General features: G+C 66.0%; 49 protein-coding genes (2 of these 49 running past the window's edge). 26 read left to right on the top strand and 23 right to left on the bottom strand.

All coding sequences use genetic code 11. The features are described 5' to 3' along the window. Nucleotides 1-109: the final stretch of a dTDP-4-dehydrorhamnose 3,5-epimerase gene (gene rfbC, locus ACYOEI_RS08340; protein ID WP_462848936.1), read on the top strand. The gene continues 461 nt to the left of window position 1, outside the view; only the last 109 of its 570 coding nucleotides appear in the window; its start codon lies off the left edge, out of view; the stop codon is at nucleotides 107-109. Nucleotides 110-252: 143 nt separating this feature from the next. On the opposite strand, the gene ACYOEI_RS08335 is transcribed toward rfbC, so the two are convergent. Continuing rightward, the gene (locus ACYOEI_RS08335; RefSeq protein WP_462848935.1) at nucleotides 253-1656 is read right to left on the bottom strand and encodes a diguanylate cyclase domain-containing protein; all 1404 of its coding nucleotides are present in this window, start codon (nucleotides 1654-1656) and stop codon (nucleotides 253-255) included. A 404-nt stretch (nucleotides 1657-2060) separates the two neighbouring features. Then, entirely contained in the window at nucleotides 2061-3077 is a 1017-nt protein-coding gene (locus ACYOEI_RS08330; protein ID WP_462849115.1) for a ThuA domain-containing protein, read from the bottom strand. A 422-nt stretch (nucleotides 3078-3499) separates the two neighbouring features. Between ACYOEI_RS08330 and ACYOEI_RS08325 the strand changes: the two genes are divergently transcribed. Together ACYOEI_RS08325 and ACYOEI_RS08320 are read left to right on the top strand one after the other, a co-directional pair. Continuing rightward, nucleotides 3500-7816 carry a PVC-type heme-binding CxxCH protein gene (locus ACYOEI_RS08325; RefSeq protein WP_462848934.1) on the top strand — a complete coding sequence of 1439 codons (4317 nt, stop codon included), beginning with the start codon at nucleotides 3500-3502 and terminating at the stop codon, nucleotides 7814-7816. A gap of 256 nt (nucleotides 7817-8072) precedes the next feature. After that, the gene (locus ACYOEI_RS08320) at nucleotides 8073-9191 is read left to right on the top strand and encodes an alpha/beta hydrolase (RefSeq protein WP_462848933.1); all 1119 of its coding nucleotides are present in this window, start codon (nucleotides 8073-8075) and stop codon (nucleotides 9189-9191) included. A gap of 9 nt (nucleotides 9192-9200) precedes the next feature. Here the strand turns inward: ACYOEI_RS08320 and ACYOEI_RS08315 are convergent, their stop codons facing one another. Next, nucleotides 9201-10553: a HEAT repeat domain-containing protein gene (locus tag ACYOEI_RS08315; RefSeq protein ID WP_462848932.1), complete on the bottom strand. Its 1353-nt coding sequence runs from the start codon at nucleotides 10551-10553 to the stop codon at nucleotides 9201-9203. A 527-nt stretch (nucleotides 10554-11080) separates the two neighbouring features. Here ACYOEI_RS08315 and ACYOEI_RS08310 point away from each other — a divergent pair. Continuing rightward, nucleotides 11081-12055, top strand: a complete 975-nt coding sequence (locus ACYOEI_RS08310; protein ID WP_462848931.1) for an NAD-dependent epimerase/dehydratase family protein — start codon at nucleotides 11081-11083, stop codon at nucleotides 12053-12055. Nucleotides 12056-12216: 161 nt separating this feature from the next. On the opposite strand, the gene ACYOEI_RS08305 is transcribed toward ACYOEI_RS08310, so the two are convergent. The 6 genes from ACYOEI_RS08305 to thrS form a co-directional block, all read right to left on the bottom strand. Continuing rightward, nucleotides 12217-13314: a peptidylprolyl isomerase gene (locus ACYOEI_RS08305; RefSeq protein WP_462848930.1), complete on the bottom strand. Its 1098-nt coding sequence runs from the start codon at nucleotides 13312-13314 to the stop codon at nucleotides 12217-12219. 163 nt (nucleotides 13315-13477) lie between these two features. Next, nucleotides 13478-14224 (bottom strand): metal-dependent hydrolase, encoded by a 747-nt coding sequence (locus ACYOEI_RS08300; protein ID WP_462848929.1) that lies wholly within the window; start codon nucleotides 14222-14224, stop codon nucleotides 13478-13480. Nucleotides 14225-14406: 182 nt separating this feature from the next. Beyond that, a complete protein-coding gene (locus ACYOEI_RS08295; RefSeq protein WP_462848928.1) occupies nucleotides 14407-15567 on the bottom strand; it encodes a hypothetical protein in 1161 nt (386 codons plus the stop codon). Nucleotides 15568-15723: 156 nt separating this feature from the next. Next, complete coding sequence (locus ACYOEI_RS08290; protein ID WP_462848927.1) at nucleotides 15724-16221, bottom strand: YajQ family cyclic di-GMP-binding protein; 498 nt, start codon at nucleotides 16219-16221, stop codon at nucleotides 15724-15726. 165 nt (nucleotides 16222-16386) lie between these two features. Beyond that, nucleotides 16387-17346 carry a pyridoxal-phosphate dependent enzyme gene (locus tag ACYOEI_RS08285; protein WP_462848926.1) on the bottom strand — a complete coding sequence of 320 codons (960 nt, stop codon included), beginning with the start codon at nucleotides 17344-17346 and terminating at the stop codon, nucleotides 16387-16389. A gap of 133 nt (nucleotides 17347-17479) precedes the next feature. Next, nucleotides 17480-19693: a threonine--tRNA ligase gene (gene thrS, locus ACYOEI_RS08280; RefSeq protein WP_462849114.1), complete on the bottom strand. Its 2214-nt coding sequence runs from the start codon at nucleotides 19691-19693 to the stop codon at nucleotides 17480-17482. A gap of 597 nt (nucleotides 19694-20290) precedes the next feature. Here thrS and infC point away from each other — a divergent pair. The 10 genes from infC (at nucleotide 20291) to ACYOEI_RS08230 (ending at nucleotide 29240) form a co-directional block, all read left to right on the top strand. Beyond that, entirely contained in the window at nucleotides 20291-20776 is a 486-nt protein-coding gene (gene infC, locus ACYOEI_RS08275) for a translation initiation factor IF-3 (RefSeq protein ID WP_462848925.1), read from the top strand. A 259-nt stretch (nucleotides 20777-21035) separates the two neighbouring features. Continuing rightward, nucleotides 21036-21338 carry a 50S ribosomal protein L35 gene (gene rpmI / locus ACYOEI_RS08270; RefSeq protein WP_462848924.1) on the top strand — a complete coding sequence of 101 codons (303 nt, stop codon included), beginning with the start codon at nucleotides 21036-21038 and terminating at the stop codon, nucleotides 21336-21338. Between the two features lie 206 nt (nucleotides 21339-21544). Then, nucleotides 21545-21943: a 50S ribosomal protein L20 gene (gene rplT / locus ACYOEI_RS08265; protein WP_462848923.1), complete on the top strand. Its 399-nt coding sequence runs from the start codon at nucleotides 21545-21547 to the stop codon at nucleotides 21941-21943. 207 nt (nucleotides 21944-22150) lie between these two features. After that, a complete protein-coding gene (locus tag ACYOEI_RS08260; protein ID WP_462848922.1) occupies nucleotides 22151-23161 on the top strand; it encodes a phenylalanine--tRNA ligase subunit alpha in 1011 nt (336 codons plus the stop codon). A 117-nt stretch (nucleotides 23162-23278) separates the two neighbouring features. Beyond that, on the top strand, nucleotides 23279-23515 hold the full coding sequence (locus tag ACYOEI_RS08255; protein ID WP_462848921.1) for a hypothetical protein: 237 nt from the start codon (nucleotides 23279-23281) through the stop codon (nucleotides 23513-23515). 200 nt (nucleotides 23516-23715) lie between these two features. Beyond that, nucleotides 23716-25224, top strand: coding sequence for an APC family permease (locus ACYOEI_RS08250; RefSeq protein ID WP_462848919.1), 1509 nt, complete (start codon nucleotides 23716-23718; stop codon nucleotides 25222-25224). A 28-nt stretch (nucleotides 25225-25252) separates the two neighbouring features. Continuing rightward, on the top strand, nucleotides 25253-25840 hold the full coding sequence (locus tag ACYOEI_RS08245) for a Uma2 family endonuclease (RefSeq protein ID WP_462848918.1): 588 nt from the start codon (nucleotides 25253-25255) through the stop codon (nucleotides 25838-25840). Between the two features lie 144 nt (nucleotides 25841-25984). After that, nucleotides 25985-26572, top strand: a complete 588-nt coding sequence (locus ACYOEI_RS08240) for a Uma2 family endonuclease (RefSeq protein ID WP_462848916.1) — start codon at nucleotides 25985-25987, stop codon at nucleotides 26570-26572. Nucleotides 26573-26681: 109 nt separating this feature from the next. Continuing rightward, nucleotides 26682-28697, top strand: coding sequence for a phenylalanine--tRNA ligase subunit beta (gene pheT / locus ACYOEI_RS08235; protein WP_462848915.1), 2016 nt, complete (start codon nucleotides 26682-26684; stop codon nucleotides 28695-28697). Nucleotides 28698-28766: 69 nt separating this feature from the next. Continuing rightward, the gene (locus tag ACYOEI_RS08230) at nucleotides 28767-29240 is read left to right on the top strand and encodes an SEC-C metal-binding domain-containing protein (protein WP_462848914.1); all 474 of its coding nucleotides are present in this window, start codon (nucleotides 28767-28769) and stop codon (nucleotides 29238-29240) included. Nucleotides 29241-29401: 161 nt separating this feature from the next. Here the strand turns inward: ACYOEI_RS08230 and ACYOEI_RS08225 are convergent, their stop codons facing one another. The 3 genes from ACYOEI_RS08225 to ACYOEI_RS08215 form a co-directional block, all read right to left on the bottom strand. Further along, nucleotides 29402-29581, bottom strand: a complete 180-nt coding sequence (locus ACYOEI_RS08225) for a DUF1328 domain-containing protein (RefSeq protein WP_462848913.1) — start codon at nucleotides 29579-29581, stop codon at nucleotides 29402-29404. A 75-nt stretch (nucleotides 29582-29656) separates the two neighbouring features. Further along, nucleotides 29657-30100: a CsbD family protein gene (locus tag ACYOEI_RS08220; protein ID WP_462848912.1), complete on the bottom strand. Its 444-nt coding sequence runs from the start codon at nucleotides 30098-30100 to the stop codon at nucleotides 29657-29659. 183 nt (nucleotides 30101-30283) lie between these two features. After that, nucleotides 30284-30484, bottom strand: coding sequence for a hypothetical protein (locus tag ACYOEI_RS08215; RefSeq protein ID WP_462848911.1), 201 nt, complete (start codon nucleotides 30482-30484; stop codon nucleotides 30284-30286). Nucleotides 30485-30778: 294 nt separating this feature from the next. Between ACYOEI_RS08215 and ACYOEI_RS08210 the strand changes: the two genes are divergently transcribed. From ACYOEI_RS08210 to ACYOEI_RS08190, 5 genes are all read left to right on the top strand, one after another. Next, the gene (locus tag ACYOEI_RS08210) at nucleotides 30779-31225 is read left to right on the top strand and encodes a hypothetical protein (RefSeq protein ID WP_462848910.1); all 447 of its coding nucleotides are present in this window, start codon (nucleotides 30779-30781) and stop codon (nucleotides 31223-31225) included. A gap of 260 nt (nucleotides 31226-31485) precedes the next feature. Beyond that, nucleotides 31486-33057, top strand: a complete 1572-nt coding sequence (locus ACYOEI_RS08205; RefSeq protein WP_462848909.1) for a GTPase family protein — start codon at nucleotides 31486-31488, stop codon at nucleotides 33055-33057. A gap of 350 nt (nucleotides 33058-33407) precedes the next feature. Further along, the gene (locus ACYOEI_RS08200; protein WP_462848907.1) at nucleotides 33408-33887 is read left to right on the top strand and encodes a hypothetical protein; all 480 of its coding nucleotides are present in this window, start codon (nucleotides 33408-33410) and stop codon (nucleotides 33885-33887) included. Between the two features lie 49 nt (nucleotides 33888-33936). Then, complete coding sequence (locus ACYOEI_RS08195) at nucleotides 33937-34152, top strand: ElaB/YgaM/YqjD family protein (protein ID WP_462848906.1); 216 nt, start codon at nucleotides 33937-33939, stop codon at nucleotides 34150-34152. Continuing rightward, a complete protein-coding gene (locus ACYOEI_RS08190; RefSeq protein WP_462848905.1) occupies nucleotides 34149-34589 on the top strand; it encodes a phage holin family protein in 441 nt (146 codons plus the stop codon). The genes ACYOEI_RS08195 and ACYOEI_RS08190 overlap by 4 nt, the downstream gene beginning before the upstream one ends. 337 nt (nucleotides 34590-34926) lie before the next feature. On the opposite strand, the gene ACYOEI_RS08185 is transcribed toward ACYOEI_RS08190, so the two are convergent. Both ACYOEI_RS08185 and ACYOEI_RS08180 read right to left on the bottom strand, forming a co-directional pair. Further along, the gene (locus tag ACYOEI_RS08185) at nucleotides 34927-35364 is read right to left on the bottom strand and encodes a CBS domain-containing protein (RefSeq protein WP_462848904.1); all 438 of its coding nucleotides are present in this window, start codon (nucleotides 35362-35364) and stop codon (nucleotides 34927-34929) included. Between the two features lie 79 nt (nucleotides 35365-35443). Then, nucleotides 35444-36838 carry a sigma-54-dependent transcriptional regulator gene (locus tag ACYOEI_RS08180; RefSeq protein WP_462848903.1) on the bottom strand — a complete coding sequence of 465 codons (1395 nt, stop codon included), beginning with the start codon at nucleotides 36836-36838 and terminating at the stop codon, nucleotides 35444-35446. Nucleotides 36839-37170: 332 nt separating this feature from the next. On the opposite strand from ACYOEI_RS08180, the gene ACYOEI_RS08175 reads away from it, so the two are divergent. The 3 genes from ACYOEI_RS08175 (at nucleotide 37171) to ACYOEI_RS08165 (ending at nucleotide 39457) form a co-directional block, all read left to right on the top strand. Next, nucleotides 37171-37368: a hypothetical protein gene (locus ACYOEI_RS08175; protein ID WP_462848902.1), complete on the top strand. Its 198-nt coding sequence runs from the start codon at nucleotides 37171-37173 to the stop codon at nucleotides 37366-37368. A 311-nt stretch (nucleotides 37369-37679) separates the two neighbouring features. After that, entirely contained in the window at nucleotides 37680-38807 is a 1128-nt protein-coding gene (locus tag ACYOEI_RS08170) for a sensor histidine kinase (protein WP_462848900.1), read from the top strand. Nucleotides 38808-38947: 140 nt separating this feature from the next. After that, nucleotides 38948-39457, top strand: a complete 510-nt coding sequence (locus ACYOEI_RS08165; protein WP_462848899.1) for a hypothetical protein — start codon at nucleotides 38948-38950, stop codon at nucleotides 39455-39457. A gap of 317 nt (nucleotides 39458-39774) precedes the next feature. Here the strand turns inward: ACYOEI_RS08165 and ACYOEI_RS08160 are convergent, their stop codons facing one another. Together ACYOEI_RS08160 and ACYOEI_RS08155 are read right to left on the bottom strand one after the other, a co-directional pair. Beyond that, nucleotides 39775-40335, bottom strand: coding sequence for a DUF2231 domain-containing protein (locus ACYOEI_RS08160; protein ID WP_462848898.1), 561 nt, complete (start codon nucleotides 40333-40335; stop codon nucleotides 39775-39777). Between the two features lie 42 nt (nucleotides 40336-40377). Further along, nucleotides 40378-40587, bottom strand: coding sequence for a hypothetical protein (locus ACYOEI_RS08155; protein ID WP_462848897.1), 210 nt, complete (start codon nucleotides 40585-40587; stop codon nucleotides 40378-40380). A 156-nt stretch (nucleotides 40588-40743) separates the two neighbouring features. On the opposite strand from ACYOEI_RS08155, the gene ACYOEI_RS08150 reads away from it, so the two are divergent. Next, a complete protein-coding gene (locus tag ACYOEI_RS08150) occupies nucleotides 40744-41715 on the top strand; it encodes a YihY/virulence factor BrkB family protein (RefSeq protein ID WP_462848896.1) in 972 nt (323 codons plus the stop codon). Nucleotides 41716-41746: 31 nt separating this feature from the next. On the opposite strand, the gene ACYOEI_RS08145 is transcribed toward ACYOEI_RS08150, so the two are convergent. Further along, complete coding sequence (locus tag ACYOEI_RS08145; protein ID WP_462848895.1) at nucleotides 41747-41986, bottom strand: hypothetical protein; 240 nt, start codon at nucleotides 41984-41986, stop codon at nucleotides 41747-41749. A 521-nt stretch (nucleotides 41987-42507) separates the two neighbouring features. Between ACYOEI_RS08145 and ACYOEI_RS08140 the strand changes: the two genes are divergently transcribed. Further along, nucleotides 42508-43701, top strand: coding sequence for an efflux RND transporter periplasmic adaptor subunit (locus tag ACYOEI_RS08140; RefSeq protein ID WP_462848894.1), 1194 nt, complete (start codon nucleotides 42508-42510; stop codon nucleotides 43699-43701). 6 nt (nucleotides 43702-43707) lie between these two features. Here ACYOEI_RS08140 and ACYOEI_RS08135 read toward each other — a convergent pair whose 3' ends face one another. Genes ACYOEI_RS08135 through ACYOEI_RS08125 form a run of 3 tightly spaced genes read right to left on the bottom strand, consistent with a single transcriptional unit; the run spans nucleotide 43708 to nucleotide 48688 of the window. Then, a complete protein-coding gene (locus ACYOEI_RS08135; RefSeq protein WP_462848893.1) occupies nucleotides 43708-45195 on the bottom strand; it encodes an acyltransferase family protein in 1488 nt (495 codons plus the stop codon). Continuing rightward, the gene (locus ACYOEI_RS08130; RefSeq protein WP_462848892.1) at nucleotides 45192-46259 is read right to left on the bottom strand and encodes a glycosyltransferase family 2 protein; all 1068 of its coding nucleotides are present in this window, start codon (nucleotides 46257-46259) and stop codon (nucleotides 45192-45194) included. Before ACYOEI_RS08130 ends, ACYOEI_RS08135 begins: the two co-directional genes overlap by 4 nt. Before the next feature lie 56 nt (nucleotides 46260-46315). Next, nucleotides 46316-48688, bottom strand: coding sequence for a glycosyltransferase family 39 protein (locus ACYOEI_RS08125; protein ID WP_462848891.1), 2373 nt, complete (start codon nucleotides 48686-48688; stop codon nucleotides 46316-46318). Between the two features lie 520 nt (nucleotides 48689-49208). Between ACYOEI_RS08125 and ACYOEI_RS08120 the strand changes: the two genes are divergently transcribed. After that, on the top strand, nucleotides 49209-50039 hold the full coding sequence (locus ACYOEI_RS08120; protein WP_462848890.1) for an ankyrin repeat domain-containing protein: 831 nt from the start codon (nucleotides 49209-49211) through the stop codon (nucleotides 50037-50039). Nucleotides 50040-50138: 99 nt separating this feature from the next. Next, nucleotides 50139-50732, top strand: a complete 594-nt coding sequence (locus ACYOEI_RS08115) for a hypothetical protein (RefSeq protein WP_462848889.1) — start codon at nucleotides 50139-50141, stop codon at nucleotides 50730-50732. A gap of 320 nt (nucleotides 50733-51052) precedes the next feature. Here the strand turns inward: ACYOEI_RS08115 and ACYOEI_RS08110 are convergent, their stop codons facing one another. From ACYOEI_RS08110 to ACYOEI_RS08100, 3 genes are all read right to left on the bottom strand, one after another. Further along, nucleotides 51053-51637 (bottom strand): hypothetical protein, encoded by a 585-nt coding sequence (locus ACYOEI_RS08110; protein WP_462848887.1) that lies wholly within the window; start codon nucleotides 51635-51637, stop codon nucleotides 51053-51055. 454 nt (nucleotides 51638-52091) lie between these two features. Next, entirely contained in the window at nucleotides 52092-56294 is a 4203-nt protein-coding gene (locus ACYOEI_RS08105; RefSeq protein WP_462848886.1) for an AsmA-like C-terminal region-containing protein, read from the bottom strand. Between the two features lie 303 nt (nucleotides 56295-56597). Then, nucleotides 56598-57098, bottom strand: partial view of a PP2C family protein-serine/threonine phosphatase gene (locus ACYOEI_RS08100; RefSeq protein ID WP_462848885.1) — the 3' portion only. Its footprint extends 408 nt past the window's final position; 501 of the gene's 909 nt are visible here — the last part of the coding sequence; its start codon lies beyond the right edge, outside the window; the stop codon is at nucleotides 56598-56600.

The following is a 57098-nucleotide window of genomic DNA, read 5'->3' as shown; positions in this document are numbered from 1 at the left end:
CTGGCCGGTCGCGTCCCCGATCCTCTCGGCCAAGGATCAGGTCGCCCCCCGGCTCGCCGACGTCGTCGAGGAGGCCCTGCCGAGATTCGTGGGCGAAGGCCTGGGCTGAGTGGGAAAGGGCTCCCGCAACGCAGCGCCGAGCCCCGGTTGGGCGTGGACCCGTCGCACGAAGGGACGTCGTTATCCGAGCGATTCCGGTGCTCCCGGGGTGGACCTTGCCCCGGGTGGCTTCGGCGGGAGGTCGAGGCGTGGTCAAACCGCGGCGCGGTTCCGGCCTGAGGCCTTGGCGCGATAGAGGGCCTGGTCGCTGGCCTGGAGGAGCTTGGCCGGGTTGTCGGCCGCGGACTCCGGGAAGGTCGCGATCCCGATGCTTAGCGTCAACAGGATTGGCTGTCCCGTGTGGGAGGCGCGGGGCTCCAGGGCTTCGACGGACGAACGGAGCCGCTCGGCGGTGTCGAGGGCGCCCTGGCGGTCGGTGCCGGGGAGGATGATCAGGAATTCGTCGCCCCCGAGCCTGCCGGCGAGGTCGCTCTGGCGGATCGCGCGCCGGATGGCCCCGGCGACTGCCGCGATCGCCTCGTCGCCTGTCGCGTGGCCGTAGCCGTCGTTGATCAGCTTGAACCGGTCGATGTCGAGGCTGAGCAGAGACAGCGGCGTCATGCGACGCCGGCTGGCCATCCACTCGGCGTCGAGGCTCGAGAGGATCACTCGGCGGTTCAGGAGCCCGGTCAAGGAGTCGAGCGTCGCGAGCTGCTCCATCTGCCGATAGAGCTGGGCGTTATTGATCGCGGCCCCGAACTGGTCGGCGATCGTTCCTAGTGCCAGCTCGTCGCGCTCGTCGAAGGCCATCTCTTCGGAGCTGGCGATTGCCAGGACGCCGTTGGCCTCGCCCCCCGAGTGCAGCGGGACGACGGCCGCGGAACGGATGTCGGCCCATGGCGAAGACGACTCGAACGAGAGTCCGTTGGCGAAGACCGTCCGCCTGGCTCGGATGCTCGACGCGGCGAGCCCCTCGCCTTCGAGCGGGAACCGAGGGCTCTTGGCGAGCAGCTCATCGGCATGGGCACCCGCGGCGGCGAGGAGGACGAAGTCGGAGCTCGCCTCGTCCTTGAGGAAGACACCGACGGTCGGATAGCCGAGCTCGCTCCGCAGGAGCGTGCAGGCCGATCCCAGGAGCTTCTCGAGGTCGAGGATCCCGGCCAACCGGCTGCCGACCTGGTTGATCGAGAGGAGCAGACCGGCCATCCGGCCGAGCTCTCGCTGGAGCTTCCGGACGCGCAAGCACGCCCGGACCCTCGCCACGAGCTCGCCGTCGGCAACCGGCTTAATCAGGTAGTCGTCGGCCCCCTGGTCGAGGCCGCCGATGATGTCCTCGACGTCTCGGAAGACGCCGGTCAGGAAGATGATCGGGGTGTCCGCCAGGCCGGGCGTGTCCTTCAGTCGACGGGCGACCTCGCTCCCGTCCATACCGGGGAGGTGCATGTCCAGGAGGATCAGGTCCGGCGAGAGATCTGCGGCCATGGAGACGGCCTTGGCCCCATTCCCGCAGACGGAGACCACCCAGCCCGCCTCTTCGAGGACGATCTGTGTCAGGAGCGCCTGGGTCGGGCTGTCCTCGACCAGCAGGATACGCGCATTGTCAGAACCGACGGCCACGTCTCTGGGGCCATCAAGGTGTCGAGTGGCCTCGTCTTGCGTCGACGTCTCGATGTCATGTCCCACTGTCAAGTCTCACGACGGTGTCAGGAATCCCGGTCTGAGCCCTCATCCCGTTCGACGCTATCTTTTTTCCCCGACGCGATAGGAGTCCGCATCCTCATCGTCGTCGATCATTCGGCAAGGCGACTGGGGGGGGATTGACCGCCTACCGACCATCGGAATCCTCGACGTTTGAAGGATAGGACGAATTGCAAGGAATCGCAAATCCTCGAGACCCCGGTCTTCTCCCTCAGAAAAGGCCGAATTAAGCCATTTCGCCGCTTTTCCTCGGAATGGACGACCAGATCGAGAAATATTATTGACCCGGTCGTCCATACTGAATTTTTCCTCGTCCGCGCAGATTACGGCATTGCATGCTCGGAGGGGTGGACGCCGGCCCGGAAGCCTCCGAAGCGGAAGGGTCGGGGTTGAAACTCGCCGACGATCGCGACGTCGGACTGGCCCGAGATTTTGTCCTCCAGGCCGACCGCCCAGTAGGCGGCATTGACCAGCAGTCGTCGGACGCCTTCGTTCTGGAGGTCGACCGAGGCCCCCATGGTCGTGGTGAAGATCCGGGCGGCCTTGCCGGCGGTCCCCGTGTAGGTCTTGACCCAGGCGACGGGCATCATCGGGTCGTTCTTCTTGCCGGCCAGGGGCGGGTCGGTCGGTGCCATGCCTTGCAGGACCTCGCCGAGGACGAGCGGCTGGCTGTCGCCGGGGAGCGGGAGCCGGACGCCGTAGACGTCGGTCGAGCCCCAGATGTCGCCGCTCTTGATCCCTCGGAGGATCGGATGGCCTTCTTGCCCCTTGGCGATCACGCCCAAGGTGCTCTGCTTGCCGTGGTCGCCGTGGTGTCTGATCCACGTCTCGCCCAGGATCTGTCGGCCGAAGCCCCCCTCGAAGCCGGGGTGCTTGCTGTCCCAGGAGTACTTCAGGTAGGCCTTCTCTCCTTTGAGGTCGAAGGCGTGGGTCGCCGTCCTCATCCCGATGACCGGCTTGCCCGCCTCGACGTAGTCGACGATGTGCTTCATCTGGTCGTCGGGCAGGTTGCGGAAGCGTGTGGCGATGACCATGAGGTCGGCCGAGTCCAGGGCCTCGAGGCCCGGGATGTTATCCGATCGATTCGGGTCGATCGTCCCGTCCTTGCCGATGGCGAAGAGCACCGTGCACTTGAACCCGTGACGCTTGGCCAGGATCTTCCCGAGCTGCGGCAGGGCCTCCTCCGACCGATACTCCTCGTCCCCGCTCACGAGGACGACGTGCTTGCCCCGGCCGGGGCCCTCGGACCCCTCATACACGATTCCCTCCGCTCGGGCGGTCGTCGTCTCCGAGGCGATCAGGGCGGCAATCAACGCAAGGCCGACTCGGGCGATTCGCATCGTGGTCACGGTCCCACCTTTCCTCAACAACCATTTAGGGGAGGGTTCGCTCACCAATTCCTGGTTCGTCCTGGCCGCATCTTACCCTCCCCTCCCCTCGGCGTTGTAGCCACTGCCGCCGGGGCGCCTCCCCGTTTCCCTACTCTCATAAACGGACGAAGGTGTCTCGCGTCGACATTCGCCATCTCCCCGGCCTTACGGGGCCCTCCTGCCCCGTACGTTTGTTTTCCGAAGGCAATCCCGCTTGGTCTCGATTTCGAGAACCGCCCGCCTTGCGACATCCCCGAGCCGCTTTCGAGAGCCGAGCCAGCCCGGTAAACTGATCGCAGAGACCGGGACCTGCCCGCATCCGTCGCTCGAATGCCGCCAGGGGTTCCCGCGCCCACCGAACTTCCATCGAGGCCGGAGCGACCGGAGTCGCCATGATGCGTCACGCCCTTCTCGCGATGGCTTTCAGCCTGATTCCCGCGGCCGTCCTGGCGGAGGGCGAGCCTCGCCCGCTCTCGGTGCTGTTCCTCGGCGACTCGGGGCATCATCGCCCCGCCGACCGCGCCGCGCAACTGGTCCCGGTCCTCGCCAGCCGAGGGATCGCCGTCACGTACACGAACCGGCTCGACGACCTGAACCCGGAAAACCTTGCCCGGTACGACGCCTTGCTCGTCTACGCGAACATCGACGAGATCGGCCCGGGTCAGGAGAAGGCGCTCCTGGACTACGTGTCGGGCGGCGGTGGATTCGTGCCGGTCCACTGCGCGTCCTACTGCTTCCGCAACTCGCCCGCCTGCGTGGCCCTGATCGGGGCCCAGTTCCTCCGCCACGGCACCGGCGAGTTCGACACCAAGGTCGTCGACCCCGCCCACCCGACCATGGCCGGGCTCGAGCCGTTCCACACCTGGGATGAAACCTATGTGCATTCCAAGCACAACACCGAGGGACGCACGGTCCTCCAGGTCCGCACCGAGGGGAACGCCGAGGAGCCTTGGACCTGGGTCCGTTCTCAGGGCCGAGGTCGGGTCTTCTACACCGCATACGGGCATGACGAACGGACGTGGGGCCACCCCGGATTCCACGACCTGATCGAGCGCGGGATCCGCTGGGCCTCGGCCAAGGGAGACGTCTTCGACGGCCGGCCGCGAGTCCAAACGGGCCTCCCCCCCCTTGAATTCGTCAAGGCACCGGGGAAGGTTCCCTTCTACCCGGCCGGGAAAAACTGGGGGACTCAAGGCAAGGCCGAGGAGCGGATGCAGAAGCCCCTCGAGGCCCTCGAGTCGCAGAAACACATGGCGGTCCCCCGAGGGTTCGAGGTCAAGCTCTTCGCCACCGAGCCCGAGATCGCCAAGCCGATCGCGATGGCCTGGGACCACCGCGGCCGCCTCTGGATCGCCGAGACGTTCGACTACCCCAACGAGATGCAGCCCAAAGGGCAAGGGCACGACCGGATCAAGATTTGTGAGGATACCGATGGCGACGGCCGGGCCGACAAGTTCTCGGTCTTCGCCGAGGCGCTGAGCATCCCCACGAGCCTCACGTTCGCGAACGGCGGCGTGGTCGTCCACCAGGCCCCCGAGACCCTCTTCCTGAAGGACTCCGACGGCGACGACCGCGCGGACGTGCGCCAGACCCTCTTCCGAGGCTGGGGGACCGGCGACACGCACGCCGGCCCGAGCAACCTGAGGTACGGCCTGGACAACTGGATCTGGGGGATCGTCGGGTACTCGGGCTTCAAAGGGGAGGTTGGCGGCGAGCGCCTGGAGTTCCGCCAGGGGATCTACCGGTTCAAGCCCGACGGCTCGAAGCTCGAGTTCCTGCGGAGCACGAACAACAACTCGTGGGGCCTCGGGTTCAGCGAAGAGGGCCTGGTCTTCGGCTCGACGGCGAACGGCTGCCCGAGCGTCTACCTGCCGATCCCGAACCGCTACTACGAGGCGGTCCGCGGCGGGTCGGCCGGCGTCCTCGGCAATATCGCCGACTCGAACCGGTTCTTCCCGATCACCGCGAACGTCCGCCAGGTCGACTGGCACGGTGGCTTCACCGCCGCCGCCGGGCACGCGCTCTACACCGCGAGGACTTATCCGCCGGTCTACTGGAACAAGACCGCCTTCGTCACCGAGCCGACCGGCCACCTCGTCGCCACGTTCGCCCTCGAGTCGAAGGGGAGCGACTACGCCTCGCACAACGAGTGGAACCTCCTGGCGAGCGACGACGAGTGGTGCGCCCCCGTGCAGGCCGAAGTCGGGCCCGACGGGAATGTCTGGGTCATCGACTGGTACAACTACATCGTCCAGCACAACCCGACGCCCCAGGGGTTCGAGAACGGCAAAGGGAACGCCTACCAGACCCCGCTCCGCGACAAGACCCACGGTCGGATCTATCGGGTCGTCGCCCAAGGGGGCCGGCCTTCCCCGACACCGCGTCTCGACCCGGCCGACGGCCCCCGACTCGTGGACGTCCTCAAGAGCGACAACATGCTCTGGAGGACGACCGCCCAGCGTCTCCTCGTCGAGCGAGGCAAGCGGGACGTGGTCCCCGCCCTGACTCTCCTGGCGGGCGACGGGGCTGTCGACTCGGTTGGCCTGAACCCCGGCGCGATCCACGCCCTCCGGACGCTCCAGGGCCTCGGGGCCCTCGACGAGGCCGGGGCGTCCGTCGCGACCTCGGCCTTCAAGCACGCGTCGCCCGGCGTGCGGCGAAACGCCCTCGAGGCCGCCCCCCGCGACACGAAGACGGCCGCCGCGATCCTCGACGCCGGCCTCTTGAATGACCCGGATGCTCGCGTCCGGCTCTCGGCCTTCCTCGCCCTCTCGGAGGCCCCTCGGTCGGAGCTCGTGGCCAAGGCCATTGCCCGAACGCTCGCCGAAGGAGCGGCGGAGGGTGATCGCTGGTTGGGCGACGCGTTGACGAGTGCCGCCTCGAAACACGACGTGGAGTTCTTGAAGGCGCTCGCGGGCCGTGAATTTCCGAAGCCCCCCTCGGCGTCGATGATCGCGATCGTCGGTCGCGTCGCCGAACACTACGCGCGAGGGGGGCCGGCCGACTCGGTCGGCTCGCTCCTACTCGCCCTTGGCGGGGCCGACCCTCGACTCGCCGATCCGATCGTGGTGGCCCTCGCCAAAGGGTGGCCAAAGGAGGGTCGCCTGACCCTCGCCGAGGCCGAGGAGAAGTCGGTGCTCCGCCTGCTCGATCGGGTTTCTCCCGCGGCGAAAGGGCCGCTGGTGACCCTGGTGATGCGTTGGGGGAGCCGAGGGTTCGAGCGCACGATCGCCGAGATCGCCGGCTCGCTCCTCGCCGGTGCCCGCGACGAATCCAAGCCTGACGCCGCGCGGACCGCCTCCGCCCGGCAATTGCTCGAGTTCCGCGCGTCCGACGCGGATGCGGCGCGTGAGGTGATCGGCCTGATCACCTCGAAGGCCTCGCCCGACCTCGCCGCGGGCCTGCTCCGGGCGGTCGCGACGAGCGAGTCCCCGGCCGTCGGGCCGGCGCTGGTGGATCGCCTGCCGATGATGACCCCTTCGGCACGCAACCAGGCGATCCGGGTCCTCCTCGGGCGAGGCGACTGGACCTCGGCCTTCGTCGACGGGGTGGAGGCCGGGAAGATCCGGCTCGACGACCTCTCGCTCGACCAGAAGCAGTCGCTCGTCGCCCACCCGGACAAGGCGCTCGCCGCCCGGGCGAAGACGCTCCTCGGGCGAGGCGGCGGCCTGCCCGACGCCGACCGCCAGAAGGTGATCGACGCCCTTGCCCCCACGGTCCTCCGACCCGGCGACGTCGCCCGGGGCAAGGTCGTCTTCCAGCAGCAGTGCGCCAAGTGCCACAAGCACGGCGCCGAGGGGAACACGATCGGCCCCGACCTGACCGGCATGGCCGCCCACCCCAAGGCCGAGCTCCTGACCCACATCCTCGACCCGAGCCGGAGCGTGGAGGGGAACTACACCCAGTACGCGGTCGTGACCGGCGACGGCCGGATCTTCAACGGCCTGCTCGCCTCGGAGTCGAAGAACGCCATCGAGCTGGTCGACACCGAAGGGAAGCGGCACCAGGTGCTCCGCGAGGACATCGACGAGCTCGCCGCGTCGAAGAAGTCGTTGATGCCCGAGGGGTTCGAGAAGCAGGTCCCGGCCGAGTCGATCGCCGACCTCCTCGAGTTCCTCACCCACCACGGGCGATACCTGCCGCTCGACCTGCGCAAGGCGGCGACAAGTGTGAGCACTCAGGGGATGTTCATCTCCCGAGATTCCGAGCCCGAGCGTCTGGTCTTCGAAGACTGGACGCCGAAGACGTTCGAGGGGGTCCCGTTCCGGCTCGTCGACCCGCAGGGGACACAACTCCCCAACGTCATCATGCTGCATGGGCCGCTCGGGACCTTCCCCCCCCGGATGCCCAGGTCGGTCAGCCTCGACTGCAACACCCCCGCGCGGGCGATCCACATGCTCTCGGGCGTCAGCGGCTGGGGCTCGCCCGGCGGCGCGGTGCCCCCGACCGTCTCGATGATCGTCCGGCTCCACTACGCCGACGGGACGGCCGAGGATCATCCCCTCAAGAACGGGGTCCACTTCGCCGACTACATCCGCCGCGTCGACGTCCCAGGCTCGGCCCTCGCCTTCATGCTCGGGTCCCAGCAGATCCGCTACCTGTCCGTCGTCCCGAATCGCGCCGAACGGATCGAACGAATCGAGCTGGTCAAAGGCCCCGACCACACCGCGCCGGTCGTGATGGCGGTGACGGTGGAAACCCCTGAGTAGGTGCGGAGGAGAGGATCCACCACAAAGGCACGAAGGGCACAAAGAGTATCAAGAAGGAAATCATGAGATTGTTTCTTCTTGGGCGTCCCTTTGTGTCTTTGTGGTGAATCTTTCCCGCCGTGAGCGGCCCATCCTGCAATCGGCGTGATCGGACCTTCGGGACCACATCACAAGAGAATTCCCGCGCAACCGTGCGGGCACCCGGCCGATAACCTGTCGAGGATGATCTCCTTCGAGACGAGAGGATGGGTGGACGGTGCGAGACCCTGTCGAGAGAGACCCATCGTCGCGAAACGGATCCCCACGCGCGGTTTTCGGCCCGCTCGTCCTACTTGGCCTCCTGGCGATCCCCCTGCCCGCCTCCGCCCAATTCCTCGCGCGAGCTTCGATCGACCGGATCAATCGCAAGCTCCAGGGGCAGGTCGACGACTACACCCACAACCACGGGCAAGACCGGCGGATCTTCTCGACGATCCTGGGAATGCCGCGTGACCTTTACGTCTACACCCCCCCCGGCTATTCGCCCGCTTGCGCCTATCCCGTGCTCCTCTACTTTCACATTGGGAGCGTGGATGAGCACGTCTTCATCGGGACGAACTGGCTGCCCCAGCTCGATCGAATGATCGCCTGCGGCGAGTTCCCGCCGGTTGTGGTCGCTTGCGCCGACGGCCTGATCTCGGGCGAGGACCGGTATCGTTCCCCGCATTCGTTTTACATCAACGGGTGCGGCGGCAGGTTCCAGGACCACATCGTGCAGGAGGTCCTGCCGTTCGTGATGCAGAAGTACTCGATCCGCCCGGAGCGCGAGGCGCACGCGATCCTCGGGACCTCGGCGGGCGGGTTCGGGGCGATGAACCTGGCGCTCAAGCGTCGCGACCTGTTCGGGGCCGTGGCGACATTGGCCGGCCCGCTCAACATCCGGTACACCACGACCTCCGGCGACTCGCACGAGGACTTCGATCCCTCCACCTTCCGCTGGAAGGACGACTACAACCCGGACGAGGTGATCGGTCGCTTCTACGGCGGGTTGCGGCCCGTGCGGGCCAAGAAATACATCCGCCCGGTCTTCGGCGAAGGCCCGGGAGTGTCCGCACGGGTCGCTCTCGATAACCCGGCCGACCTCCTGTCCTCGACCGACGTCCAACCGGGCCAGCTCGCGATCTACGTCAACTATCCCGAACGCGACAACTACAACTTCGACGCCCAGGCCCAGTCGTTCGCGTGGTTGGCCGCCCAGAAGGGGGTCGAGGTGACGCAGGAGTATGCCCCTCGAGGGCGCCACAACCTCTCCTACTTCCGCAACAACCACGAACGTGCTTATCGCTGGCTCGCCCAGCATCTGCTGCCGCCGGTCGGCCTGGCCCTTCCCCGATAAACCTTCGGATCAAGGCTTGGACGCCGTCTCGGTCGCCTTGAGGATCGTTTTCAGGGCAGCCCTGGCGGCCGTGCGGACCCTGGTGTCCTTGTCGTCGGCCCGCGCGGTCAGGGTTGGTACGGCGTCTTTCGCGAGCGAGCCGAATTTTGCCAGGGCGTTGGCCGCGTTGCGACGGACCTCGGCGTCGGGGTCGTCCAGGGCCTTGATGAGCCCCGGCAAGGCGGGCTTGGCCCTCGGACCGCTGATCCTCGCCATCTCGGTCGCCTGCCTACGGAGATCGGTGTCGTCGCTGGCGAGGTCGGCCAGGAGAGAAGGAAGGGTCTTTTCCTTGAACTCCCGCGACCTCGCCTCGAGCTTCACGCAGCCCTCGGCGGCGAGCTTGCGGATGTCTGGAGACTTGTCTTCCCGGGCTGCGGCTTGGAGCACGGGCAACGCGGGTTCGGCGTCCGCACCCAGTGAGAGCAAGGAACAGATGACATTCGTGCGGACCCGTTCATCGGAGTCGGCCAAAGCCTTGACCAGGGCCGGCAAATTCTCCGAGAGGTTTTCGGCTCTGGGGAGCGAATACGCGGCCATCATCCGCACCTGGGGATCAGAGTCGTCAAGCGCCGCGATGAGAGGGCCGATGTCGGTCGCGCCGACCATCATGAGCGAGCCTGTCGCCGAGACGGCCGAAGACCTCACAAATGGATCCGGATCTTTGAGGCCGGGCTGGACTGCTCGCGAGATCTCGGGCAGGAGCTCGGGCGGCGTCGTACGGATCTTCATCACAGCCGCACGGAGTGCGCTCGCACGGACTTGAGGGTCATTGTCGCTCATCGCGGACAAGACGGCGTCTTTCGCACGGGGATCCGACAGCAGGAATAGCCCGGCGTGGAAGGTGGCCAGGTTCCGGATCTCCGCCTCGGGATCCTGGAGCGCGTCGATCACGACGGGAAGAGTCTCCTTCGCCTCGGGGTCGAGCATCAACAGGGAGACGGCGGCCCGATGCCGAACCCCTGGGTCGCGATCTTGGAGCGACTTGGTCAGGGCGGGCCTCACCGCCGCAGCCTGTGGGTCGGCGGTCCCTTGCGTGAGGATCGAAGCCAAGGCCATCGCCGCCTGTCCTCGAACCTTCGGATCGCCGTCGCTCAACGCCTCGATCAAGGGCTCTATCGCGGCCCGGGCTTCCTTCCCGCGGACTTGCAACTGCGTGACGGCGCTGCGGCGCTGCTCGACGTCGACAGAGCGGAGTTTTTTGATTAAAACATAAGTGGGATCTTCGACGCTCTGCCGGAAATCCATCACCGCGAGGAGTGCCGCGGCCGCGGCCACCAACCCGAGCAGGTGCCACATCCGGAGCCGAGGGATCTCTAAGCGCATGGAAACTCCCATCTCCGTGCCAACAACTCGGAGGCGGACCGTTGGTGCGTGAGGTCGACACCCCACCTGCCCAGGCACGGGCTCGAGCGACGACTTCAGGTTATCTGACAAGTGTCAGTCAGGCAAGGCGTGAAAGGGTATACCGGATGACCTAGCCGGAGCACTCGTCAGTTCTTGGCTGGTCGGTTAAGGACCGTTCGAGGTGGATCCGCGTCTCGGGTTTTTGAAACCGTCTCGTGATCGAGTATGATGGGCGTGATCCTTCAGTCCGGGGCGACCACCCCGACTGTTGGATATCCAACAGCCTGGCGTGGCCGCGGGGCTCCTCGACCCACCGCATTGCGGGAACGAGTGGCCATCCCTCGGCTTCGCCTCGACGACCCGCCCGAAAGTGCTTACCGCGAGGCGCCCTCCGGGGCTGAAGTGAAGGCCGGCCGCGCCGAGGCGGCGAGAGACCGAGACTTCGCCGGCGCGACCCGCCTGCTTGAACGCTTTCGAAGAACCAACCAAAAACCGGAGGATTCCGCGTGCGCGTCTTGATGACGGGGGGCTACGGCTGCATCGGTTCGTGGGTGGCCAAACAACTGGTCGACCAGGGGCAAGAGGTCTGGATCCTCGACCTCCAGGAGGATACCCACCGCCTCGACCTCCTGCTCGAGCCCGAACAGAAGGGCTCCGTCCACTTCGTGCAAGGGGATGTCTCCGACCTGGCCATCGTCCGCGAGGCGACCGAACGGGTCGGGGCGACGCACCTGCTCCACCTCGCGGGCTTGCAGACGCCGACCTGCCGGGCGAACCCGATCCTCGGCGCGAAGGTCAACGTGATCGGCACGCTCGCGGTCTTCGAAACCGCGGTCGCCCTCAAGGGCCAGGTCGAGCGCGTCGTCTACGCGAGCTCGGCGGCGGTCCATGGCCCGGCCGACCCCGATTCGCTCGGCCCGCTCGCCGACGAGGTCAGGCTCGCCCCGCTCACGCACTACGGCGCGTACAAGGTCTGCAACGAGCTGAACGCGCGGGTCTACTGGCTCGACCAGGGGATCACGAGCGTGGGCCTTCGCCCCTGGACGGTCTACGGCGTCGGTCGCGACTTCGGGATGACGAGCGAGCCCACCAAGGCCATCAAGTCGGTGGCCGCGGGCCGGGAGTACCGGATCAGCTACGGCGGCTTGCAAGACCTCCAGTATGTCGGCGACGTCGCCGGCACGTTCCTGAAGGCCCTCACCTCGCCGTTCGAGGGGGCGGACGCGTTCAACATTCGGGGCGCGGTCGCGCCGATCGAGGAGTTCGTGGCGACACTCCGCGACGTCGCCCCCGAGTCGGCCAGGCTCGTCAGCCACGGCGACCGGCAGCTCCCGATCGCCCCCGACCTCGACGACTCGAGGCTCGAGGCCAGGCTTGGCCCGATCCCCCGGACCCCGCTCCGCGACGGGATCGCCGAGACCTTCTCGCGATTCTCCAAGCTCCAGGCCGAAGGCCGGCTCGACCTGTCCGACTTGGGCTGACGGTCTGCCCCGAATCCCAGGTCCCGAAACCCGATCTTTCTTCAAGATCGGGTTTCTATGGGAATGGGCGACGACATCCCGAAAGCGGCCGTCTGCGTTGACGGCGTGAGAAACCCGGTCTTCAAGAAAAGATCGGGTTTCGGAGGATGTGAGCGCCGGGCCTACTTGGTCTGCGTACCCTTCGTGGCGGCGCCCTTGGTCTGGGCGGGCAGCGGGGAGGCCTCCATCGGCGGGAAGAGGTCGGCGGGCATCGGCTTGATGTCGACCTTCGCGGTCTTCCGCTGGGCTGTCAAGACGTCCTTCTGCAACTCGGCCGCGTAGGCGTTCAGGATCAGGGGCTTGTTCTGCTCGAAATCGATCGGCGTGCCATCCTTGCGGTCGGACACGAGGATCAGGTGGTAGCCGTAGGGTGTCTCGACCGGGTCGGAGAGTTGTCCGGGCTTGAGGGCGAAGGCCGCCTTGCCGAACTCCTCGACGATCCCGGTGGTCAGCCCGAAGTAGCCGATGTCGCCGCCGGCCCCTTGGGAGTTGGCGGGGTCCTCGGAGTACTTGTTCGCGGCCTCGGCGAACGCGACCTTCTTACCTTCGATGTCGCGCTTGATGCCGACGAGCTTCTGCCGGATCTGTTCCCGCTGCGCCGGGGTCGACTTGGGGTCGACCTTGAGGAGGATGTGAGCGGCCTTCACCTGCGTGCCGTTGAGCAGGTCTTTGTGGCTGGCCTGGAACTTCTTCAACTCGGCGTCGGTCCCACGCTGACGGACGAAGTCGACCCAGCGGATCCGATCGGCGTAGACTTTCCGGATCTGGGCCATGTCCTTGCCGGACTCGACCATCGACTGCGCCAGGCTCGTGCCGTCCTGCTTGAGCTGCTTCTCGAGCTCGCCGATGGCCTCATTGACGCGCTCTTCGGAGACGGGGATCTTCAATCGGTTGAGATACTGGGTGACGAGCCGGGTGTTGACCAGGGTCTCCATGGCGTCGTTGTAGACGATGTCCCGGTCTTCGGGCGGGATCTGGTACTGGCTGAGGAACTCGAGCAGGTCGCGGCGGGTGATCGGCTCACCGTTGGCGGTCGCGAGGACCTGCTTGAGGATCGCGGGATCGGGGGCTTGGGGCGGGCGGACGGGCGCAGCCGCCTTGCCGGCCGGGCTCGCCGAGGACTTGCTCGTCGGGGGGGCCTGGGCATGGGTGCGGGCGGCCGCAACGAGCACCAAGAGTGCGAACAAGGGGACCAGCCCGGGTCGGACAAACGCTCGCATCGAACACACCTCCCTGGCAATTCGAGAACATCCTATCGATCGATCGAGGGGTCGCCACGCGACCAGTTTCGGGCGAGTATAAGGATTTCGCCGAAAATACGCCGCGCCAATCGCCCCGCTTTTTCTAGACTCCCCCCGACCCTCTCAATCACGGAAACCCAGGCTATTGCAAGATCCTTGGGACTCGACGGGGGATGTCCAACGCCTTGGGCTGGGGGATGGGGAGGTCGCGGATTTCGGGGATCTCGGGCGGGAGGGGAGGCTCGAAGGTGAACGGCCCTTCGGGCCATACATCCAGGATGCGCCAGGTGAGATAGCTCAATAAGGCATACATCGCGATCGTCGACCAGATCGACGGGGCCCAGAGCTTGATCGCCGTCCCGAAGGCCTTGTTGACGCGGGCCCCGTGGAGGTCGACGCTGCAGATCTCATCGAGGAGCAGGTGCGAGAAGAACCCGAGCATGACGGCGACCGCCATGACGAGCCGGAGCGACGGGTGGTTGGTGGGATAATAGAGATAGGCGAGTGCCCCCCAGACCGCGCAGGTGGGGAGGCTGTGGCTGATCCCTCGATGGACCGTGATCTTCGTCATGAACCGTCGGATGCCGTGCCGGACGGCGATATAGGCGAGGACGACGGCCCAAAGGTGGAATTCGAAAGCGGGGGGTGGGTCGACCCGGCCCATCTTGTGCCAGACGGCCAGCGCGACGAGGACGCCGAGGATCCCCGTGAAACCCCTCATCTCGACTCCCGAGGCCGAGTCGAGGTCGGGGAGCAGGCCGCTAAGCGTCGTAAAGAGGACTGCGACGGAGCCGTAGAGCCAGTGGACGCCGGCCACGAAATACGCGGCCGCGCCGTAGATGCCCCCCAGCACGCCCGCGAACGTGATGTGTTGCCGGTAGTTGCCCACGCTTACGTCGCAGCCCGTGCTCGCTAGGTGCGCAATCGAAGGTCAGTCGTTCACGGGAGCCTCCGAAGACCCTCGCCCCGGAAGGTTTCCCGGGTCGTCTTCGGGTGAGTCGAGGGGCCGTCGATCCTCGTCCACGCTTGACGGTTCGCGACGTCGCACGGCCCCACGGACCAAGCGGATGATCAGGCGGCCTTGAGCCAGCTTCGGATGCGACCCAGGTCGCCGGTCCAGTCCGGGCCGGTCCGGCGTCGGCCGTAGGCATCGTACAGCAGGTCGAGGGTCTCGACCAGATGTCTCAGGCTGTCGATCCGGGCGACATAGGCCTCGGTCCCGGAAACCCCTTCCGGCCTCGGGATGTTGGCCCCGGAGATCGCCAGGGTTTCGGCCTGGAAGGTCAGCTCGTACTGGACCCCGTGCCGGACGAGGATCAGCCCGGCCTTGCGCGGGAGCTTGCCCGCCTGGAGGGCGCGGAAGGCCTCGGGCAGGCGCGTGGGGCCCTCGGTGGTGAGCTGGTCCCGTCCGCTTTCGCCCCGAGGACAGTCGAGGATCAGGGTCTTGGCGACCATGACCGTGACCTCCGAGTCATCCGGCAGCTTGATCGTGTCGCCGTCGGACTGCAGGGTGTGCCAGAGCCAGATGAGGAACTCGTTGCCCCAGAAGTCGCGGCTGGAGGCGTCGCTGTCGGTCCAGGCGACCGAGGAGTACCCCGCTTCTTCGCCGAAGAAGCCGACGGGGCCGAAGTCTTCGACCGAGCGCTCCTGCCCGCGAGCCTCGGCCAGCGAGTAGGCGAGGGAGCCGGCGGTGATCGGCTCGAGGGTGCGGTCAAACGTCTCGCGGAAGAGGGTCTGCAGGCGGTCGAGGACCGAGGCGCTGGTCGCGCCGACGTACAGGACGTTGGACTGGGCGTCCCAGAGGATCGGGTAGTGGGCCATCCGGCGGAACCGACCATCGGCCGCCTCGGCCTCGGCGCGGATCCGGGCGGCCTCCTTGGCCTCCTGCCGCTGCGCCTTGGTCGGCTTGCCGCTCGGGTTCATCTGGGCGCGGGCGTCGGTCTCGATCTTCGTGTAGGCCTTCAGCAGCGTGCCCGGGATCTTGTCGGTGTCGATCCGGATCGCCAGGTGCAAGGCATCGTTGAGGATGTTCTTGCCCAGGTCGAAGGTCAGGTCCAGGACGTGATCGCCGGCCGCCCAGCCGACCGAAACGCCGTCCGTCGGGTCGGCCGCGCCGTGCCGGCCGATCGCGTGCTGCTGCGCCAGTTCCAAAATTTCTTCGCCGAACGGCAAGGGGCTCGCCCCGCTGACCCGGTAGCGTACGTAGGTGATGCGCCCGTTCAAGAACCCCATCGCGAAGATCCTCCTTGTTCCGCGCCGTTGGGTCCCCAACGGCCAACCGCCCGGCGTTCCGGGAACCCCCCTTTCATCGGACGTCTTCGCCACGGCTCTCGATCCTAAGGTTTCTCGGTTCTGTGATCCGAGTTCGGGCCGTGCCTGACGCGACTCTCAAGTAAAGTTGGTGAACTGGAGGGGATATTCCGGCCCGTGCTCCTTGAGCTGGGCGATCACCGCCTGGAGTTCGTCGATCTTCTTGCCCGTGACCCGGACCTTGCTGTCCATGATCTGGGCCTGGACCTTGATCCCCATCTGCTTGATCTGCTTGACGATCTTCTTGGCGTCGTCGGTCTCGATCCCGATGTGGAGCGTCAGGGTCTCGCGGACCGAGTCGTGCGTCGCCTCCTCGAGTTTACCCCGCTTGACCGCGTTCACGGCCACCCCGCGCTTGGCCATCTTCTCCTTGAGGATCTGGATGACCGTGTCGAGCTGCCCCTTGTGGTCGGCCAGCAGGGTCAGGCTGTTCTCCTTCTTGTTGTACTCGATCGAGGCTCGCGTCCCCTTGAAGTCATAGCGGACGGCCAGCTCGTGCTGCGCCTGCACGACGGCGTTGTGCATCTCCGCGGTGTTGACCTCGCTCACGATGTCGAACGCATGATTATCGGCCACGGCTGTCGACGCTCCGGTCTCTTGAGAGGGTGAAGAAGTGGAGGCACAAGTGATGCGTCAACGATAAAGGTTGGGGGCGTATTCACGGCTTCATTTGTGACGAAGATGATCCCCCTCGGTCGAGTGGATGGTCGCGAAAGCGCCCAGGGCATCCACTGGATGAGATTATAACCAGGTCGTGGCGAGCGCCTGGAAGAACGGTTCGACGTCGACGTTCCCGCCGCTGATGATGACGCCAACCTTCTTGCCGGTGGCGTCGATCTGGCCGTTCAACAAGGCGGCGACGGGCACCGCGCTCGACGGCTCGATGACGATCTTGAACCGCTCCCAGACGAACCGCATCGCGCCGAGGGTCTCGGCGTCGGTGGCGGTGGCGATGGCGTCGACCGAGCCTCGGATCACCGAGAAGGGCCGACCGCCGAGCGACGTCCTGAGGCCATCAGCGACGGTCTTGGGGTCGCCCGAGGGTTCGATGACACCGCTCTCGAGCGAACGCCTGGCGTCGTCGGCTGCGGCGGGCTCGACGCCGATGACCCGGGTCGAGGGAGACGTCCCTTTGACGGCCACGGCCGTCCCGGAGAGGAGCCCGCCCCCGCCGACGGGGCAGACGACGGCGTCGAGCGGCCCCTCCTGGTCGAGCAATTCCCAGGCGACGGTCCCCTGCCCCGCGATCACATGCCAGTTGTCGAACGGATGGACGAGCGTGGTTCCGTGCTTCGCCACGTCTTCGGCCACGGCGGCCTCGCGCGCGGCGAGGGTCGGCTCGCACAGGACGATCTTCGCCCCATACCCCTCGGTCGCCGCTCGCTTGATCGCCGGCGCGGTCCTCGGCATCACGACGGTGACCGAGACCCCGAGTAACTTCCCCGCGAGCGACAAGGCCTGGGCGTGATTCCCCGACGAATGCGTGACGACCCCGGCGGCCCTCTCGGCCTTGCCCATCTGCAGCAGTGCGTTCATCGCCCCGCGGAACTTGAACGCACCGACCCGCTGGAAGTTCTCGCACTTCAGCACGACCGACCCGCCGCAACGCTCGTCGAGCGCCCGAGAACTCAGCACCGGCGTCCGGTGCGCCCAAGGTTCGAGCCTCGCGGCCGCCTCCCGGATCTCGTCAACGCCGATCATCGGGGCCTCATGAATGGGGAAATTGGAATCGATCAACAGATGGCGCAGATGATTCAGAGAGGGAATTCTTTAAAAACTTCTCAATATTATCTGCGTTCATCTGCGTTATCTGCGGATGAGAACCGTACCTTCATCAATACTCGTGGCTCTGGGCGTGGTCCTCGGTCGGAGCCGCTGTCGGGAGCGGGGCGACCTGGCGCATCGTTCGGGCCTCGGACTCGGCCTTCAGCCGGGCGATCGCCTCGGCCAGGGGCAAGGCGCCCTTGTCGCCGTCGACTCGGTCTCGGTACGAGACGGCCTCGGTCTCGGCTTCCTTCGCGCCGACGACGAGCATCGCCGGGATCTTCTCGAGCTGGGCGTCGCGGATCTTGGCCCCGATCTTCTCCGGGCGGAGGTCGATCGTGGCGCGGAGGCCCGCGGCCTGGAGCTCGGCGAGGACGCGACGGCCGTAGTCGGCGACCTTGTCCGAGATCGGCAGCACCCGGACTTGCTCGGGCGCGAGCCAGAGCGGGAAGGCGCCGGCGAAGTGCTCGATCAGGATGCCCATGAACCGCTCCATGCTCCCGAACGGGGCGCGGTGGATCATCACCGGCCGGTGCGGCTGGTTGTCGGCCCCCGTGTACTCGAGGCCGAACCGCTCGGGGAGGACGTAGTCGAGCTGCACGGTGCCGAGCTGCCACTGGCGGCCGATGCAGTCGCGAACGATGAAGTCGGCCTTCGGCCCGTAGAAGGCCGCCTCGCCAGGCGCCTCCTCATAGGGCAACGCCATCTCGTCGAGCACCGAGCGGATGTCGGCCTCGGCGCGGAGCCAGGTGTCGCCCAGGGCGCCCGCGTACTTCGGGTCGTCCGGGTCGTGCTTCGACAGTCGGAGTTTGTAGTCGGTCAGGCCGAGGCTATTGAGGACGTACTGGGTCAGCTCCATCGTCGCGCGGAACTCTCCCCGCACCTGGTCCTCGGTGCAGAAGAGGTGGGCGTCGTCCTGGGTGAAGCCGCGGACTCGGGTCAGGCCCGAGAGCTCGCCCGACTGCTCGTAGCGGTAGACCGTGCCGAACTCGGCCAAGCGCACCGGCAGGTCGCGGTAGCTCCTTGGCTGGGCGTCGAAGATCTGGATGTGGTGCGGGCAGTTCATCGGCTTGAGGAGGTATTCCTCGCTCACGCCGTGCTCCTCGGCGTATTTGATCCGGCCCGCCTTGTCGAGGTCCCAGTAGCGCCGCTTCGAGGCGACGGGGTCGGCGGCGTCGACTCCCGGCAGGGGCATCCACTCCGGGATCCCCGCCTTCGCGAGCAGGACCTTTTGCGCGGGGTCGTCAAGCTCGTCTTTCTCCAGGCCGGCGATGAGCGCCATGACGGAGTCGCCGAGCATCCGGAGGACCGGGAACTGCGAGTCTTTGTAATAGGGGTAGTGCCCCGAGGTCTCGTACAGCTCGATCTTGCCGATGTGGGGCGTGTAGACGGGCTGATAGCCTCGCTTGAGGAGCTCGTCCTTGAGGAAGCTCTCCAAGACCCCGCGGACCACGGCCCCCTTGGGCATCCAGAGGATCAGGCCTGCGCCGACGAGCGGCGAGATCGTGAACAGGCCGAGATCCTTGCCGATCCGGCGATGGTCGCGCTTCTTGGCCTCTTCGACCTGGGCGAGGTAGGCGTCGAGCTCCTTCTTGTCGAAGAAGGCGGTGCCGTAGACGCGCTGGAGGACCTGGCCGTCGGTCCGTCCCTTCCAGTACGCCCCGGCGATCGACAGGAGCTTGTAGGCGCCGACCTTGCCGGCGTTGGGGATGTGGGGACCTCGGCAGAGGTCGACGAATTCCCCCTGGCGGTAGAAGCTGAGGATGCCGTACTTGTGGAGCTCGTCGTCGATGTGCTCGACCTTGAACCCCTGGCCGAGGCCTTCGACGAATTGGCGGGCCTCGGCGACGGGGAGGCTGAACCGTTCGAACGGCTCGGCGTCCTTGAGGATCTTGGCCATCTCGGCCTCGATCGCGGGGAAGTCGTCTTCGGAGAGGGGGCGGTCGGCGAGGTCGACGTCGTAGTAGAAGCCGGTCGAGGTGGTGGGGCCGAAGGCGAGCCGGGCACCCGGGAAGATCCGCAGGATGGCCCGGGCCATGATGTGGGCGGTCGAGTGGCGGAGGACGTCGAGGGCCTCGCGGTCCTTGGGCGTCAGGAGCTTGAGCTCGATCGGGACCTCGCGCCCATTCTCGAGCGGGCGGTCGAGGTCGACGATCGTGCCGTCGGCGACGGCCGCGATCGCCGCGTCGGCGAGACGTCGACCGATCCCCTCGGCGACTTCACGCGGGCGGACCCCCTCGGGATACTCCTTGATCGACCCATCCGGCAGCTTAATCTGGACCATCATCCTCGCCCGGCCCGGAGGCCGGCCTTTCCTTCCAAACCAGGGTGACGGGGCGCCTCCCCCCGACTCACAACGCCGGTACGGGGCGACACCGCCTGCGGAACCGACCTGGAGACGTCCGCGTCGAGGCGCTCGCACTCCGGGCGTTGCCCTCGCCGCCGGACGCCCGGCCTGCCCCGCGTTTCAGAGCCCCAAGGTAATCCAAGGGTTCGCCACATGCCAAGACGAGAGACTCGCCGTCCGATCCGCGCATCCGCAACTCGCGGTGGGGCCCAAGGCCAGGGACCTTGCGGGCCCGGCGGAGGTGGGGGGCAGTCTGAGGCTTGTGGGGGGTGTGTCGGATATCTGGCCAAGGGCGTATATCGCGTCGGATCGACCCGGCGCGATGATTTCATGAAGGAAATGCCCCTTGACAGTGCTCATGGCCGAGAGTAATGCTTAGGGTTGCCTCGCGACGACCGACAGGGCTTACCGCGGGGGTAGGCGTCGGCGCCGTCCGAGCGGGTTGGGCTTCCCTTCGCGAGGGGGCCGCTTTCCGCACGAGCGAGGATTGATCCCATCGTCCCGGGGGAGGACGCTATCGACCGGAATCTCAGGGTGAACGAGCAGATCCGCATCTCTCCGGTGCGGGTCATCAATGCCGAGGGGGCCATGCTCGGCGTGATGCCGACGGGGAAGGCCCAGGAAGCGGCCCGCGAGGCTGGGCTGGACCTGGTGGAGGTCGCTCCTAACGAGCGCCCGCCGGTCTGCAAGATCATGGACTTCGGCAAGTTCAAGTATTCGCAGAAGAAGCGGGCCTCGAAGCAGAAACAGCACCAGGTCCAGGTCAAGGAAATCCGAGTCCGGCCGAAGACCGGCGACCACGACATCGAGGTCAAGGTCAAGCGGGCCCGGGAATTCCTCGAGCACAAGGACAAGGTGCTGGTCAACGTCCTCTTCCGCGGTCGCGAGCTGGCACACATCGACGAAGGCCGCAAGGTCATGGACGAGGTGCTCCAGGCGCTCGAGGACGTGGCGAAGGTCGAGAAGAACCCGTCGATGGAAGGGAAGCGGATGACGGCGATCGTCGCACCTCGCGTATGATCGGGACGTCGGCCCGCGACCCCTAGACCGCGACTGGTCATTCCCTTCCGCTCGACCCTTTCCCCGCGGCGGCCACCGCCGCGGTCGGAGAGGGTTTTTTTGCGTTTCCGAGGTCTTTTTGGAGTTGGCCGGTCGGGAGAGTTTGTGTTACACTCGTCGACTCGGCCGATTTTTCGGACATCCCGCCAATCGGGTCCGCCGGCCACGCTCGGTGCGCCGCGACGACATGCGATGCGGCGGGAATGAGGATAGGGTCAACATGCCGAAGCTCAAGACGCATAAGGGAATCAAGAAGCGGTTCAAGGTTTCGGCCACCGGCAAGGTCAGCCACAAGCGCTGCGGGTCGTCGCACTTGATGAGCCACAAGAGTGGCAAGCAGGTCCGCCGGCTCCGGAAGAAGTCGACGCTCAAGATCTCGGCCGAGGCCCATCGTCTGCGCCGCGCCGTCCGCGAGCGGATCGGCTCCCAGCCCGACGCCATCGAGGCCGCCAAGCTCGCCGCCCTCGCCGATACGGCCGCCGTCGCCGTCGCCGAAGCGGGTGCCTCGACCCCGACCGCTTGATCGGGTCGGGTCGGATCGGATCTGACTGTGAATCCGGCTCGTCGGGGGGGCGGCCTTCGCCCTTCCGAAGCCTTTGGTTCGGGACGGACCGACGGGGCTTGCTCCTCGCACCCGTCGCGTTGAGACCTCCAAAACACAAGACTTGCCCGGCCGTGGACCCTCCGCTTTGAGGATGGCTCCGCCGGAATTGGAACCGAGAGTCACCCATGCGTGCAAAGAAGGGCGCGGCCCGCAACAAGGCGAAGAAGCGACTGTTCCGGGCCACAGAGGGGTTCGTCGGCGGTCGTCGACGCCTGCTCCGCACGGCCAAGGAAACGTTGCTCCGTGCCGGCATGTTCGCCTTCCGCGATCGCCGAGCCAAGAAGCGCGACTTCCGTCGCCTGTTCATCACCCGCCTCAGCGCGGCCGCCGAGATGCGCGGGCTCCGCTATAGCCGCCTGATCCACGGCCTCCGCCTCGCCCAGATCGGCCTCGACCGCAAGAGTCTCTCCGAACTGGCGATCCACGACCCCGAGACGTTCGACGCCATCGTTGTCCGCGTCCGCGAGCAACTCGATCGCCACGACGCCGAGGTCAGCAGCCGACAGAAGGCGAAGACCGCCTAAGTCGGACCCTCGCCTTTTCAACCGCGTCCGGATCCTCGGCAATGACGGGTGGGGACCTCCCTGCCCCGCCGTCGCGATCCCGAGTGGTGATCACCGATAGGAATCACGCAGGACGCGCCGGGGAATCCCGGCGCGTCTCGCCACGTACCGGCTATTCGACGACCGGCGCCCCGGTTCCGGTCGCGGCCCGATGGAATGCGTCTTCCCATGAGCCCGCAAGACCCGCTGAACGCGGCCCTCGCCGACCTCGATGCCTTGCGAGTCGCCGGTGAGACTGCATTCCGCCAGGCCGAAGATGCCGAGGCCGTCGAGGCCGCTCGGATCGAGTTCCTGGGGCAGAAGCAAGGACGGGTCAAGGCCGCCCAGGAACGCCTGAAGACACTACCGCCCGACGCCAAGAAGGTCTACGGTCAGCGCTTCAACGCCGCCAAGCAGACCCTCGAGGTCTTCTGGGACGAGGCCAAGGCCCGAGTCGCAAGCCCGGCCAATCTCATCTCCAACGCGATCGACGTCAGCCTCCCCGGCCAGCGTCCTCGCTTCGGGCATCGTCACCCCTTGACGCAGACGGCGGACGAGCTGATCGACCTCTTCGGCCGGTTCGGGTTCGCCGTGGCCCGAGGGCCCGAGGTCGAGGACGTTCGACATAACTTCGAGGCCCTGAACGTCCCCCCGTCGCACCCCGCCCGAGACCCCCTCGACAACTTCTATCTGCCCGGCGGAACGATGCTCCGGAGCCAAACGAGCACGGTGCAAATCCGGGTTATGGAGAGCCAGCCCCCGCCGATCCGGGTCATCGCGATCGGCCGAGTTTACCGACCGGATACCGTCGACCCGACCCACTCGTTCATGTTCCACCAAATCGAGGGGCTGATGGTCGACCGCGGCGTGACCATGTCCGACCTCAAGACGGTGCTCCGCCTCTTCGCCGAGAGCTATCTCGGCAAGGATGTGCAGATCCGCTTCCGCCCCTCGTTCTTCCCGTTCACGGAACCGAGCGTCGAGGTGGATATGCTCTGGCATGGCGGCGACCGTTGGGTTGAAATGGGAGGGGCCGGGATGGTCGACCCGAATGTGTTCCGGGCCGTCGGTTACGACCCCGACGAGGTGACGGGCTTCGCCTTCGGGCTCGGGATCGAGCGGCTCTGCATGCGACGTCACGGGATCGACGACATCCGCCTCTTCTACCAAAACGACACTCGCTTCCTCTCCCAGTTCTGAGCGTGAACGTCCGGCGTGGCGAAGGCGAACGGGCCGCGAACTCGGCCCCGACCCTCACCCGGGCTCGGAAGCCTCGGGTCACGCTCGGGATGCGACTCGAACTTTGGGGGCCTGCCGATGGCGACCGACTTGAGCCGAGTGATCGTGGCGCCCGGCGCCACCGCGAACACATCCAGCCTCTACCACCGCGATTTCCCCGAGATCCGCTCGGAAGGCGAAAACCCGGCCGACGCGGCGACGCACCTCGTCAACCAACTCACTCGCGCCCTCGACACCGCCCTCACCCCCTGGCGTCGCGAGGCGATCGACAAGGCCATCGCCGACGTCCATGCCTTCGTCGCCAACGGGGCCTGAGCGGCGGCACTCGCTGACCTCATAAGTGTCTGTTCCGAAACCCGGTCTTTTCTTAATGACCGGGTTTCGAGATAGTTGGTCATGGGTGTTTGGGTGTGTGTTCATACGTCGTCGAGGTATGGGAAAACTGGATCGAAAAGGATCGATGTCGCTCAACACGCCGTTCAGCGCATCGCCAGTTCGGAGTCGCGGGCCGCGCTATGTCTACGAGCCTTGACGAAAGCCAAACGAAGCCGAGCCTGGTCCGCGAGCTGGGCCGGCTCGACGCCACGATGATTGTCATGGGCTCGATGATCGGGTCGGGCATCTTCATCACGTCGGCCGAGTCGTCGCGGCTGATCGGCTCCCCAGGCTGGCTCCTGGTCGCCTGGGCCCTGGCCGGCCTGATGACGATCACGGGGGCTCTCTGCTGCGGCGAGCTCGCGGCGATGATGCCCCGGGCCGGGGGCCAGTATGTTTTCCTCCGCGAAGCGTATGGCCCGGCGTTCGGCTTCCTGTTCGGTTGGTCGCTCTTCCTCGTCGTCCAGACCGGGACGATCGCCGCGGTCGCCGTGGCGTTCGCCAAGTTCCTCGGCGTCTTCCTCCCGGCGGTCGCGGCCGACCACTACCTCATCGCTCCGGTCGCACTGGGGTCTCGCTACGCGATCAGCCTCTCGACACAGCAGCTCGTCGCCATCGCCCTGATCTTTGCGCTCACGATGATGAACACGCGAGGACTCAAGACGGGAAAGTTGGTTCAAAACGTCTTCACGTTCACCAAAACGGCGGCCCTCTTCGGCTTGATCGTCGTCGGCCTGACCCTGGGAGTCGACCGGGGGGCCGCGGCGTGGACGTCGTCCTGGTGGAACCCTTCGGCCAACGCCTGGACGGCCGAAGGGGCGCAGGCGGGGCTGGGCGTGACGGGGGGATTGGCACTGGCGATGCTCCTCGGCCGCGCCATGATCGGGCCGTTGTTCTCCCAATCGGCCTGGAACAACGTGACGTTCACGGGCGGCGAGGTCCGCGACCCAGGCCGGACGCTCCCGTTCGCCCTGGTGATCGGCTGCGGCACGGTGATCCTCCTCTACCTCCTGGCGAATGTCGCGTACGTGGTCACCCTTCCCCTGGCGGCCATCCAGAACGCCCCGCAGGATCGCGTCGGGACCGCGGTTATGACCGCGGCCGTGGGAGGTTGGGGGACCGCCCTCATGTCGGCGGCGATCCTGATCTCGACCTTCGGCTGCGTCAACGGGATCATCCTCGCCGGCGCACGCGTCTATTACGCCATGGCCCGAGACGGCCTCTTCTTCGCGAAGGTGGGGACGACCAACCGCCACCACGTCCCGGCCATCGCCCTGCTGGCGCAGGGACTCTGGGCCTCGCTGCTCACCCTACCGGTTACCGTCTCACTCGACCCCGCGACCAAGGTCGTGAAGTACGGCAACCTCTACGGGCAGCTCCTCGAATACATCATCCCCGCCGATGTGACCTTTTATATGTTGATGGTGGGGGCGGTCATTGTCCTCAGGCGCAAGGCCCCGAATGTCGATCGTCCCTACCGCACGGCCTTTTATCCCCTGCCGGCGTTGATCTACATGGCCCTGGCGGTGCTCCTCGTCCTGGACTTCATCTACCTCGCCCCCGAAACCTCGGGCATCGGCTACCTGATCGTCCTGACGGGAATCCCCGTCTATTTCGTGTGGACCCTGGCCTCGAAACGTGCCCAGTAGAGGCTCGGAGCCCCAAGGAGGATTCGGCATGGCCACCGCAACAATGCCCCAGGCCCAGGTTGAGACGGGGGTCGAGCGTCGAGTCTTCACGGTCGAGGAATATCACCGGATGGGCCAGGCCGGGATCCTCCGCAAGGAGGATCGGATCGAGTTGATTGATGGAGCGATCCTGGTCATGAGCCCGATCGGACTGCGTCATCAGGGGTGCGTCGACAACCTTGCGGAATCACTGATCGTTCGACTTGTTGGAAAGGCACGCGTTCGTACTCAGGGTTCGATTCGGCTTGATAATCATTCCGAACCACAGCCGGACATCGCTGTGCTCCGACGCGAGACGGACTACAAGACGCATCCCGCAAGTCCCGATCGCGTCTACTGGGTGGTCGAGGTGATGGAGACTTCCGCTAGCTACGATCGAGGATACAAGCTTGGGGTCTACGCCCGGGCCGGCATACCCGAGGTTTGGTTGGTCGATCTCAGGCAGGAGCAGGTGGAGATCTATCGACAGCCTTCGATGAAGGGGTATCTCGCGAGCCAGATTCATCCTCGAGGGCAAATGGTTTCACCTGAAGCGTTCCCTGACCTCACTCTGACAGTCGATGCGATCCTGGACTGAGCGGGAACCTCGCGCTGTCCGGGGCGCAGCGTTGGAGCAATAACGAGCGAGGCCTCAAGCTTTCCGGCCCAAAACCTGTCTAGCTCGTGTGAGCCTTGGCTCAGAACCGCGTCCGAAAGATTCTGATGCCCAGGAGGATTCGGCATGGCCACCGTAACAATGCCCCAGGCCCAGGTTGAGACGGGGATCGAGCGTCGAGTCTTCACGGTCGAGGAATATCACCGGATGGGCCAGGCCGGGATCCTTCGCAAGGAGGATCGGATCGAGTTGATTGATGGAGCGATCCTGGTCATGAGCCCGATCGGACTGCGTCACCTAGCCTGCGTCGATAAGCTCACTAGGCTTTTCGTCCTGGGACTCGGGGAGCGAGCCGTCGTCAGAGCCCAGGGTTCGATTCGGCTCCATGGCCTTTCCGAGCCGGCGCCCGATCTCGCTGTGCTCCATCCACGGACGGACTACAAGACACATCCCGCAGGACCCGACTGCGTCTTCTGGCTCGTCGAGGTGATGGAAACCTCCGCGAGCTACGATCGGGGGTACAAGCTCGGTGTCTATGCCCGCGCCGGCATTCGAGAAGTTTGGCTGGTCGATCTCAGGCAGGAACGAGTCGAGGTCTATCGACAGCCCTCGATGGAAGGATATCTCGAGAGCCGTCCCCACCCCCTCGGGCAAATGGTCTCGCCGGAGGCCTTCCCCGACGTCAGCCTGGCGGTCGACGCCATTTTGAACTGAGCGGGGTTCTGCCCCAATCTGTCCGAGACATGGACTCGGGCCGGGATCGACCGAATCCCTTGAGAAAATCACGAAGAGAAGCCCCGTTTCGAGGTGCTCGAGAACTCCCATGATCGTCAGTTGGAATTGGCTCACGCAGTACGTCCGGCTCGACATGCCGGTGGAGACCTTGACCGATCGGCTGGCCTTGACGGGGCTGAACCACGAGTCGACGAGCCTGGTCGGCGAAGACCTGGCGATCGACCTGGAGGTCACGAGCAACCGGCCCGACTGCCTCGGGCACCTGGGCATCGCCCGCGAGATCGCGGTCGTCTTCGGCAAGCGCTTCGCCCCGACCGATCCCCATCCGCCGACCTCGGGCCCGTCGGTCGAGACCAGGACGAGCGTCACGGTCGAAGATCCCGAGCTTTGCCCTCGGTTCACGGCCCGCGTGATCACCGGTGCCACGGTCGGCGAGAGCCCCTGGTGGCTCCGCAAGCGGCTCGAGACCATCGGCGTCCGGCCGATCAGCAACATCGTCGACGTGACCAACTATGTCATGTTCGAATGCGGGCAGCCCCTCCATGCCTACGACCTCGACCGCCTCGGCGGCCAGAGGCTCGTCGTTCGTCGGGCACGCAAAGGGGAGACCCTCACGGCGATCAATAACAAGGCCTACGAGCTCACCCCCGAGATGCTCGTGATCGCCGACGCCGACCGGCCTGTCGGTTTGGCGGGGGTGATGGGGGGGCTCGACACCGAGATCGGGACGAGGTCGCAGAACGTCCTGATCGAGGCCGCGCAGTTCGACTCCATGTCGATCCGCAAGACGGCCCGGGCCCTCGGGCTGCACAGCGCCGCGAGCTATCGGTTCGAACGCCCGCTCGACCCCGAGCGGACCGAATGGGCCAGCCGCCGTTGCGCCGAGCTGATCCTCGAGATTGCCGGGGGGACGCTCCTCCCCGGCGTGATCGACGTCGGCCAGCCACGCGGCGAACGTCCTCCCGTTGCGCTTCGGTATGCCCAGATCCCGCGGATCCTGGGGATCGAGATCCCCGAGGAGCGGGTGCTTACCATCCTCGACGAGCTGGGGCTGGAACGGGTCGAGTCCAACGAAACGGGGTCGACCCATCGGGCCCCGAGCTGGCGCTGCGACCTCGAGCGCGAGATCGACCTGATCGAGGAGGTCGCGCGAATTCACGGATATGAGCATATTCCCGAAAACCGCCCCGTTCCGCTCGCCAGCGCCCCTCGGGCGGCCCGGGAGCGGGTCGAGGGCGAGGTACGCCAAGGCCTGATGGCTTGCGGGTTCGACGAGGCGGCGACCTTCAGCCTCGTCGCCGACGAATTGAGCGCCCCGGTCTCTCCTGGAAAACCTTCCGAGCCGATCCGGGTCGACCACTCGAGCCGCAAGCGCGAGAGCGCCTTGAGGCAAAGTCTCGTCCCGAGCCTGCTGGCGGCCCGGCGGCACAACGAGGCGCACGGCAATTCCGACGCCGAGCTCTTCGAGATCGCCAACGTCTACCTGCCCCGCCCTGGTGAGTCGCTTCCCGAGGAGCCGACACGACTTGCACTGGTCAGCGGGCGAGATTTCTTCGGGCTCAAGGGGGTCGTCGAGGCCCTGCTCGGCCGGCTCCATGCGGATCAGGAGTTGGAGTTCCGCCCGGCGGATCTGGCCCCCTTCGCACCCGGCCGTGCGGCCGAACTGCGGCTCGGCGGGACGCACTTCGGATACCTCGGCGAGGTCGAACGATCTCGACTCGATGCGCTCGACCTCCGTGGGGCCTGTGCCGCGGCCGAGCTCGAGTTCACCGTCCTCCAGGCGAAGGCCGAGCTGGTGCCGAGCTACCACCCCCTGCCGACGTTCCCGGCCGTCGTCCGTGACCTCTCGCTCGTGGTCCCCAAGGCCCTGGCCTGGGCCGAGCTTGCGGCGGCAGTCAGGGCGTCTGGAGGGGCGGATCTCGAGTCGGTCGACTTCCTCGATACGTTCGAAGGGCGCAACATCCAGGCCGGCTACCAGAGCCTCCACTTCGGGCTCCGCTTCCGAAACTCGGAGCGGACCTTGACCGGCGAAGAGGTCGACGCCGTGGTCAAGGGCATCATCGCCGCGTGCGCCTCGACGCTCAAGGCGACGCTCCGGTCATGAGCCCCCTCAAGATTGTCGCCGGTTGCCCTCGGGTACGTCCCATCACGATGGTTTACTGCGAGAGGTCCGATGTTCGATAACCGGTGGGATAACTGGGCCGGGGACTTCGGCGAGTCGTTCGCTGCGGAACAACTCGACCCGTCGGTGCGCGTCCACGTTCCCGAAATCCTGTCGCATTTCGGGAAGGCGGTCCGGGCGATCGACCGCGACTTCCCCGACGAAGTCTCGCCGGGGACGTTCGCGAAGGTCCTGACCGAGTCGATGCCCCGACTGGTGCTCCCCGAGGAGGCGAGGGACGACGTCCCGGAGGTCATCGCCCTCTTCCTCGAGTACCTCCGCGACTCGGGCCGGGTCGGCGAGGGGGAGGACTGGGCCGCGCAAGTGCGGATCATCGGCCGGTCCTATCGCGAACGCTTGAAGCCTGGCGGGGTCAAAGGGGTGACCATCCGGAAGCCCGAAGGGGCCTCGCCCGTCGGCCGGAATGACCCCTGCCCCTGCGGTTCCGGGAAGAAATATAAGAAATGCTGTATGAGTCGCGCGTAATCGCGCAAGAATTTTCTCTCGCGATAGCAAGGCTCCTGAGAGCTGTCGTCCCGGGGGCAAGTCCGTCGAGATTCGAATGACGAAGACGAAGAAGCCCGGCCCCTTGGTGGTGGGCCGGGCTTCCTCGCATGCCTCGAGCGATCATCTTACCGCCCGCGCGGCTAGACCGTCGGCGGCCCCTCGATGACCCTGCGGCCCACGACGATGGCGAGCACGAACAGGACGAGGAAGACGAAGAAACAAATCTTGGCGATGTCGGCCGCCATGCCCTCGACCTGGTAGAAGCCGAAGAAGCCGGCGATCATGGCGATAATCGCGAAAGTGAGCGCCCAACGAAGCATCGGAATCTCTCCTCATCCGGGGAGCCCGGACGTTCGGATGAATGGGTTCCAACATGAAGATTTTTGGGGATCCGCTCAGCGGGAGCGGAGGGCGAGCCCGACGATGAGCCCGGCGACGAGGCCGACGCCGAAGGCCGCGGCGACCGACTGGGTGGGGTTGTGCCGCACCACGTCCTGGGCGTGGTCGTAGCGGTCGCGGGCGGCGTCGGAGATGTCCCCGTACTGCTCGCGAAGGCGGCCGCCGGCCTGCTGGGCGTAGGTCGTGGCCTGCTGGGCGTATCCGCCGACGGCCTCGGCCGCCTGGGCGATCGCCGAGGACCCTTTGGAGGTCAGGTCCGTGAGGAACTTCTCGATCGCCTCACGTCCTTCGCCCGTCTTCTGCTGGATCCGACCGACGAGTTGATCGACGTTGCCCCCGTGGATCTGGAGGTCGTCTTCGGTCAACTGGCCCCAATGCTCTTTCACCTGGCCCCGGAGCTTGTTCCACTGCCCTTGAAGTTCTTGTGCGTTGATCGCCATGGCTTGTCAAACTCCCTTGGTCTCTCGGTCCTACCGGCGTTGTCGCCGGACGTCTGGGAGAGGAGTATTGCAAGCGAGATGCCAACTCGATGGATTTACCAATTTTTGACATTTCGATCTAACGAAAAACGCCCCCCGATGTGTATTCGGGGGGCGTATTCGCGCGTGGCGAGGCCAAGCGGATTACTTCGCCTTGGGCTCTTCGACGGGCGGGGCCGGGGGATTCTCGCCGGTCTGCTTGACGGTCTCGGTCGACTTCGTCTCGGTCGAGCCGCCCGGGGTGGTCGTTTCGGTCTTCACTTCGGTCTTGGCTTCTTCGCCGCAGCCGGGGAGAGCGAGGGTGGAAGCGCCAAGGAGGAGGGCCAGAGCCAGGAACCGCTTCATAGAACTCATTCCTCTCAGAGGTCGGAAGAAATCGGAACGCCGAGGGGGTAGGCACACCGAGGCCACCCCCGTGGCGAACTCCCCTGAGATCATGGCAAGGCTCATGGCGAGGGGTCAATCCCCTACTCACGAAGATCGTCGGCGTTCTCTGCCGTGAATGCGGTCGCCCTGGCCTGGGCAGGGGAGTTCTCGGCCTCCCCGGCATGGCCCTTGCACAGGGTGTGGTGAAGTCGGGCCCGCTCGTCGGGGGCCCATTTGATCGAATGTTGGCCTTAGCAACGAGGAGCGACGACGATGCCTTCAGGAAAACCGAGCCAGCCCGCTCACAACGGTGGCGCCAAGGAATCGATCGCGAATCTCGGCCAGAAGATCCAGGAAGGGGCCCAGGTGGCCGGAGAACGCCTGCAAGAGAACCTCGGGACCGCCCGCGAAGCGGCTGCCCACCGCTATCGCCAGGCCGAAGGGGTGATGGCAAGGAACCCCGCGCCTTCCGTCCTGATCGGCTTCGGCGTCGGCTTCGGGCTCGGCCTGGTCCTGACCACGATGCTCTCCCGACCCGAGGAGACGTGGGCCGACCGCTACCTCCCCGACAGCCTCCGAGGGACCCCCGACCGGCTCCGGAGCGCCTCGCGGCAGGCCCGGAGTGCGGCCTCCGAGCAGCTCAGCCATGTCCCGGACTCGATCCAGCAACTCGGCGAGACGATCGCCCGCCATCTCCCGAGCTTCCTCTCGCGAGGTTAACCTGAAGCCGGAGTCCGTCGGCGACGCGGCGTCGGGCCCTATTACGGCCCGGGTCGCCGACCGATCGATCCATCTTTCCCGAGCCGGCCCGCCGCTCCCGAATCCGGGCGCGACGAGCCGGCTCTGCGTCATCCTTGGCGACGAGAGATTTTCCTCGAGGGCGGATCTCGCCCATCGTCGCGGATTTGCGACAATAGTTCGGGTGCTCGTACCGAACCTGTCTTATCGGATCCTTCCACACCTGACGTGGGGTCGCCGACGTGTTGAGAAACTGGCGGGCGTGGGTGCTCTTGGTCCTCCTGGTAGGGCCGATCCTGGCGTACATCGGGTTCGGTGCCCTGTACCTCCGCGAACACGGCTGGCTGATGATCGCGAGCGCCCTCTGGATCGCCTCAGGGATCGTGTTCGCTATCTTCGCGGCGCGCTGGACGAAGTCGAGCCGGGAGCTCTTGCCCCCGCTCGACTGGGACATGCCCCAGACGTTCGCCGAGTTCGATCGCAAGGCCTGGGAGCTCGTCGAGAAGGAGGCGGACCTGGGGGATAGCCTCGCGATGGAGGTGCTCGCCGGGGCCGACGTCTACATCGAGACGGGCCGCCGCCTCGCGCGTCGACTCGCGGAGCATTACCACCCGCTGACGAACGACCCGATCGAGCACGTCCCGGTGGTCGAGCTCCTGACCGCGCTGGAGCTCGCGGCCGAGGATCTCGACGGGCTCTGCCGCCAGGTTCCGGGCGGCGACATGATCACGCCGGCCCACTGGAAACAGGCGGTTCAGGTCGCGGGCTATCTCCAGAAGGCGAACGACATCTACTCGTACCTGATGCCGATCTTCAGCCCGATGACGGGCCTGGTCCGGCTCGGGACGCAGCAACTGATGGTCAAGCCGGCCTGGAAGAACATGCAGCAGAACCTCCTGAGGTGGTTCTACCGGGCGTATGTCAACCGCCTCGGGATGCACTTGATCGAGCTCTACAGCGGTCGCCTGTCGATCGGCCTCGACCAGTACCGGAAGCTCACGAGGAAGTCGGCCAAGGTGCTGCACGCCGCCGAAAACGAGCTCTCCACGCTGGTCGTGGCGGTCGCCGGGGCGCGGGACGTGGGCAAGACAAGGCTCATCGAGGCGCTCGAGGCGGCGCGGTCGGGCGACCTGACTTTGGTGAAGGCCCGACTCGACGTCGCGGGGCTCGACATGGCCTTGATCGAGAGGCTGAAGTCGGCCAGGTTCGTCGAGGTCCCCGGCTACACCGTGAATCTCGCTGGCGAGTCGGCTCGAGATCGTTCGACCCGACACGAGGCGGTCGAGGAAGCCGTCGATGCCGACATCCTGATCCTCGTGATCGACGGCCGCCGCGACACCTATGCCGCCGACGTCGCGTTTGCCCAGGCGTGGGATCGCTGGTACATCGAACACCCTCGACTCGAGATCCCCCCAGCCCTGGCCGTCGTCACTCGGGTCGACAGCCCCGAGTTTGGCGCCGATTGGAAGCCCCCCTACAACTGGTCCAAGGGCCAAGCGCCCCGAGAATCGGCCGTCCGAGCTCGCCTGTCAGCCCTTCGGGCGGCCCTCCCCCCGACGGTCACCGAGCTCGTCGCGGTCGGCCTGGCCCAGGAAACGCCGTTCGGGCTGGTCGAACTGGTCTTGCCCACGCTCGCGACTCTGCTCCAGCGTGCCGAGCGCTCGGCACTGATCCGGCATCTCCACCGCGCTTCCACTCGCTCCAAGGCCCGGCGATTCGTCGGGCAGGTCGGGCAACAGGGCCGGCACCTCTGGGAGCACCTCCGCACCTCACGCAAGGCGAAGTCGTCGAATCAAGACGCCGAAGCTTCGTGAGCGTCAGAAATCCGATGGGCAGCGAAATTCTCGGATTATGGAATGTCGTGCGCAAACACTCCAGGATCGAGAGTCGGGAACGTGATGTAACCCGTTCCACTCTCCTTATCGTCGCGGGGCACTGCCCACCGCCATCTGGAAGGCTCGGGGGGCGACTCCCACCCTACCCGGTGGGTGAATCCCGCATAGCATTCCCGCCTCTCGACCGAAGCCCGACGAGTGGGAAGAACGGAACCTTGGTAGGCCTTGGCACTGCGGTTGCGTAGGGATGAGTTCAATCGCCCGGTGAACCCCCCCCTTTCGCCGAGGCCGTCGGAGATCCTCCCAACGCGCTCAACGTGGAGCTGGAAGTGGCCACCGTAACCAACGACGCCGACGAAATCCTCCGCCAGATGGCGCTAATCCGCCGCGACCTCCATGAGGATGTCCGGGGGGTCGTCGCGAGCGCCGAGGCCGTCACCGACTGGCATCGGCACATCCGGAACCACCCTTGGCTGGCCCTGGGGGCCGCGACGGCGGTCGGATATTTCGTGGTCCCGAGACGCCACAAGGTCGTCGCGACCAGGTCCGACGTCGCCAAGGTCCGCGAGCTGGTCGAGGAGAAGGTCGTCGAGGCCCCCAAGGCCGCGACGTCCAAGCGAGGGCTCGTCGGCATGGCTTTCGGGCTCCTGGCTCCCATCGCGGTGAAGGCCGCTCAGAGCTACGCCCTCCAGTACGTCGAAGGGTTCATCGCCCAGCTCCAGGAACAGCAGGCCCACATGGGCGCGGGACAACCCCCCGTATCGCAACCGTTCCCGGCCTCCGGCCCGGGGTACAAGGCCGGATCCTGAGGCTCTTTGCAACAGCGCTCGCATCCCCGGCGAGTCGCGGAGGCCCACGATGATGATCGATCGCATGAAGGACCTTGAAGCTGCCCTCGGCCCTCAGGCCGACGAGATGAAGGAACGGGCCCTCGAGTACGCGGCGGTCGCTCGCGAGCGGCTGGCCGACGGCTCCGAGCGCGTCAAGAGCTACGTCCTCAAAGAGCCGGCGCGGGCCCTGGGCATCGCGCTCGGAGTGGGGGTGCTCCTCGGATGGATGATCAAGCGACGATGAGCAAGTCCGACTCGAACGGCTCCGGCGAGGGCGTGGTCGGCAGCATCGCCGGCTTCGGCAACAGCATCGCGGGCCTGGCCGAACTCCAGGCCAAGCTCGCGGCCCTCGACTTCCAGGAGACCAAGGCACGCGGGCTCATGCCGCTGGCGGTGGCCGTCGCGAGCCTCATCCTGTTCCTCGGGGCCGTGCCGGTCGCCCTCGGAGGAGTCGCCCTGGTCGTCGCCAGCGCCTTCGCGCTCTCGACGGGCGTGGCCCTGCTCCTGACCGGCGTCGCCGTCCTCCTGGCGTCGGGCGTCGCCGCCGTCTTCGCCACGTTGCGGTTCACCCGCAGCTTCGAATCCTTCCGCCGCTCGCGCGAAGAATTCACCCGGAACCTCTCCTGGATCCGGACCGTGCTCGTCTACAGCGGCCGGGCCGCACCTCGTCGACGGTTCTGATCACGTGAGGAGCTTGCTGGGAGCGGTCATCATTCGGGTGGCAATTCCCCGATACAAGCCCGAAGCGCAAGCGAGTGGATCTCTTTTGATTAAAAGATTCACTCGCTTGTGCTTCGGGCTTATGCTTGTACAAGGCCGGCCTGGCGATCCATGTGAGGAGTTGCAACCGAAGTTGTGATGCACTCCAGGAACCGAAACGGACACGCCCGAGGGCCAACTTTGGCCCTCGGGCGTGTCCGTTTATTGGTTCGTCCCGTCGTCCGCCTTTTGTCACCATAATCGCGATCGCGGCAGGAACCCGGCCTTGAGGGGAAAAGCCGGGTTTCGAGGTCGATGCTCAGGTATGTTCCACGACTTCCGTGACCGTGTGGCCGACGGCCTGGTCGGAGGTGCAAGAGGCGAGGTCGGCGAGGCCGATGATGCCGACGAGCCGCTCCTCGGCGTCGACAACGAGGAGGCGGCGGACGCCCTTGTCCCCGAGCTTCTCGAGGATCGTGCCGATGGTCGCGTCGGGGGTGACGGAGACGACGCCCTGCGACATGAGCTGGCCCACGGGCAGATCCTTGAGGTCGTCATAATCGGCGATGGCCAAGGCGACGTTCCTATCCGTGAGGACGCCGACCGGCTTGCCGCCCTCGAGGACCGGCACGGCGCCGCAGTCGGCGTCACGGAAGATCAGGACGGCCTCGAGCACCGTGCTGAAGGTGGAGCACGTCCGGGGGGCGGGTGTCATGACGTCGGCAGCCGTTAACCTTGAGCGTTCGGGGGTGGGCATCGCGGAAAACTCCGGTTGGATTTCGATCAGCGACCTTGGTGACGTTCTTTAGAAGGCAAGTCTCGGACCACCGGAGTCCTCAGGTCGACTTGAACGGATATTTATCGATCTCATACTGGCTGATCTTGCCCGAGACGCTCCGACGCGACAGCCCGCAGAGCTCGGCGCAACGCCCGACGTTGCCTCGGCTCTTCTCGAGCGCCCTGAGGATGTACTGCTTCTCGATCTGCTCCGTGGCCTCCTTGAGGTAGTAAGGCAGCGGGTGCTTGAGGTCGATTTCGAAGCGAGGACGCTCCTCGGTCGACATCCCCGTGATCTTCGGCGGGAGCTTGTCGGGCGAGATCGTGTCGCCCACGGTGGTCACCGAGGCCCGCTCGATGGCGTTCTCGAGCTCGCGGACGTTTCCCGGCCAGCGATAGACGAGGAGCCGTTCCATCGCCTCAGGGGCCATCTTCTTGGCCGGCTCGTTCGGTCGGGCGTACTTGTTCAGGAAGTGCGTGACGAGCAGCGGGATGTCCTCGGGGCGGTCGCGCAACGGGGGGACGTCGATCTTGATGACGTTGAGCCGATAGAAGAGGTCCTCGCGGAACCGCCCTTCTCGGACTTCCTTCTCGAGGTCCTTGTTGGTTGCCGCGACGACCCGGACGTCGACCTCGATGCTCTCGTGCCCGCCCACGCGCTCGAACCGCCGTTCCTGGAGCACGCGCAGGAGCTTCGCCTGCATGGCGGCCGAGATGTCGCCGATCTCGTCGAGGAAGATCGTCCCCTTGTCGGCAAGCTCGAACCGCCCTTTCCGCCTCGCGTCGGCCGAGGTGAACGAGCCCCTCTCATGGCCGAAGAGCTCGCTCTCGAGGAGCGACTCGGGCAAGGCCGCGCAGTTGATCGCGACCAGGGCCCCCTGCCGGTCCTCGCTCGAGTAATGCACCGCTTTCGCGATCAACTCCTTGCCGGTCCCCGTCTCCCCCTCCACCAGGACCGTGCTCTTGGTCCCGGCGATGTGCCGCACCAGCTCGAAGATGCCGTGCATCTTCGGGTTCTTGCTGATGATGTTGTTGAAGCTGAAGTTCTCCTTCAACTGCTGCCGGAGCCGGAGCACCTCGTCCTGGAGCGCCCGCTTCTTGAGCGCGCGGTCCATGACGAGCTTGAGGTTGTTGGGGTCGATCGGCTTGGTCAGGAAGTCGTAGGCCCCGAGGCGCATCGCTTCGACGACCCGGTCGATCGACCCGAAGCCGGTCGTGACGATGGTCGTCACGAGGACCCGGCGCTGGGCGACCTCGCGGATCAGGTCCATCCCGCCCATGCCGGGCATCTTCAGGTCGGTGATCAGGACGCTATAGTCGGTCTCTCCCAGGGCGGTCAACGCTTCCTGGGCGCTCGAGACCGTATCGACGCTCAACTCGTCCGATTCCAGGAGCTTGCGGAGTTGGGTCGTCAGATAAGGATCGTCGTCGACGACGAGAAGTTTTCTGCGCATGCGGTCATCCTTCCGAGCCGGTCGTACCGAGGCTTTCTCCATCTCCGGATCGGCCTGTCGCGCGATCCGATGCCCGGAGTCGAGCAAATCCGATTCCTTCATGAAATAATATTCCCAAGGAGAGGGGGAATTCCCAAAAGCTGTCGAAGACGAGTGAATTCGGACTCGGGAATCTTCACGACAACGGTGCCAGCCTCTCGGAACCTTAGGACGATAATCGCAAGCAAGTGCTCGGGTATGATTCTTGCATGCAGAGGCTCATACGGTCAGGATCCGTCCCTGGTCCTCCACGGGGTGGGCTGGAACGGGTCAGGTGTTGGGAGTCTCCGACGATGATCGACACACTGCGAACGGACTTTCCGGCCGACATGACTCGCGCAGCGGATTTCCCGGCGGCGGGAACATGGGAGACGATGGCCAACGACGCAGTCGATCGCCTGAAGGACTACGCGCGGGAAAACCCGACGTCCTTCGCGCTTTGGGCTCTCGGGGTTGGCTTCGTCCTCGGCTGGAAGTTGAAGCCTTGGTGAGCCGAGCCTGCGCGTCGCCGCGTCCTCGCACGGGAGACCCTCGCCGTGCGAAGGCCGTGGGGACATCGGCCGCCGTTCCATCTTCGGAACTTTACCACGCCAAGTTCGCGTGGCTACCCTCATTTTATGGGCGATGGGAAGACCACGGCCGGGCAGCGAGGGGTCGTGGATTGACGATGAACGGCGATCCCCCCGACCTGCCCTCGGGAGTCCTGGTCCTTTATTCAACCTTCATGGAAGTGCTGGGATTGTCGGCCGGGCCGCTGGGCCTAGGGCCTCGAGCAAAACAGCACTGAAGGATTATATCAAGCATGTTATCGACGGCGGAGTCGAAGGAAAAAGGGGTCGCGGCGACGTCGCCCCTGCTCTACGTCCTGGGTGCCGATCCCTCGCTGTCGGCGGAGGTCGGTTCGCTCCTGGAAGAACACGGGTTCCGGGTCGAGCCGTTCGACAGCATGGACGGGACGGCCGCGGCCTTGCGGCGCGTCCGCCCGGCGCTGCTCGTGAGGATCGGCAGCCCGGCCGTGGCTTCATCGCGGTTCGCTCCCCTGGGGGCGATCGCGCGGACGTTGGACATCCCGATCCTCGACGTCTTCGAGGCCGGCCTCGAAGGCGGCCATGAGTCTCTCTCCCTGGGCGAAGACTCCGACGACTGGGTCTGGCGATCGTCGGCCCCTCGGGAGTTGGCGGCTCGGGTGACGGGACTTCTCCGCCGCCGCAAGGGCTCGAGCGAGGCCACGAAGTCTTCGCCCTTGCCTACCGACTCGCGATTCTTCCCGCTCATTGTTCACGACCTCCGCACGCCGCTGAACGTCATCGGCCTCTCGCTCCGGATGATCGACCAGGCCATTCCCAAGGGAAACGCCGAGCTCGAAGAGGACCTCCGGTTCGTCGAGGAGAACTTCAAGCAGATCGAGCGGATGCTCTCGCAGCTCAGCGACTACTGCCGGCTTTTCGAGCTCGAGTCGGCCGGACCTCCCACCGAGTTCAGCCCCGAGCGGCTCTTGGCCGACGTGGTCGAGGATCGTTCGGCGAAGCCGGGCTCCCACAAGGCCGAGTCGATCCGTCTGGAAATTCAGGATTCGTGTCCCGCCGAAGCCTCGTTGGATATGGTCAGGGCCCGACAGGCGATCCAGTACGCCCTCAACAACGCCCTGGCGGCGGCCAACGGCGTGGGGGTACGCATCCAACTTTACGGAGGGCCGGACCGACTCGTGACGGAGCTCCGGATCGACCAGGCCCCTCCCCCGTCGGTGAAGTCGGTCGAGCTCCGCCCCCAGCTCTTCGAACGCCTCTGCGGCACTGCGGCGGAACGCCGCGGGATGGACCTCGCAATCGTCGCGAGAATCAGCGAGATGTTCGGGGGCTCGGCCAGGTTCGAGGCCGACGAAGGGAAATCCACCCGCATCATCCTCGACTGGCCTGCGAGGCTGGCCTGATCCCGAGCGGCCGGGGCGACTCGCCCGGGATCGTCCGGGATTGGCATGGGGGTTGCCCTTGAGAAGGAGATGTCGGCGGTCGGACCGCCACCCTTCGCATCTCTCCAATCTCGGTACATATCAGAAAGTCAAGGCCATCGATGGCTACTGCATCCACGATCGACCGCACCTGGATCGCCGAGGAATTCTCCAAGGGGATCGCCGCCGAACAGGCCCTGATGGACGAGGCCAAGTCTCGGTCGCAGGCGCCTCCCGACGCGACCCTCGGGGTCCTCTATCACGAGATCGCCGACGCCGACGAGCGCCACCTTGCCATCATCGAGACCATCGCCACCCGCTATGGCCACACGCCGGCCCGGAGCGTGGCGGGCGGGATCAGCGAGACCCTGGGCCGGCTCCGGGGCAAGGTCGGCGAGCTCGGCTCGACCCCCCTCCAGCTCGTCGGGCACGACCTCATCGCCAAGGCCAACGCAATCCACTGGTGCACGGCCTGGATCCAGGCCTTCCAGGCCGTCGGCGACGCCGAAAGCGCCCGCGAATTGTCGGCCGTCCTGACCGAAGAGAAGGCCCACCGCGATGCCCTCCAGGAAGGCCTCAACCGCCTGGTCGTGCACGGCGCCCTCTCTCCTGAAAATGCCGATCCGAAGTAAGTGCCGGCTCATAACATAAAAAGAAATCGATGCTGATATTTTTTGTAGGGTGGGCACTGCCCACCAGCTTTCCGGGAGGCCCGGTAAGGCGGATCGCGTGTCGACGGCTTTCCCGCCCCTCAGTCGTCACCTGGAAAGACCGGTGGGCATTGCCCATCCTTCGGGATAGCTCAGGCACCGATCTCGATACATGAGCCAACCCGGTCTTCAAGAGAAGACCGGGTTTCAAGATAGGATCCAGCAAAAGTCGGGGGCCGTGATTCTCGCATGAATCACGGCCCCCTTTGTTGGTTGTTCACGCGAGCGATCAAACACGCTCAAGCGTGGATCCCGAGCGGTGCTTCCGGGGAGAGACGCTCGCGACCACGGCCGTGCTCGTCCTCTTCCTCCGACATCTGATCCATCACGGGCTTGACCCCCTCGCCATACTCCTGGACGAGTTTGCCGCCGAGCCATCCCGTGTAGAGGACGAGGCCGCCGCCGGCCAGGGCCAGGGTCCGGGAGAGCAGGCTTGCGGGCCGACCCTGCTGGTGGTCGCGGACCCGGAGGACGAAGCTCGTCGCGAAGAGCGTCCCGGCCAGGGCGTTGCCCAGTCCGTGGGCGGTGGCGACGTCGTGGCTCGGGCGGCCCTTGGGGATGAAGGAATAGTCGCGAATCCCGGTGATCGCCGCGCCCAAGGCGCCGACGAGCCCGACCCCCATGCTGATCCGGGCGGCGTCGTCGAAGGCGTCGCTCCCGGTGGCGAGGGCCGCGGTGTCGCATACGTTGCTCACCGCCCAGGCGCCGATCGGGAGGGCGACGATCGCGGGGTGGGGGCTGTGGCCGATGATCTCCTCGGTCTTATCGATGAGGCCGGTGATCGGTGTCAATGGGTCCATGTGATTCTCCGTTTCTGATCCGATGGGAGGTGATCTCGATGCTCATCGGGACGTGGCCTCGGTGCCCGTCGCCGCGGCTCCCGGCGTGGGCGCCGAACTTGAGTTCGTTGGGGCGGGCGCCGGCAGGTCGGAACGCACCGCAGTCTTTTCGGTCCCCAGGGGCATGCCCGACTCGCTCGGGCCGCAACCGGCCCACAGCAGGGCCGTCGCGGCCGCGATACGCAGGGGGTCCCGCTTTGGTCGCCTGTTCATGAGAAGGGCTCTCCGTCGGCCCGCGACGTCGGCCGCGGGCTCTTCCCCCTTCCTAACGCGAACGCCGTGCCGTTGGCACGCCGGATGCCACAGTGGAGGGCGTGTCCTGGAGAACGAGCCCCAGACCCCATCTGGCGCCCGGGGAGGGTCGCGATCATGCATCTGCCGCTTCGACTCCGCGAGGCAATCAGCCTCGGCGGGCTGACCGTTCGCGAGTTGGTCGTCCGGACCTGGAAGAAGGTCATCGAGAACGAGATCATGACCCGTGCGGCGGCCGTGGCCTTCTACGGCATGCTCGCCCTCGTCCCGTTCCTCGGCTTGACCCTGGTCTTCGCCGTCCAACTCCTGCCCGACGTGACCGGCCGGTCGCGGGCTTCGCTCGGGCTCGGCAACTTGACCGTGGAAACCCTGGAAACCACGCTCAAGTCCTTGTTTCCGAAGGAGGCATTCGAAGTGGTCAAGGACCAGATCGGCCGGATGCAGCATGAACCCCCGGTCGGCCTGATCTCCGTCGGCCTGATCATTACCATCTGGCTGGCGTCGAGCCTGTTCGTCGCGATCATCGACGCGATGAACCGGATCTACGGCGTGGTGGACTCGCGGCCGATCTGGAAGCTGCGCCTGGTCGCGATCGTGATGACCGTGGTCCAGGCCGCGATCCTCGTGGGCTCGCTCCTCGCGATCGTCGCCTGGCCGCAGATCCTGCGCTGGATGGGACTGAGGGCCCACGAGGCCGCCATCGCGACCGCCGTTCAGGGTCTCGTCGTCTTTCTCATGCTCCTGCTGAGCTTCGCACTCACCTTCTATTTCGGACCGGACGCCGAACAGCGCTGGGAATGGATCACCCCGGGCAGCATCGCCGGGGCGCTCATCTTCCTCGCCGTGACGTATGGCTTTCGCGCCTATGTGCAGAACTTCGCCAACTACAACAAGACCTACGGTTCCCTCGGCGGAGTAATGGTCCTGCTGTTCTGGTTCTGGATCACGAGCCTCATCGTGCTCACGTCCGGGCAGATCAACAAGATCATCGAAGAGGCCTCTCCCCTGGGCAAGGCCTACGGCCAGAAGATCAACCCCGACGTCAAACCCGACTTCTCGTCCATGTCGCCCGAGCCCATTTCCACGTGAGCGACGTGTTGCCCGGGGGCCGAACGAAGGCCTACGGGTCGAGGGGTTCCTCGGAAGCGGGTCGTTTGCGAGGCCAGTAGATTGCGAGCGTACCCGCGACCCAGAACAGGAATCCGACCGCCACGCCGACCATGAGGATCTGATCGGCGTCGTTCCCCCCAACCCGGAAGGGGCCAAGCTTCCCCTTCGCGGAGGAGACGATCCCGAGGAGGCAAACCGCCTCGGTCAGGAGCCCGAGCCTGCGGAGGATCTGCCCGGTCGACCGTTTCATGAAACCCTTTCGCACGACCTTCGACGGAGATCTCGAGGGCTCGAGATTCCCCGCCCCGAACCACCGGACCTCGTTGGTTCTTCCTCCACGATGCTATCCGCCGAGCGTCCCCTCCGCCAGTGAGCGGGCCGCGGCCGGGGCGGAACGCCCTCGGGCCGTTCCCACACGACTCATTCGTCGCAAGGCTCCTTACGAGCCCGAAGCGCAAGCGAGTGAACCTGTTTTGCCGAAATCGAAACCCTTCACTCGTTTGCGCTTCGGGCACGTGATGTCGGGAGGCGCAACTCGTGGGTTTATTGCGAATAAAATTTTTATTTTATAAAAAGATAACTATGATTTATAGTGGGAATTCGTTGGCGGTAATCGGCGTTCGCAACGCCGTGATAACTCCGTGTTTGGGTGAACGTATCGAAACTGTTGACGGGCGTATTCTTTCGGGGTTACGGTAAAGGTCGCCCTTCAATGCTGGTGCGGACGGAACGTGTCCCCCTCGGCTTCTCAACGCATCACGGGAGTCCGGCATGAACATCCGGAGAGGGTTGTTGGCGATCCTGGGCCTGGCGATCGTGCCTTCGGCCGAATCTTGGGGGCAGCTCCCAACCTCGGCCAAGATCGAGACGGCTCCGATCGAGCTCAGAGCTCCCGATCGGTATCAGATCAACGCAGTCCTGGAGCCGATCCGGCGCGTGACGGTGACGGTGCCGTTCGACGGCATTTTGCGGAGCATGGAAGAGCCCGTCGGGGCGACGGTGCGGGAGCGGCAAGAGCTCGCCCAGCTCGACCGGACCGAGTCCGCCGCGAAGCTCAAGATCGCCCAGGCCAACGTGAAGGAGGCGAAGGCGGCCCTGACGATCGCGCCGAACTCGGTCGCGGCCCAGGCCCAGCTCGAGGCGGCGCAGGCCCGGCTCGAGCTCGCCGAGTTCGATCACGATCGCTGCACCCTCCGGGCCCCGTTCGCGGGCCGTCTCCTGGACGTGAGCGTGAGTTCCGGCCAGTATCTGCCCAAGGGGGCGACGGTGGCCGATCTCGCCGATGTGTCCAGCCTCCGCGCCCTCGTGCCGGTCGAGCGTGGCTCGGTCGCCGTCGGGGCGGCCATCAACGTCAGTGTCGAAGGGCAGTCGGTCGCGGGCAAAGTCCACGCGCTCCTGCCCCTGCCCGAAGTCTTCGCCACCCTGCGCGAACTCTCCACGCCGTTCTCGGCCGCGTGGGTGATCGTCTCCAACCCCAAGGGTGAAATGGAGCCCGGCCAGCGCGTGCTCGGCCCCTCACTCCCGACCACGCCCCTCGCGACCATCCCCTCGCGGGCCCTCAAGGATGCCGAGAAGAGCGAGGCGGGGGGAGGCTCGAAGGTCCAGGTGATCCGCAACGAGTACGTGACCGACATCCCCGTGAAGGTCCTCGGACGCCCCGGCCCCGAGCGCGTCCAGGTCTCGGGGCTGTTCCGCCCCAACGACGCCCTGATCGTCTCGACGTCGGTCACCCTGATGCCCGGGACCTTGATCCGTTTCAACGGATCGACCAGCGACACCATCGAAGGGACGAGCCCCAACCCGGCCGAAGGGGGAGACGTCGCCGGGATCACCCCCCCTCGCACCGGCGCCCGAGGGGCCGCCGCCCCGAGTACGACGAAACCCCGCACGACGACCCGTCCTTCCAACAAGGCGGCGACGCCCCCGGCCGGATCCTCTTCGCCCGCCGCTCCCCCGCCCTTCTAATGCGAATTAGTGGGCCGGTGCCGACGTGTTGAATTCGTCGGAGATCCGCTTGCTGAGCTTCGGTGTGTCTTCGACGTCGGGCTCGCGGGACGCCTCATCCGACTTCGATCGGTCGAGTCGGCGACGAGGCGCGGGGCCGAAGAGTCGGACGAGCGGCGTGGGGCGGATGAGGAGCTCGAACAGGAGCAAGGCCGAGGCCGTGGTCGCCGACGCGACAAGCGGGGCCTGGACCCACCATGGGAGGCCGAATCGCCGGATCGCGGTCAGGATCGGTGTCAGGAGCGGCAGGTGGACGAGGTAGACCCAGAACGCGGTGTCCGCCAGGTATCGGCCGGCATGAGTCGGGCGGTCGATGGTGCGTTGAAAGAGGCCGAGGACGCCGAACGCCGTGTAGGCGCCCCCGAGGGCGTACGTCGTGTAGCCCGCGATTCGAATCAGGTTGAAATAAGGCAGGTCGGTGCGCATCGCGAACATTGACGAGAGCACCGAGCCGGCGATGTGCCCTCCGAGGCCCACGAGCAGGCTCGAGGGCCAGTGGCGGGCCGCCTCGATGAGCCCGGTCGGCACGCGGTAGAGCCACCAGCCGGCGAGCACGTAGATGAAATAGAAGGGCATGTCGGGCTGATACTGGTAGACGAAGTCGGGGACTCCGCTGAAGATTCCCGAGGCCAGGCCCAGCGACCATCCGAACGCGCCGGAGGTGGCCATGAGCGCGGGAGTCGCAGCCAGTCCGAGCAGCATCGGCGCGAAATTCCAGGCGAGGAGCTTGCGCCCGGCCCGATCGATCGGCTCGGGGACGACTCGCAGGGCTTTCGCCAGGAGCGGTGTGATCGTGGCGAAGACGAGCAAGTACCAGAGGAACCAGAGGTATTCGAGGCGGAAGTACCGCGAGTAAGACCCGAAGATCGCGTCGCCGATCGGGCTGGGACGAGGCCCGAAGCCGAAGGGCCTTCGCCCCGGCCCTCCCCCACCGCCGGGCATGCCGAATCCCCCCGGCCCCTCGCCCCTGGGGCCGCGACTGGGCGGCCCGAAGCTTTCCGGCCCGGCCGGGGCGCCGGGGGGGCCGCCTCGGGCGATGTCTCGGTCAAACGCCGGGCCGCCGCCCGGAGGGCGTCCCGGTCGGTCGGCGCCGGGAGGGCCGCCCCCCGGGCCGCCTAGGGTCCCTCGGATCGCCTGGTCGAGCGGGACGAACGTCAGCAGGCCGACGAGGAGCGGTAGGCCAATCCGCGACCATCGCCTCGAGAGGAAGCCGCGAGTGCCGTACTTCTCGAGCATCATCGCGCCGAAGAAGCCGGAGATGAGGAAGAACAGGGGCATCCGGAAGCTGTGCATCCAGTCCTGGAGCCGCATCGGGATCCCGCCGAAACCCGGCCCGGGGCCCCCCCTCCCCATCGCGCCGAACATCAAGGCATGGTAGAGGACTCCCAGGAGCATCGCGGTGGCCCGGACGCAGTCGAGGGCATGATAGCGTCGCGATTCGACGGGGGTACTCACCGATTCGCTCCTATCGGGAGAGTGGCGGTTCGGCTTGGGGGCGAGTCGCCTTTGGGCGGGAACTCGGACGATGGTCGGTCGTCCCTCGGTGTTGGGCGCGAGGCGACGCAAATCGTCCTCGCCGGCGGGGCCGAGCCGGCCGCGAGGTTCAGGACCTCGGAGACCACGTAAAGCGGCCTCCCCTTCACTTCTTCATAAATCCTCGCGACGTAGTCCCCCATGAGGCCGACGACCGTCAGCGTGGCTCCGGAGAACACGAGTTGGAGGCAGACCAGCGAACTCCAGCCTCGGATGGTGGTCCCGAGCACGAGGGTCTCGTAGATGACATAGCCGGAGTAGATCACGCCGAACCCCGACAGGAGCAGGCCCGCGACGAGGCTGAGCTTCAGTGGCAGGGCCGAGAACGACGAGATCGCCGTCCAGGCGAACCGGGCCATTTTCCAGGCCGGGTACTTGGTCGTCCCGGCGACCCTGGCGGGCCGGCGAAACGGCAGGATCGCCTCACGGAGCCCGAGCCAGGCGACCAGGCCTCGCATGAATCGATGCTGCTCGCGGAAGCCTCGGATCGCGGTGACCGCCGCCCTGCTGAAGAGGCGGAAGTCGCCGACCTGCGACCGGAGCCGTTCGTCGACCGCGCGTCGCATCAAGCCGTAGAAGAGCGAGGCGGTCGCCCGCTTGAACGCGGATTCGCCGTCGCGGGCCATCCGCTGGGCGGAGACGACGTCGTAGCCCTCTCGGTAGAACTCGACCATCCGGGGGAGCAGCTCCGGAGGATCCTGCAAGTCGGCGTCCATGACCACCACGGCGTCGCCACTGGCGAAGTCGAGCCCCGCAGTGATCGCCGGTTGGTGGCCGAAGTTCCGGCTGAACCCGAGGACCTTGATCCTCGGGTCGGCCTCGGCCGCCGCCCTGAGGATCCGCCTGGTGCCGTCGCGACTACCGTCATCGACGAAGATCAATTCGTGATCACAGTCCATCGCGTCGAGGACCGGATAGAGGGCGTCGAGGAGGGCCGGCAGGGCGTCCTCCTCGTTGTAGACGGGGATCACCAAGGAAAGGAGCATCGGTCCTCCTCGGGAGGAATCATCGAGGTTGAATATGTGAAATCGGTCGACACTATTCAGCGCGAGGCCGTGGCGACCGTGCCGGACTCGGGCCGGCAGTCGAAGAGCTTCCCTCGCCCGAAGCCGGGCACTCGGCCACGGCCGGGCCCGCCGGGACCAAAACCGGGCCCTCCGCCGCCGGGCCTCGAGTCGTCCCCTGGCGCTCCGCCCGGGCCGGGAGGCCCTGCCGGCTCGGCGTCCTCGGTCGGGTCCTCCTTGCGCCAGAGCTTCGAGTCGACTTCCTTGCCGTTCTCGCGGACCCAGGTGAGGATCTCGGAATTACCCCTCCCCATGCCCGGAGGGCCGCCGGGCCCGCCGAAGCCACCGGGCGGGCCACCGCCGCCTGGGCCGCCGGGAGGCCCTCCGCCGCCACCGGGCCCGCCCCCGAGGAACACGTACCGGAACTGCCCCTCCTTGATCATGGCGACGAATTCGTCCTTGGTGAGCACGGGGTCGGCCCCCATGAACCCGCCGAAGCAGAGCACCATCTCGCCGGTGTGGATGATGATCGGGGCGACTTCCATGCTGCTGGGCGCGGCGACGAGGAACCGCTCGCCCTTGCGGTTGGCCTTGAGGAAGTTGGCGAGGGTCTCGGCCCGTTCGGTCTCGGCCTCGAACTGTCGCGGCCCCATGTTGAACGGCCCGTTGCTCCGGCCGAAGAGGACGCCCGGATCCGCGGCCGGCATCATCGAGTTCCCTCGCGTCATGATCTGCGTGAGCGACCAGGCCGTGGGGCCGACAAGGAGGGCCGCGACGCCGACCCCCGCGGCGAGCGTCTCGAGCCGGAGGGGACCTTTGCCTTCAGTCCGTCGTCTCGCCAGGATCGTGCCGACGGCGCCGATCAAGGCCCCAACGGCGAGGGTTGGGATCAGCCAGCGTCGCCATTCGGGGCTGAAGCTTGCGACATAGCTCTCCCAACCCGCGGTAAGCAGGAGCGCGGCGGGGAAGAGCCCGCCTCGCCAGCCACCCCTGCGCGAATCGTCCCAGAGCGCGACCGTCCCCACCCCAACCATGACCGCGAGGGCCGGCCCGATGGCGACGGTGTAATACTCATGGAAAATCCCTTGCGCGAAGCTGAAGATGACCCAATGCGTAAAGAACCACCCGGCCCAGACGAACAGGATGATCAGGGCGGGCGACCAGGGCCTCCGCCACCCGATCCGACACGCGGCCACGGCCGCGCCGAGGATCGCCAGGGGGAAGAGCCAGGTGATCTGCCCGGAGATTCCGGCGTTGGCGAATCGCAAGGGACCCGGCGTCCCCCCGAACCCGGGAGGCCCTCCTCTCCCCCCGAATCCCGGCGGCCCCCCGGGCGGGAATCCACCCCCCGGCCCTCCCGGCGGCCAGGGGCCTGCCCCCGCGCCCGCCCCCGGCGGAGGCGGGTCGTCCGTCTTCGATGCGAGGGAGGTCTTGTCTTGCTCCTCGTTCCCCTTCGCGTTTGCCTTGGCCTTGGAGATCACGGACGGTGTCGCGGCCGAGGCGTTCGTGTCGGCCTTCGCGACGCCGTCCGGCCCGCGTCGGCCTCGGGGGGGGCCCATGTTCCCGAGGCCGCCAAAGATCCGGCCGAGCCCGTTGTAGCCGAGGGCCAGGTCGAGCGCGGAGTTGTTTCGGGATCCGCCGATATAAGGCCGACTCGACTTCGGGGTCAGCTCGACGATGATCGTCCACGAGAGCGAGACCGCGACGAGCACCACCGTCGCGATTGCGAGCCGCAGGAGCCTCGTCTTGAATACGAGGGGGGCCGAAAGCCAGTACGCGAGGTAGAAGGTCGGGAGCACCAGGAACGCGGCGAGCATCTTGATGTTGAAGCCGAGCCCGACGAGCGCCGTCGAGGCGAGGAGCGGCCCGAGTCGCCCGTTCTCGGCCGCCCGGCTCAGGCACCAGGCCGCGAGCACCAGGACGAACACCAGCGCCGAATCGGGCAGATTATCGCGGTCGACGGCGACGCAGATCGGGGTGACCGCCAGCACGCCGGCGGCCAGCAAGGCCGCGACCGCGCCGAAGGGCTTGCGGACGACCGCATAGGTGAGGACGACCGTCGCCACTCCCAGCAGAGCCTGCGGCCAGAGGAGGTTCACCCCCTCGAAGCCGAAGACCTTCGCGCTGAGGGCCTGGATCCAGAGCGCGACCGGCGGCTTGTCCACCGTAACGAACCCGCCCGGGTCCAGTGCGCCGAAGAAGAAGTTTCCGAAGCTTTCCAGCATGCTCCGGACGGCCGCGGCGTAGTACAGGTTCCCGTATCCGTTCTGGTCGAGCTTCCAGAGCCGAAGGACGGCCGCCACGACGGTGATCGTCGCCAGTACGCCCCATTCAAGCCCGAGCTTACGCCCGGGAGCACTCGGGGCCTCGAGCTCATCCGGAATCGGGTCGGACGTTGTTGTGTCGAGCATCCTCGGATGAATCCTCCTCGAGAGGGACATGTGAGTCGTCATCGACCGCCCTTGCCCTTGCCCTTGCCCGTGGCCTGGCCGCGCATCGATGGTCGGGCCGACCCTTTCGCAACGATTCGGATTCTACGCCCGGAGGGCGCGTCGATTTGTAAGAGTCTGTCAACGTCGGCAGGAGCTTCATTTCCGTCATCGAAGACTTTGGCGGTCGGTTGTGAACTTACTGCCGTCTGCTGAACGACCACAAGGGGAGAACGCATTGCCTCGCCGACCTGACCGAGCATACGTATGTGGAGTCCGCCATCCGAAGATCTGACAAATTTATCGACGACTTCGACTGCCATTTCGGCCAGGAGTACTGTTGGTTACGCGCCCCGACTGGCAGCGGTCGCTTGCAAGATTACATCTGTTGTCATGGCTTTGTAGCCCATGACGTGATACTCTGCGATTACTGGATTCGACAGCCATGCGGACGGACGAGTCATGAGAAGTCTTCCCGTGGGGCGAGCGGGGAACCCATCCGATGTCGCGGCCTGAAATAAATCGTGCGGATTATCGCTGCATGGTATGTAAAGATATTTCTAATGGTATTTGTGGTTTGGCCTGCTTCGTATTGGGAAAGGCTACGATTTCGGAATGGTTTGTGGCAGCGATACGAGGTGATACCAGGACGCTCGCGCGATTGCTTGAAGATGGAACCGACGTCGACTCGCCGGGCGAGTACGGGTGGACGGCCCTGATGGTTGCGGTCTACGGGCGCGACATGGAAACGCTTCAGTGGCTCTTGGACCGAGGGGCGGATCCCAATCGGGAATCGAACCAGAATTCGGCCATGACCCATGCGGCCCTTTGGGCCCGTGGATGGGTTGTCGAATCCGGCAGGTGCCGAATCAAGCGGGAGCCGGACGCTCGGTTCTTGGAACGGCTTATGTCGGCCGGGGGGCGCCTCGGACTTCGAGAGGCGATCCTTCTGGGTGATGTGGAGATGGCTCAGAGGATCATCGACGATGACGCCTCGATCGACATCAATGGTGAGTCCAATTTCGGGATGCACGACACCTTCCTGATGCTCGCCGCGCACGTCGGCCCGGTCGAGATGGCGGACATGCTGCTCGACAGGGGAGCCGAGATCGGGGGAACCGACGATATCGGCGCGACCGCTCTCATGCTCGCGTCCGAGATGGGCCGAGTCGAAATCGTCACTCGTTTATTGGATCGTGGGGCGTCGATCAATACTGGTTGGCCCACTGATACCGCACTCTATCGAGCCAATCGCGGTGGACACACCGAGGTCGTAGCCAGCCTGCTTGCTCGCGGTGCCAAATGGGGCAAGCCTTGGGATGTTTACTCGTAGTCTTGTCGGGTGGACGTCGCCCACTATGGATGATGCAAAGGCAGGTGGGCCGTGAGGCGCCCGCTCGGCAAGGCTTTAACAAAAGAAGTCGAGGCTGCGATGCGACCCAACGAGTCGCCATTCACGAATGAAGTTGATCTCAAAGAGCTGCCCCACACACTTGATGGTTCGTTCGCTTGGCTTACCCAAACTCCACGGCACAGCCAATGGGCCATCGGCGACCGTGGCGCGAGAAAACTTCCCGCACAGCTCAAGTCCGTCATCGCGTCCGCGAGCGGGTACGGGACAACTCTTCCGGAGGAATTCGTTGCGTTTGTCCGCACCCCCGCACTCCACGCCCATCTCCGATCGGTCACCGCATGCTATCTGGATGTTGCCGAAGCTTTACTGCCGTTCGCGGGTGGCTTCTTAACCCGGTTTCTCGCAGATCAGCAGGGGTGCGCCTTCTGGTATTTGTATACAAACAAAGACGCGTCAGACCACTGCATCGTGTCGTCGTTGACGTTTTTTGACGCCGATGAGATAGATTACGAACCCGAGGATCTCACGGAAACGGAGTTCCATTTCGAGGCGGTTTCGTTCGAGGCGTTTCTCTCACGTTTTTGGTTGGAGAACGAGATTCTTTTTGCGAAGTATGATTCAACACCACCGCCGGACGTTGATCCGCGGTTCCTTGAGTTGTATGAACAATAGATTTTTGAAAGATGAGCACCATCGACCATGAATGAAGGGCAGCGCCGTGGGCGATTCTTGTCCTGAAAAGCCTGGGCTCGTGAGTGACTGGGCCGGTATTTCGTCACCATGAGCAAGGGAAAGCAACAGAAGACTTCGGTTCGGCATGCCTCGTCGAACTGTCGCAGGGCGATTCATCAGGCGGAGACGAGAAACCTTGAGTCGATGAGATCGGGCCGGAGATGTTCGTTCTGGACGCATGCGGGGGGCCGTGTCGAATCCGTCCCCCCGCCGGTGGCGTTCTGGCCCGTTGCCAAAGCCCGAACGGGTTGCAAGGAGGTTTACCTCATTCCCTGCCCGCCCATGCCCCCCATGCCGCCGCCCATCCCGCCTGCTTCCTGTTGCTCCAAACGCAGTTGTTTGCTGTGCTCCAGATACTGGGCCTTGATCTTCTCGTAAGCCTTTCTCGCTTCATCGGCTTTGGCGCTTAGCTTTTCATCTTTGCCGGCCGCATGTTCGGCGCCGGCAAGTTCTTCGATGGCCGAGGCAAGCTCGGGCTCGAGAAGACTGACCTGAGCCTGGTGGAGTTGGGATTCGATCCTGGCGTTTTCCGACTTCTCGATGGCGGCCCGCCAGTCGAATTGGGCTGGTTTGGCGGCGGCCGCGGCGGCGGCGACCTTGGGATTCCGAAGCTCTCTCAGTTCGGCATTGCGACCGATGATAGCCTTCTTCTTCCTGTCGATGAAATCGGCAAGTGTCTTGGCCTGCTCGGCGGCCACCTGCTGTTCAGGCCCGGACAATGACTTCATGTCCTGTCGTGCCTGGAGCACCAACGCCTCCTTCAGGGCCGTCTTGTCGGCCTCCTGCTCCATCTCCAGAAGCTCGGTCTCAATGGATTTCGGCTGTGCTGCGGGCATGCCGCCCATGCCTTGGGCCCTTGCCGGTAAGCAGGAAAGGACTACCAACGCGAACGTGGCTAGGATCCTCATGGCGGACTCCGATAGGGATTTGGGGCTCGGGGATGCCCCGATTCTACCAAGGTCCTATCGCGGGGGCCTAGCTATCGATTTTCACGATACGAGATCAGGTAAGCAAAAGAGCTTGTGTAATCATTGGTGATATCGCTGGGCTAGAAGTTGGGTATGTCGACTTGTCGCGTGGGCATCCACCACCATGAAGGCGGGACGGCCGGTGGGCGGTGTCCACCCTATGAGACTGCAGGATTTGATGGGTGAAGGCCATGGGGGACGTCGGTGCAATCGCTTGGAGAGCCAACCTACAAGTACGCGGGGGACGCAAAAGTGATCCCCATCTGACGGTGTGATGCGGCCGCTCGATGTCTGTCCGACCGAATCTTTGATCACCAATGCGATGATCCGATCACTTGATGAATCCGAGGGGCAGCTTGAGCACCCCGCCGAAGAAGGAGACGGCGGTGTCGGCGACCAGGATCGAGGAGTCGACGGAGACGGAGGGGTTCTTGAGGGTGCCGGTGACGCGGAGTTTGAGCAGGCGGTTGGAGAGGTAGTTGGCGACGCGGAGGGAGGCCTCGCCGCCCCGGCCGAGGGTGTCGCGGAGCCCGGGGATCAGGCCGACGAGGGCCTGTCCGGTCTCGGGGATGATCTGGTTGGTGTTGATCAAAACTTCGAGATTCAACTGGGTGTCGAAGCCGATGGTGCCCGTGCCGTGGAGCTGGACGATCCGGCCCTGGAGGGTCAGCATCTCGACGATCAACTGGCCGTTGGCGATCGTGCCGACCATATCCCCGTCTTCGAACAGCCCGCTCCGGGCGGCGCCGAGGAATTTTTCGATCTCGCGAAAGACCGGGATGGAGAAGAGTGAGGCGTCGTCGAGGTCGAGGTTGATCTTGCCGCGATAGTGCTGGGGCTTGCTCGGGTTCGACCCAGCCAGCGAGATCCGGCCGTTGATCCGCCCCGAGGACGGACGGGTCGAGTCGGCTCCGAGATGAGTCAGGGTCTGGAGATCGATGCCCGTCAGTTGGAACTGGGACTGGAAGGCTCGGTCCGCGCCGAGCTTGAGCGTGGCGTCGCCTCGGACCTGGCCTCCGGCGACCCGCGAGGCCATGCGGCGGATGTGGATGGCCCCCGCCCCCGAGTCGGGGGAGACGGTCATCTCGACCGGGACGCGGAGCTCGCTGAGCGGGACGCCCGCGAACTTTGCCTCGGCCATGTGGAGGTCGCCCGAGGCCCGAAAGGCGTCGTCGAAATTCCCCGCCAGTCGAAGTGTCCCGAATCCGTTGAGCTTCTGGGCCACGTACGGCAGGAACGAGACGGCCCGAGCGAATGACGCGCGGTCGATTCGGAGGTTGAAGCCGACGCGTTTCGGCCCCTTGGTCGGCGTTGTTCCCCACAGGAGGCCGCTCGCCGTCCCCCCGGCCAGCTCGCCGGTGAGGGGTTCGACACGCCAATTCACCGGGGACTTCACGACGACCCCCCGGAGATGCCCGAGGGCCGGGTGTCCGAGCCATCCCAGCTCGCGGAGCTCGACGACCCCGCTCGCCCAGAGCCCGCTCTCCGACCCGGAGAACACCTGTCGCACGTTGGCGTTGATCGCACCGAATCCGTCGAGCAACGTCGCGGACCCCGAGATCCCGAGCGCCTTCCAGAGCTGGTGGAGGGTGAACCCGACGTATCGGAGCTCACCTTTCGCCAGCGAGATCGGAGAAACCCCACTGTCGGGTGAGGCTAGCGACAACGGGAAGTCCCCGAGGAACTTGATCCGGCCGCCCAGGCTCTTGGCGGTCACCTCGTAGTTCAAGGCCTTTTCCACGGCCTTGAGCGAGACTTGCACCTCTTCCGCCGGGATCCCCTGGACGGTCAGATCGGGGGCTGCGACCTGAACGTTCGCCTCGAGGGCGCGGGCGTCGTTCAAGGCAAATGCCAACTGGCCGTCGGCCTTGCCCGTGAGCTTCAGACCCTGTCCGGGGAGGATCGCGGTGATCTGCGCGGTGTCGATCCCCTTGAGGGTGGCCGAGCCTTCGGGCTTGCCGCCGTGGAGGGGCCAGCGGCCCTCGGCCGTGATCCGGCCGCCGAACGGGCGGGCATCGATCCCCGAGACGATGATCACGTCTCCCTCGGTCGTCCAGCGGAACGGGACGTCGCCGAGGGCGACCGGGCCGGCCTGGAACCGCGCGACCTGCCCGTGCCCGAGGGTTTGCACCGCCCAGGGGTCGGCCGTCCCCGACGCCTCGGCGTGACCGCTCAGGATCCCGGCGATCGGCGAAGGCTTCGGGGTGTCGGGGATCAGGGCGTCGAGCGAGGCCAGGTTCCAGTCGGAGACGTCGACCGCCCCGGTGAAGGGCCAGGGGGCCTTGAGGCCGATGCCGAAGTGTGCGGTCAATGGGTGCCCTTGAAGCTGGGCCGCGAGTCGGCTGACCTCGAATCGGCCTGCCTCGAGGGCGAACCGGAGGGAGACCCCGTCGAGCGTCGCGCCCTGGTAGGTGATCCGGCTCCCGTCGGTCTCTCCCGAGACGACCCAGGCGTTGGGGTCGCCGGCCGAGGGGAGGTCGGCCCTCGCCTTGATCTTCAGTGAGGCGAGGCCCGAGAGCGGGGTCGGCCGGGGCAGCGCCGGCGCGGCGAGCTCGCCCAGGGGTAACTGGTTCCCTTCCAGTTCCGCCGTGAACTTGCCGAGGGGAGCGAGCTCGGCGCGGAGGGCGCCACGAAACTCGTTCGGGGGGAGCGGGCCGTCGATCGAGAGGGGCTTCGGGTGGGCCTCGGGGGGATTGTCCGGGCCCCCGTCGGGCCGATCGGCGAGCCTCCCTCGGAGGTCCTTGAGCTCGACCACGCCATCCGCGAGGTCGAGTCGGGCCGACACCGTGTTGAAATCCACCCTGTCGATCGAGGCCGCGTTCAGGGTCAGGTCGCCGTGGAATGCATATCCTTTGATGTCGCGGAGAGTCCCCAGCGGGATCGTCGCGTCGGCCTTCAACGACAAGCGGCCCGTCACCGGGATCGGGAACGGGAAGCCGACCATGAATTGCACCTTGGCGATGATCTGTGCGACGTCGACGTCCTCGAGCTCCAACTGGGTCGAGATCGACTGGGGGAGATGGATTCCTCCCTTGAGAAGGGATTTGGCCTGCTTCTCAGGTGCCACGTTGGAAGCGGGAGGGGGGGACGTCGGCTCGGGGGCCGGTGTCGGTGCCGACGTGGGCTCGGGCGCCGGGGCTACCTTCGCGGTGTCGTCCGCGGCGGGAGCCGGGGTGGGCTCGGGCTTCGGAGGGTCGGTGTCGGTGAGGATCAGGCTCGTCGTGACGAGGCTGACGCCGGCTTCCAAAGTCTCCCGAGGCTTCGGGAGCGAGACTCGGCGTATGGGGGAGGATGATCGGCGTTGACGACGCGCGGAGTTCGGGGACTTCGTGTCATATTGCAGGTCCCCCCCTTTGGCGTGCATCGCCAGCTTGAGGGACTTGAAGGGGATCCCCTGGACGCTCCCCTTCTCCACGACCGCCTCGCCCGAAGATCCGGAGAGGTCGATGCCGGAAGGATCGAGGAGGGCGCGGAGCTGGACCTTGCCGGTCAGGAGGCCGGTGATCCCCGCCTCGTCGAGCTGCCAGGATTTCGGCGTGGCGAGGACGTCGACCTTCTCGAGGCCGAGGTCCAACGCGACGCTCGGGGGCGACCGGCCGAAGTCGAGGGAGCCGGAGGCCGTGACCTGACCGCCAATTGCCTTCCCTCGGACGTCTTCGAGGGTGACGAGGCCGTCGTCGACGAGGAGCTTGCCCGTCGTCCCTGACGCCTGGAAGCCGAGAGTCGAGAACTGCGCCTCGGTCTCGAGGAACGTGACCTCGGTCTCGGTGCGGAACGTCGGTTGGGGGCCCGTGGTCCAGTTGAGGCTCACGGTGACGTCGACCGGACCTCGGGGGGCGACGTGCTCCCAGACCTCGGGGGGGACGAACGGGACCTTTTCCAGGGTCCGTGGGTCGGCCTCAACCCGCTGGCCCGAGAGACGGATTTCGCCCCCTTTGCCCGAAAGTGGGTCGAGCTGTCCCGAGGCATTCCAACGTCCCCAGGTCGGGTCGTTGGACTTGGCCGAGACCCGAAGCGCGGTGCCTTTCGAGTCGGGGACGAGCCGGGCCGAGACGCCGGTGACGACCATCTCGGCGGGCCTCCCTTCGCGACGGAAGGTCACGCGGGCTTCCTCGGCGGAGACCGTCGGCATTCGGGCCGGCGCCCCCTCACCCCCTTTGCGCAAGACCGGGAGGTTGAGGAAGTGGCCCTCGCGATCGAGGCGAAAGAGGATGTCCGGCTGCTCGATCTTGATCCTCGAGGGGACCACGTGCCCGCGGAGGAGCCCGGCGAGCGTCAGGTCGGTCCCAATGCGTTCGATCGACGCCACGACCGGCGAGTCGGCGCCCGGGCCTTCGTGGATCGTCAGTCCGATGACCCCCGCCGATCCGAACCCGAGCCACCAGTCGCGGATCGTGACCTTGCCCACGAGCCTCGTCTGGATCTGCCCCACGATGACTGCTGGGACGACCCAGGTGCGCACCACCACGACGGCCAAGGTCGCGAGGACCAGGCCGCCTCCGAGGAGTTTCCAGAACTTTGAAGAGAGTCGCATCGGTGGGGTCCCAAGGGCCCGAGAGTCGCCCGGCGGCCGGGCGACGCGAGTGATGGGGGCGAAACCTCATCGGGGCCGGGAGTAGGCCACGTGCTTCGGTCATTGGCATCGGCCCCCGCGCATCCCGGCCGTTGCCCAAAAGGCGAGGGATCGGGGGAAGCTCGACCGAAGATTTCGATCCTCCCTGGAATTCCGGCGCGATCCCAGGGGATCCCCGGGCTGACCGCACGCGCGTCGAGGCGATCCTCGACAAGGGCCGGCAGGTCGGGCGTCCTGCCCGGGTGCTTTCGAGCGGACTGGGGATCATCCAACCCGGTAGCGAGCGGCGATCGCGGTCACGTTATCCGGACCTCCTCGCTCGAGGGCGAGATCCACCAGCCTCGCACAGGCCTCGCTCGGGTCGGGATGATCTTCGAGGGCCTTGGCGATCGTGTCGTCATCCACGGGCTCGGACAGGCCGTCCGAGCACAGGAGGAGGACGTCGCCATCGTTCACGCTGAGCTTGTGGATCTCGGCGAAGACCCCGGCGCGAGGGCCGCCGATCACGTTCGTCACGATGTTCCGGCTCTTGTGCTTCCTGGCGTCCTCGGGCTTGAGAGCACCGCCGTTGACGAGGACCTGGACGAGCGTGTGGTCGCTCGTGATCTGCTCGAGGAGGCCGTCGCGGAGGAGATAGGCTCGAGAGTCGCCCGCGTGGACGATGAAGATGTCGGTTGCAATGCTGTAGGCCATCGTCAGCGTCGTGCCCATACCGTGCAAGGTCACGTCGGCCTTCGCCCGCTCGAAGACGGTGCGGTCGGCCCG

The sequence above is a fragment of the Singulisphaera rosea genome (genome assembly GCF_054877945.1).
This window is presented reverse-complemented; position numbering and strand designations above follow the sequence as displayed.

Bases quoted from the DNA above. Each gene is read 5' to 3' on its own strand.
- ACYOEI_RS08285 (WP_462848926.1), bottom strand. From the start codon at position 17,346: ATGATCGGCGTTGACGAGATCCGGGAGGCGGCCGCGAGGCTCGAACCT.
- thrS (WP_462849114.1), bottom strand. From the start codon at position 19,693: ATGGTCCAGATTAAGCTGCCGGATGGGTCGATCAAGGAGTATCCCGAG.
- ACYOEI_RS08105 (WP_462848886.1), bottom strand. From the start codon at position 56,294: ATGCGACTCTCTTCAAAGTTCTGGAAACTCCTCGGAGGCGGCCTGGTC.
- ACYOEI_RS08295 (WP_462848928.1), bottom strand. From the start codon at position 15,567: ATGGGGTTCTTGAACGGGCGCATCACCTACGTACGCTACCGGGTCAGC.
- ACYOEI_RS08240 (WP_462848916.1), top strand. From the start codon at position 25,985: ATGGCCACCGTAACAATGCCCCAGGCCCAGGTTGAGACGGGGATCGAG.
- ACYOEI_RS08110 (WP_462848887.1), bottom strand. From the start codon at position 51,637: ATGGGCGGCATGCCCGCAGCACAGCCGAAATCCATTGAGACCGAGCTT.
- ACYOEI_RS08305 (WP_462848930.1), bottom strand. From the start codon at position 13,314: ATGCGAGCGTTTGTCCGACCCGGGCTGGTCCCCTTGTTCGCACTCTTG.
- ACYOEI_RS08230 (WP_462848914.1), top strand. From the start codon at position 28,767: ATGTTCGATAACCGGTGGGATAACTGGGCCGGGGACTTCGGCGAGTCG.
- ACYOEI_RS08155 (WP_462848897.1), bottom strand. From the start codon at position 40,587: ATGAACAGGCGACCAAAGCGGGACCCCCTGCGTATCGCGGCCGCGACG.
- ACYOEI_RS08330 (WP_462849115.1), bottom strand. From the start codon at position 3,077: ATGCGAATCGCCCGAGTCGGCCTTGCGTTGATTGCCGCCCTGATCGCC.
- ACYOEI_RS08115 (WP_462848889.1), top strand. From the start codon at position 50,139: ATGCGACCCAACGAGTCGCCATTCACGAATGAAGTTGATCTCAAAGAG.
- ACYOEI_RS08325 (WP_462848934.1), top strand. From the start codon at position 3,500: ATGATGCGTCACGCCCTTCTCGCGATGGCTTTCAGCCTGATTCCCGCG.
- ACYOEI_RS08190 (WP_462848905.1), top strand. From the start codon at position 34,149: ATGAGCAAGTCCGACTCGAACGGCTCCGGCGAGGGCGTGGTCGGCAGC.
- ACYOEI_RS08140 (WP_462848894.1), top strand. From the start codon at position 42,508: ATGAACATCCGGAGAGGGTTGTTGGCGATCCTGGGCCTGGCGATCGTG.
- pheT (WP_462848915.1), top strand. From the start codon at position 26,682: ATGATCGTCAGTTGGAATTGGCTCACGCAGTACGTCCGGCTCGACATG.
- ACYOEI_RS08215 (WP_462848911.1), bottom strand. From the start codon at position 30,484: ATGAAGCGGTTCCTGGCTCTGGCCCTCCTCCTTGGCGCTTCCACCCTC.
- ACYOEI_RS08120 (WP_462848890.1), top strand. From the start codon at position 49,209: ATGTCGCGGCCTGAAATAAATCGTGCGGATTATCGCTGCATGGTATGT.
- ACYOEI_RS08125 (WP_462848891.1), bottom strand. From the start codon at position 48,688: ATGCTCGACACAACAACGTCCGACCCGATTCCGGATGAGCTCGAGGCC.
- ACYOEI_RS08150 (WP_462848896.1), top strand. From the start codon at position 40,744: ATGCATCTGCCGCTTCGACTCCGCGAGGCAATCAGCCTCGGCGGGCTG.
- ACYOEI_RS08180 (WP_462848903.1), bottom strand. From the start codon at position 36,838: ATGCGCAGAAAACTTCTCGTCGTCGACGACGATCCTTATCTGACGACC.
- ACYOEI_RS08185 (WP_462848904.1), bottom strand. From the start codon at position 35,364: ATGCCCACCCCCGAACGCTCAAGGTTAACGGCTGCCGACGTCATGACA.
- ACYOEI_RS08195 (WP_462848906.1), top strand. From the start codon at position 33,937: ATGATGATCGATCGCATGAAGGACCTTGAAGCTGCCCTCGGCCCTCAG.
- ACYOEI_RS08170 (WP_462848900.1), top strand. From the start codon at position 37,680: ATGTTATCGACGGCGGAGTCGAAGGAAAAAGGGGTCGCGGCGACGTCG.
- ACYOEI_RS08245 (WP_462848918.1), top strand. From the start codon at position 25,253: ATGGCCACCGCAACAATGCCCCAGGCCCAGGTTGAGACGGGGGTCGAG.
- ACYOEI_RS08175 (WP_462848902.1), top strand. From the start codon at position 37,171: ATGATCGACACACTGCGAACGGACTTTCCGGCCGACATGACTCGCGCA.
- rplT (WP_462848923.1), top strand. From the start codon at position 21,545: ATGCGTGCAAAGAAGGGCGCGGCCCGCAACAAGGCGAAGAAGCGACTG.
- ACYOEI_RS08145 (WP_462848895.1), bottom strand. From the start codon at position 41,986: ATGAAACGGTCGACCGGGCAGATCCTCCGCAGGCTCGGGCTCCTGACC.
- ACYOEI_RS08220 (WP_462848912.1), bottom strand. From the start codon at position 30,100: ATGGCGATCAACGCACAAGAACTTCAAGGGCAGTGGAACAAGCTCCGG.
- ACYOEI_RS08250 (WP_462848919.1), top strand. From the start codon at position 23,716: ATGTCTACGAGCCTTGACGAAAGCCAAACGAAGCCGAGCCTGGTCCGC.
- ACYOEI_RS08160 (WP_462848898.1), bottom strand. From the start codon at position 40,335: ATGGACCCATTGACACCGATCACCGGCCTCATCGATAAGACCGAGGAG.
- ACYOEI_RS08260 (WP_462848922.1), top strand. From the start codon at position 22,151: ATGAGCCCGCAAGACCCGCTGAACGCGGCCCTCGCCGACCTCGATGCC.
- ACYOEI_RS08315 (WP_462848932.1), bottom strand. From the start codon at position 10,553: ATGCGCTTAGAGATCCCTCGGCTCCGGATGTGGCACCTGCTCGGGTTG.
- ACYOEI_RS08255 (WP_462848921.1), top strand. From the start codon at position 23,279: ATGGCGACCGACTTGAGCCGAGTGATCGTGGCGCCCGGCGCCACCGCG.
- ACYOEI_RS08130 (WP_462848892.1), bottom strand. From the start codon at position 46,259: ATGCTCCTTTCCTTGGTGATCCCCGTCTACAACGAGGAGGACGCCCTG.
- ACYOEI_RS08165 (WP_462848899.1), top strand. From the start codon at position 38,948: ATGGCTACTGCATCCACGATCGACCGCACCTGGATCGCCGAGGAATTC.
- ACYOEI_RS08210 (WP_462848910.1), top strand. From the start codon at position 30,779: ATGCCTTCAGGAAAACCGAGCCAGCCCGCTCACAACGGTGGCGCCAAG.
- rpmI (WP_462848924.1), top strand. From the start codon at position 21,036: ATGCCGAAGCTCAAGACGCATAAGGGAATCAAGAAGCGGTTCAAGGTT.
- ACYOEI_RS08225 (WP_462848913.1), bottom strand. From the start codon at position 29,581: ATGCTTCGTTGGGCGCTCACTTTCGCGATTATCGCCATGATCGCCGGC.